The organism is Pseudomonas sp. CFBP 5748, assembly GCF_053850495.1.
On record NZ_JBSPTN010000001.1, the window covers coordinates 805840 to 862689 of the forward strand.

General features: G+C 57.1%; 51 protein-coding genes, 1 tRNA gene and 1 pseudogene (2 of these 53 cut by a window edge). 17 read left to right on the top strand and 36 right to left on the bottom strand.

What is annotated here, in order from left to right; all coding sequences use genetic code 11:
- A protein-coding gene (locus ACWNZ1_RS03680) for a PAS domain-containing hybrid sensor histidine kinase/response regulator (RefSeq protein ID WP_135844730.1) crosses the window boundary here: on the bottom strand, window positions 1–66 show its beginning. It extends 2472 nt beyond the left edge of the window; only the first 66 of its 2538 coding nucleotides appear in the window; it begins with the start codon at window positions 64–66; its stop codon lies off the left edge, out of view.
- 133 nt (window positions 67–199) lie between these two features.
- Here ACWNZ1_RS03680 and ACWNZ1_RS03685 point away from each other — a divergent pair, with 133 nt between their 5' ends.
- Window positions 200–1309, top strand: a complete 1110-nt coding sequence (locus ACWNZ1_RS03685; protein WP_135844731.1) for a PilT/PilU family type 4a pilus ATPase — start codon at window positions 200–202, stop codon at window positions 1307–1309.
- A 325-nt stretch (window positions 1310–1634) separates the two neighbouring features.
- Here ACWNZ1_RS03685 and ACWNZ1_RS03690 read toward each other — a convergent pair whose 3' ends face one another.
- From ACWNZ1_RS03690 to ACWNZ1_RS03740, 11 genes are all read right to left on the bottom strand, one after another.
- Window positions 1635–2984: an FAD-dependent oxidoreductase gene (locus ACWNZ1_RS03690; protein WP_256452556.1), complete on the bottom strand. Its 1350-nt coding sequence runs from the start codon at window positions 2982–2984 to the stop codon at window positions 1635–1637.
- Window positions 2985–3446: 462 nt separating this feature from the next.
- The gene (locus ACWNZ1_RS03695; RefSeq protein WP_456027355.1) at window positions 3447–5402 is read right to left on the bottom strand and encodes an acetoacetate--CoA ligase; all 1956 of its coding nucleotides are present in this window, start codon (window positions 5400–5402) and stop codon (window positions 3447–3449) included.
- Window positions 5403–5559: 157 nt separating this feature from the next.
- Entirely contained in the window at window positions 5560–6336 is a 777-nt protein-coding gene (locus ACWNZ1_RS03700; protein ID WP_135844734.1) for a 3-hydroxybutyrate dehydrogenase, read from the bottom strand.
- 7 nt (window positions 6337–6343) lie between these two features.
- A complete protein-coding gene (locus ACWNZ1_RS03705) occupies window positions 6344–7735 on the bottom strand; it encodes a GntP family permease (RefSeq protein ID WP_265072897.1) in 1392 nt (463 codons plus the stop codon).
- 299 nt (window positions 7736–8034) lie between these two features.
- The gene (locus ACWNZ1_RS03710; protein WP_135844736.1) at window positions 8035–9450 is read right to left on the bottom strand and encodes a sigma-54 interaction domain-containing protein; all 1416 of its coding nucleotides are present in this window, start codon (window positions 9448–9450) and stop codon (window positions 8035–8037) included.
- 135 nt (window positions 9451–9585) lie between these two features.
- Complete coding sequence (locus ACWNZ1_RS03715) at window positions 9586–11166, bottom strand: ABC transporter ATP-binding protein (protein WP_256452559.1); 1581 nt, start codon at window positions 11164–11166, stop codon at window positions 9586–9588.
- 14 nt (window positions 11167–11180) lie between these two features.
- Window positions 11181–12203 carry an ABC transporter permease gene (locus ACWNZ1_RS03720; RefSeq protein WP_256452560.1) on the bottom strand — a complete coding sequence of 341 codons (1023 nt, stop codon included), beginning with the start codon at window positions 12201–12203 and terminating at the stop codon, window positions 11181–11183.
- Window positions 12203–13264, bottom strand: a complete 1062-nt coding sequence (locus tag ACWNZ1_RS03725; RefSeq protein WP_135844739.1) for a microcin C ABC transporter permease YejB — start codon at window positions 13262–13264, stop codon at window positions 12203–12205. The genes ACWNZ1_RS03720 and ACWNZ1_RS03725 overlap by 1 nt, the downstream gene beginning before the upstream one ends.
- A complete protein-coding gene (locus ACWNZ1_RS03730) occupies window positions 13264–15132 on the bottom strand; it encodes an extracellular solute-binding protein (RefSeq protein WP_456027356.1) in 1869 nt (622 codons plus the stop codon). The genes ACWNZ1_RS03725 and ACWNZ1_RS03730 overlap by 1 nt, the downstream gene beginning before the upstream one ends.
- A 129-nt stretch (window positions 15133–15261) precedes the next feature.
- Window positions 15262–15543, bottom strand: coding sequence for a peptidylprolyl isomerase (locus ACWNZ1_RS03735; protein ID WP_016774509.1), 282 nt, complete (start codon window positions 15541–15543; stop codon window positions 15262–15264).
- A 95-nt stretch (window positions 15544–15638) separates the two neighbouring features.
- Window positions 15639–16517 carry an esterase/lipase family protein gene (locus tag ACWNZ1_RS03740; protein WP_256452561.1) on the bottom strand — a complete coding sequence of 293 codons (879 nt, stop codon included), beginning with the start codon at window positions 16515–16517 and terminating at the stop codon, window positions 15639–15641.
- Window positions 16518–16844: 327 nt separating this feature from the next.
- On the opposite strand from ACWNZ1_RS03740, the gene ACWNZ1_RS03745 reads away from it, so the two are divergent.
- Complete coding sequence (locus ACWNZ1_RS03745; RefSeq protein WP_238346722.1) at window positions 16845–17906, top strand: hypothetical protein; 1062 nt, start codon at window positions 16845–16847, stop codon at window positions 17904–17906.
- Window positions 17907–17942: 36 nt separating this feature from the next.
- Here ACWNZ1_RS03745 and ACWNZ1_RS03750 read toward each other — a convergent pair whose 3' ends face one another.
- On the bottom strand, window positions 17943–19010 hold the full coding sequence (locus ACWNZ1_RS03750) for a 3-deoxy-7-phosphoheptulonate synthase (protein ID WP_135844742.1): 1068 nt from the start codon (window positions 19008–19010) through the stop codon (window positions 17943–17945).
- 615 nt (window positions 19011–19625) lie between these two features.
- On the opposite strand from ACWNZ1_RS03750, the gene ACWNZ1_RS03755 reads away from it, so the two are divergent.
- The 8 genes and pseudogenes from ACWNZ1_RS03755 to ACWNZ1_RS03790 form a co-directional block, all read left to right on the top strand.
- Window positions 19626–20384, top strand: a complete 759-nt coding sequence (locus ACWNZ1_RS03755; RefSeq protein ID WP_256452564.1) for a carbon-nitrogen hydrolase family protein — start codon at window positions 19626–19628, stop codon at window positions 20382–20384.
- 10 nt (window positions 20385–20394) lie between these two features.
- Window positions 20395–20829, top strand: coding sequence for a GNAT family N-acetyltransferase (locus ACWNZ1_RS03760; RefSeq protein ID WP_256452565.1), 435 nt, complete (start codon window positions 20395–20397; stop codon window positions 20827–20829).
- Between the two features lie 126 nt (window positions 20830–20955).
- Window positions 20956–21597 carry a response regulator transcription factor GacA gene (gacA, locus tag ACWNZ1_RS03765; RefSeq protein WP_003182764.1) on the top strand — a complete coding sequence of 214 codons (642 nt, stop codon included), beginning with the start codon at window positions 20956–20958 and terminating at the stop codon, window positions 21595–21597.
- Between the two features lie 2 nt (window positions 21598–21599).
- Window positions 21600–23423 (top strand): excinuclease ABC subunit UvrC, encoded by a 1824-nt coding sequence (gene uvrC, locus ACWNZ1_RS03770; RefSeq protein ID WP_135844745.1) that lies wholly within the window; start codon window positions 21600–21602, stop codon window positions 23421–23423.
- 32 nt (window positions 23424–23455) lie between these two features.
- On the top strand, window positions 23456–24016 hold the full coding sequence (pgsA, locus tag ACWNZ1_RS03775) for a CDP-diacylglycerol--glycerol-3-phosphate 3-phosphatidyltransferase (protein ID WP_123343204.1): 561 nt from the start codon (window positions 23456–23458) through the stop codon (window positions 24014–24016).
- Between the two features lie 62 nt (window positions 24017–24078).
- Window positions 24079–24154 (top strand) — tRNA-Gly (locus tag ACWNZ1_RS03780).
- A gap of 222 nt (window positions 24155–24376) precedes the next feature.
- A complete protein-coding gene (locus ACWNZ1_RS03785) occupies window positions 24377–26218 on the top strand; it encodes a tyrosine-type recombinase/integrase (RefSeq protein ID WP_456027357.1) in 1842 nt (613 codons plus the stop codon).
- Window positions 26219–26854: 636 nt separating this feature from the next.
- Window positions 26855–27709: pseudogene (locus ACWNZ1_RS03790) on the top strand (hypothetical protein); the annotation flags it as partial.
- Between the two features lie 37 nt (window positions 27710–27746).
- On the opposite strand, the gene ACWNZ1_RS03795 reads toward ACWNZ1_RS03790, so the two are convergent.
- The 5 genes from ACWNZ1_RS03795 to mobH form a co-directional block, all read right to left on the bottom strand.
- Window positions 27747–29306 carry a hypothetical protein gene (locus ACWNZ1_RS03795; RefSeq protein ID WP_456027358.1) on the bottom strand — a complete coding sequence of 520 codons (1560 nt, stop codon included), beginning with the start codon at window positions 29304–29306 and terminating at the stop codon, window positions 27747–27749.
- A gap of 693 nt (window positions 29307–29999) precedes the next feature.
- Window positions 30000–30845: a hypothetical protein gene (locus ACWNZ1_RS03800; RefSeq protein ID WP_456027359.1), complete on the bottom strand. Its 846-nt coding sequence runs from the start codon at window positions 30843–30845 to the stop codon at window positions 30000–30002.
- Window positions 30838–32181, bottom strand: coding sequence for an AAA family ATPase (locus ACWNZ1_RS03805; protein WP_456027360.1), 1344 nt, complete (start codon window positions 32179–32181; stop codon window positions 30838–30840). The genes ACWNZ1_RS03800 and ACWNZ1_RS03805 overlap by 8 nt, the downstream gene beginning before the upstream one ends.
- 228 nt (window positions 32182–32409) lie before the next feature.
- Window positions 32410–32625, bottom strand: coding sequence for a hypothetical protein (locus tag ACWNZ1_RS03810; RefSeq protein WP_456027361.1), 216 nt, complete (start codon window positions 32623–32625; stop codon window positions 32410–32412).
- Window positions 32626–33348: 723 nt separating this feature from the next.
- The gene (mobH, locus tag ACWNZ1_RS03815; RefSeq protein ID WP_456027446.1) at window positions 33349–35073 is read right to left on the bottom strand and encodes a MobH family relaxase; all 1725 of its coding nucleotides are present in this window, start codon (window positions 35071–35073) and stop codon (window positions 33349–33351) included.
- Window positions 35074–35304: 231 nt separating this feature from the next.
- On the opposite strand from mobH, the gene ACWNZ1_RS03820 reads away from it, so the two are divergent.
- Window positions 35305–35499, top strand: a complete 195-nt coding sequence (locus ACWNZ1_RS03820) for a DUF7740 domain-containing protein (RefSeq protein ID WP_026067412.1) — start codon at window positions 35305–35307, stop codon at window positions 35497–35499.
- Between the two features lie 134 nt (window positions 35500–35633).
- On the opposite strand, the gene ACWNZ1_RS03825 is transcribed toward ACWNZ1_RS03820, so the two are convergent.
- The gene (locus ACWNZ1_RS03825; protein WP_039011233.1) at window positions 35634–36596 is read right to left on the bottom strand and encodes an ArdC family protein; all 963 of its coding nucleotides are present in this window, start codon (window positions 36594–36596) and stop codon (window positions 35634–35636) included.
- A 130-nt stretch (window positions 36597–36726) separates the two neighbouring features.
- Window positions 36727–37056, bottom strand: a complete 330-nt coding sequence (locus ACWNZ1_RS03830; RefSeq protein WP_274091010.1) for a hypothetical protein — start codon at window positions 37054–37056, stop codon at window positions 36727–36729.
- Between the two features lie 449 nt (window positions 37057–37505).
- Between ACWNZ1_RS03830 and ACWNZ1_RS03835 the strand changes: the two genes are divergently transcribed.
- A complete protein-coding gene (locus ACWNZ1_RS03835) occupies window positions 37506–37916 on the top strand; it encodes a DUF3742 family protein (RefSeq protein WP_039011236.1) in 411 nt (136 codons plus the stop codon).
- Here ACWNZ1_RS03835 and ACWNZ1_RS03840 read toward each other — a convergent pair.
- The 5 genes from ACWNZ1_RS03840 to ACWNZ1_RS03860 form a co-directional block, all read right to left on the bottom strand.
- Window positions 37909–39447: a conjugal transfer protein TraG N-terminal domain-containing protein gene (locus ACWNZ1_RS03840; RefSeq protein WP_039011237.1), complete on the bottom strand. Its 1539-nt coding sequence runs from the start codon at window positions 39445–39447 to the stop codon at window positions 37909–37911. The two genes, ACWNZ1_RS03835 and ACWNZ1_RS03840, sit on opposite strands and share 8 nt — an antisense overlap.
- A gap of 10 nt (window positions 39448–39457) precedes the next feature.
- Entirely contained in the window at window positions 39458–39766 is a 309-nt protein-coding gene (locus ACWNZ1_RS03845; protein WP_039011238.1) for a hypothetical protein, read from the bottom strand.
- Window positions 39767–39769: 3 nt separating this feature from the next.
- A complete protein-coding gene (locus ACWNZ1_RS03850) occupies window positions 39770–41152 on the bottom strand; it encodes an integrating conjugative element protein (protein ID WP_456027362.1) in 1383 nt (460 codons plus the stop codon).
- Entirely contained in the window at window positions 41149–42105 is a 957-nt protein-coding gene (locus ACWNZ1_RS03855; protein ID WP_456027363.1) for a TIGR03756 family integrating conjugative element protein, read from the bottom strand. The genes ACWNZ1_RS03850 and ACWNZ1_RS03855 overlap by 4 nt, the downstream gene beginning before the upstream one ends.
- A gap of 115 nt (window positions 42106–42220) precedes the next feature.
- Window positions 42221–42475, bottom strand: a complete 255-nt coding sequence (locus ACWNZ1_RS03860) for a helix-turn-helix domain-containing protein (RefSeq protein ID WP_027912527.1) — start codon at window positions 42473–42475, stop codon at window positions 42221–42223.
- Window positions 42476–42633: 158 nt separating this feature from the next.
- On the opposite strand from ACWNZ1_RS03860, the gene ACWNZ1_RS03865 reads away from it, so the two are divergent.
- The 3 genes from ACWNZ1_RS03865 (at window position 42634) to ACWNZ1_RS03875 (ending at window position 44068) form a co-directional block, all read left to right on the top strand.
- The gene (locus ACWNZ1_RS03865) at window positions 42634–42891 is read left to right on the top strand and encodes a LasR-specific antiactivator QslA (protein WP_083236521.1); all 258 of its coding nucleotides are present in this window, start codon (window positions 42634–42636) and stop codon (window positions 42889–42891) included.
- 185 nt (window positions 42892–43076) lie between these two features.
- The gene (locus ACWNZ1_RS03870; protein WP_175361365.1) at window positions 43077–43325 is read left to right on the top strand and encodes a hypothetical protein; all 249 of its coding nucleotides are present in this window, start codon (window positions 43077–43079) and stop codon (window positions 43323–43325) included.
- On the top strand, window positions 43322–44068 hold the full coding sequence (locus ACWNZ1_RS03875; protein ID WP_456027364.1) for a zeta toxin family protein: 747 nt from the start codon (window positions 43322–43324) through the stop codon (window positions 44066–44068). The genes ACWNZ1_RS03870 and ACWNZ1_RS03875 overlap by 4 nt, the downstream gene beginning before the upstream one ends.
- A gap of 24 nt (window positions 44069–44092) precedes the next feature.
- On the opposite strand, the gene ACWNZ1_RS03880 is transcribed toward ACWNZ1_RS03875, so the two are convergent.
- From ACWNZ1_RS03880 to ACWNZ1_RS03920, 9 genes are read right to left on the bottom strand one after another with little or no spacing between them, the layout of a single operon-like run.
- Window positions 44093–46840 (bottom strand): conjugative transfer ATPase, encoded by a 2748-nt coding sequence (locus ACWNZ1_RS03880; RefSeq protein WP_456027365.1) that lies wholly within the window; start codon window positions 46838–46840, stop codon window positions 44093–44095.
- On the bottom strand, window positions 46840–47256 hold the full coding sequence (locus tag ACWNZ1_RS03885) for a TIGR03751 family conjugal transfer lipoprotein (RefSeq protein WP_175361368.1): 417 nt from the start codon (window positions 47254–47256) through the stop codon (window positions 46840–46842). Before ACWNZ1_RS03885 ends, ACWNZ1_RS03880 begins: the two co-directional genes overlap by 1 nt.
- Complete coding sequence (locus tag ACWNZ1_RS03890; protein WP_456027366.1) at window positions 47219–48736, bottom strand: TIGR03752 family integrating conjugative element protein; 1518 nt, start codon at window positions 48734–48736, stop codon at window positions 47219–47221. Before ACWNZ1_RS03890 ends, ACWNZ1_RS03885 begins: the two co-directional genes overlap by 38 nt.
- Window positions 48726–49538: a TIGR03749 family integrating conjugative element protein gene (locus ACWNZ1_RS03895; RefSeq protein ID WP_456027367.1), complete on the bottom strand. Its 813-nt coding sequence runs from the start codon at window positions 49536–49538 to the stop codon at window positions 48726–48728. Before ACWNZ1_RS03895 ends, ACWNZ1_RS03890 begins: the two co-directional genes overlap by 11 nt.
- On the bottom strand, window positions 49535–50176 hold the full coding sequence (locus ACWNZ1_RS03900; protein ID WP_123487419.1) for a PFL_4703 family integrating conjugative element protein: 642 nt from the start codon (window positions 50174–50176) through the stop codon (window positions 49535–49537). The genes ACWNZ1_RS03895 and ACWNZ1_RS03900 overlap by 4 nt, the downstream gene beginning before the upstream one ends.
- Complete coding sequence (locus ACWNZ1_RS03905) at window positions 50173–50586, bottom strand: TIGR03750 family conjugal transfer protein (RefSeq protein WP_456027368.1); 414 nt, start codon at window positions 50584–50586, stop codon at window positions 50173–50175. The genes ACWNZ1_RS03900 and ACWNZ1_RS03905 overlap by 4 nt, the downstream gene beginning before the upstream one ends.
- A gap of 7 nt (window positions 50587–50593) precedes the next feature.
- A complete protein-coding gene (locus tag ACWNZ1_RS03910) occupies window positions 50594–50965 on the bottom strand; it encodes a TIGR03745 family integrating conjugative element membrane protein (RefSeq protein ID WP_456027369.1) in 372 nt (123 codons plus the stop codon).
- A 17-nt stretch (window positions 50966–50982) separates the two neighbouring features.
- Window positions 50983–51222 (bottom strand): TIGR03758 family integrating conjugative element protein, encoded by a 240-nt coding sequence (locus ACWNZ1_RS03915; protein WP_175384903.1) that lies wholly within the window; start codon window positions 51220–51222, stop codon window positions 50983–50985.
- Entirely contained in the window at window positions 51219–51551 is a 333-nt protein-coding gene (locus ACWNZ1_RS03920; RefSeq protein WP_175384902.1) for an integrative conjugative element protein, RAQPRD family, read from the bottom strand. Before ACWNZ1_RS03920 ends, ACWNZ1_RS03915 begins: the two co-directional genes overlap by 4 nt.
- A 136-nt stretch (window positions 51552–51687) precedes the next feature.
- Between ACWNZ1_RS03920 and ACWNZ1_RS03925 the strand changes: the two genes are divergently transcribed.
- Both ACWNZ1_RS03925 and ACWNZ1_RS03930 read left to right on the top strand, forming a co-directional pair.
- Window positions 51688–53439, top strand: a complete 1752-nt coding sequence (locus ACWNZ1_RS03925; protein ID WP_456027370.1) for a hypothetical protein — start codon at window positions 51688–51690, stop codon at window positions 53437–53439.
- 50 nt (window positions 53440–53489) lie between these two features.
- Entirely contained in the window at window positions 53490–54572 is a 1083-nt protein-coding gene (locus tag ACWNZ1_RS03930) for a DUF3800 domain-containing protein (RefSeq protein ID WP_456027447.1), read from the top strand.
- Window positions 54573–54646: 74 nt separating this feature from the next.
- Here the strand turns inward: ACWNZ1_RS03930 and ACWNZ1_RS03935 are convergent, their stop codons facing one another.
- Entirely contained in the window at window positions 54647–55378 is a 732-nt protein-coding gene (locus ACWNZ1_RS03935; RefSeq protein ID WP_025214479.1) for a TIGR03747 family integrating conjugative element membrane protein, read from the bottom strand.
- A gap of 89 nt (window positions 55379–55467) precedes the next feature.
- Window positions 55468–56850 carry the 3' portion of a type IV conjugative transfer system coupling protein TraD gene (gene traD / locus ACWNZ1_RS03940; protein WP_456027371.1) on the bottom strand. It continues 723 nt past the right edge of the window, so 1383 of the gene's 2106 nt are visible here — the last part of the coding sequence; its start codon lies off the right edge, out of view; the stop codon is at window positions 55468–55470.

The window sequence follows — 56850 nt, forward strand, 5'->3', positions numbered from 1 at the left end:
GCTGCCAGCCCAGTCCAGTCGGGCCATCAGGCTCTGAATGTCGCTCCCGGAGGGTAATGCGTTCATTGCGCCCCCCCTGGAAATCGTGTCGGTGCCACAGCGTCTACTATCCTCTGAAGAAGGTAAGCGCGGGTTGGTCTGAAGGGTTTCATGCTCGGGTCAGCTTGTTTCAATTGATGTCTCGCGGAAATTTCAGTCCATGGAAATCGATCCCTTGTTGCGAATCCTGGCAAGCCAGGATGGCTCCGACCTCTACATGTCCACCGGGGCGCCACCGTGTGTGCGGTTCGAGGGCGTGCTCAAGCCCTTGGGCAACCAGGCATTCAAGGTCGGCGACATTGCCGGGCTCGCCGAGTCTTTGATGGACGCCGAACAGCGCCTCGAGTTCGATCGGGAGCTGGAAATGAACCTGGCGATCTCCATGGCCGGTGTCGGGCGGTTCCGGGTCAATATATTCAAGCAACGCAACGATGTGTCCATGGTGATACGCAACGTCAAGCTGGACATTCCGCGTTTCGAAGACTTGAAACTGCCGCTGGTGTTACTGGACACCATTATGCAGAAGCAAGGGCTGATACTGTTCGTTGGTGCGACAGGGTCGGGCAAGTCGACCTCCCTGGCGGCCCTGATCGATTACCGCAATCGCAACAGCAGCGGCCACATCATCACCATCGAAGACCCGGTGGAGTATATCCATCGGCATAAGAAATCGATCATCAACCAGCGCGAAGTCGGTGTCGACACCCGCAGTTTTCATGCGGCCCTGAAAAACACCCTGCGCCAGGCGCCGGACGTGGTGCTGATCGGCGAAATCCGTGATCGTGAAACCATGGAACACGCCCTGGCCTTCGCCGACACCGGGCACCTGGTGATTTCCACGCTGCATGCCCACAACGCCAACCAGGCCCTGGACCGGGTGATCAATTTCTTCCCTGAGGAGCGCCGGCCGCAACTGCTGAACGATCTGGGCAACAACCTCAAGGCATTCGTCTCCCAGCGCCTGGTGCGCACCCGCACCGGTCAGCGCCGGGCGGCGGTGGAGGTGATGCTGGGCTCGCCCACGGTGGCCGACCTGATCAGGAGCAATCAGTTTTCTGAACTCAAGGGGATTATGGAAAAGTCCGTGGAGCAAGGGATGCAAACGTTCGACCACGCGCTTTACGCGCTGGTCGTCGAGGGCGTGATTGAAGAGGAGGAAGCACTGAAGCATGCGGACTCGGTGAACAACCTGCGGCTGCAGTTGAAATTGCACGCCGAAGCATCACCGCAGCCCCAAGCGCCGTCGGGCGAATGGGGCCTGATGGACTGATAAGCGCCTCATCCGTGCGTTGTTGGACATTGGAGGTGCAAGGTTAATGACTGAATGAGTTATGAAACGCATTTACCCCAAACAGCATCTATGCCCCAGGGCGACTTTTCTATCGGGTGATATATAGCGGCTTCTGAAGTCAGGGCCGCGATGATTCAATTCTGCGAGTGCTTTATCTATGTGTACGGGCTGGATGTCGGCGGCTGGGGAGTATACGGCGAGTATTCCACACATGGTTGTGCTCTTTATGTCGATTTTTTTGGTTTTTATAGGGGGTGCTGAATGAATGCATCAACTGGGCAAGATTTTGGGGGGGCGTAACTTATTATTTTGTAATGTTGTGGTTGCGGCGGAAGACGTTCAGTGGGTCATATTTTTTCTTTGTGAAAGATAGCCTGTTATCGCTATTCGAAAATACTGAGGACTTGGTGTTTTCTTCATCGGGCGTGTAATTTGAGTATGAAAGTGCTTCCGCAGCGTTAGTGATCGAGCTCGCGGCGCTTTTGACCCAGCTCACGTATTTGGCGTCATCACTTGAGGACGTCCAGCGAGCGGAAAATAAAATTCCATAGTTCATCGTTTTTATCGCAAGTGCTGACTCCACGCCTGATTTTTCTCTTCTGGATGGGTTCAGATGTTCTATCATCACACTGCAGTTAGGTCCTGGGATTCTTTTTTGCCAATCCGTTAACAAATGCGGCATATTCTCTCCCATGATTTCGGGGCACACTGATTTCCAGTATCCTCTCATCGGTTGAGCAAAACGCTCATCAGACCATGATTGCCATGTCAGAAAGTCACTGGTCAGATAAGTGTGCTTGATAGTCTGGCTCAAATATTCTTCGAGATTTTTGATTTCTGAATAATCGATTGAGTCGCTTAAACAGAAATCGATGGAGAGCATACACTCCATTGAGTTTTTATGGCGATGAAGAACCGGAGCGACAACCAAGTTGGATGGGCAGTGATTGTCCAGATATTCAAACAGGTCGCTCAATGCAGCTTCGACATCATTTCCAGTGAATTCCAGGGTGCCACAATAAACGGAAGGCAGTCTCGATAGCTTGTACCTGAATTCAAGTACGATACCAAAATTTCCGCCTCCGCCGCGCAACGCCCACAACAAATCCTCATGCCCCGGATCTTCGGCCCTTACGAGAGCCCCTGTAGCCAGAAGTACATCTGCGCCAACAAGATTCTCACAGGTATAGCCGTACTTCCCCAGTAGCCAGCCAATACCACCGCCCAGCGTCAATCCAGCAATACCCGTATCACTCACCGTGCCGGTAGGTATGACGTATCCATGTTGGCAAAGTGCATCATCCACATCCTTTAACCGTGCCCCCGGCAGGACGCGGGCAACTTTATGGTTTTCATCAATCACGATATCGTTGTAAGGTGAGAAATCGAGCAGTATGCCTCCCTGCGTGGAACCGAAGCCCGCAATGTGGTGCCCGCCACCCCGGATAGCGAGTTCTATGTCATTGGCCGTGACAAAGCTGACGATCTCCTTTAATGCTGCTCGGTTCAGGGTTTGAATAATCATCGACGGATAAAGGTCGTGCATCCTGTTATAGACTTGCCTGGTCTTCTCATAAGTGCTGTCGTCAGGAAAGATAATGCTGACGTCCTCATATTTGCTTATGAGGGCGTCACCAAAATATCGATGGTTCATGAGTTGGACTCTGCGCTGGGTTGTTTGAATGAAATTTAAGTGGGGTGCGCGTTCGCGATAAGCTATCTTTTTAAAGTCTATTGGCTTTTTTTGCTATCCGTAAAGCTTTTAAGCGGGCGCAATCTTTAACCGGATATTTCCCATGTATGGGTGTTGGTAGGTGTTAGCTTGATCAAGCTTTTTATTGTGGGAAAATTCAGTTTCGCTTGTCATCCTGTGAAGGTGTCAAGCGTTCAGCGGGTGCCTTGCTTTTCCAAAGGGGTTGTTTTTTTATGTGGGTGTGTCTGGCGGGTGAACTATATTTCCTCCGGGTATTTACATTGCGCCATCATTAAAATATTCCTGCGGTACAAGTTGAAACAATTTTATGCGTTTTTAAGTGCGCGGTGATATTCGCTCGCGCACGATTTGAGGCGGTATTAATGAGTGTGTATGTGCGATCGCAACGCCGGGCCAACGAACTCAGGTCGTCAGTTCAGGGCGATCGCGAAATTGCTCCAGTGCTTCGGGATTGGCCAGTGCATCGGTGTTCTTGACCGCCTGCCCATGCACCACATTGCGTACTGCCAACTCGACGACTTTGCCGCTGATAGTCCGGGGAATGTCCGTCACCGCCACAATTTTCGCCGGCACATGCCTTGGCGTGGTATTGGCCCGGATGACTTGGCGGATCTGCTGCTCCAAGGTCTCATCCAATCGCACGCCGTCCCGCAGGCGCACAAACAGCACCACCCGCACGTCCCCCTGCCATTGCTGGCCGATGGCGACGCTGTCCAGCACTTGCTCGACCTTTTCCACCTGCCGATAGATCTCCGCCGTACCAATGCGTACACCGCCGGGGTTGAGCACGGCGTCGGAGCGTCCATGGATCAACACGCCGCCGTGGGGCAGTTCTTCGGCGTAGTCACCCTGGGCCCATACGCCAGGGAATTGGTTGAAGTAGGACGCACGAAGTTTCTCCTGCCGCGGGTCGTTCCACAAACCAATGGGCATGGCCGGAAAATGCCGAGTGCACACCAGTTCGCCTTTCTCGCCGATGACCGCTTGGCCGGCCTCGTTCCAGACCTGCACCGCCATGCCCAGGCTCTTGCCTTGCATCTCGCCTCGACGCACCGGTGACAGCGGGTTGCCGTTGACGAAGCACGACACAATGTCGGTGCCGCCGGACATCGAGGCCAGGCAGACGTCGGGCTTGAAGTCGCGGTACACGAAATCGTAGCTGTGAGGCGCCAGCGCCGAACCGGTGGACAGGATGGTTTTCAGGCTGCCCAGGTCGTGGGTTTGCCCAGGCTTGAAGCCTTGGCTCTCCAGTGAGGCCAGGAACTTGGGGCTGGTGCCGAATACGCTGATGCGCTGCTGGTCGATCAGGTCCAGCAGGCGCTCGGGGCCGGGATGGAAGGGTGAGCCGTCATAGAGCACCACCGCACTGCCGACGGCGAGGGCCGACACCAGCCAGTTCCACATCATCCAGCCACAGGTGGTGTAGTAGAACAGCCGATCATCGGGGCCTAGATCGACGTGCAGGCCATGTTCCTTGACGTGTTGCAGCAACACGCCACCGGTGCCGTGGACGATGCACTTCGGCACGCCGGTGGTGCCGCTGGAATAGAGAATGTACAGCGGATGATCGAAGGGCACGCTGGTGAATTGCGGCTGGCCAGCGCTTTGGTAAAACGCCCCCCACAACGCGACGTTGGCCTGGGTCTTGAAGTCGTCGATGCGTGCATCTGGCTGGGCATAGGGCAGCACGATCAACTGCTGCAACGACGGCAGTCGCTCGAGGATTTCGTTGACCTTGGGCCGCTGGTCGATGACCTTGCCGGCGTAACGATAACCGGCGCAGGTGATCAGCACTTTCGGTTCGATCTGGCCGAAGCGATCGATGACGCCCTGGGTGCCGAAATCCGGCGACGAACAGGACCAGATCGCGCCGAGGCTGGTGGTGGCGAGCATGCCCACCAATGTCTGCCAGGTATTGGGCATGCAGGCGGCTACCCGGTCGCCGGGGGTGACGCCGGCGGCTTGCAGGCTTCTTTGCAGGCCAGCGACATGGGCGGCGAGTTCGCTCCAGGTCAGTTGCTCCTCACCGCCGTTTTCGTCGAGCGCCACCACGGCGACGGCGTCATCGCGGCGGCGCAGCAGGTGTTCGGCGAAGTTCAGCGTGGCGCCAGGGAACCACCGGGCACTGGGCATTTGCGAACCCTCCACCAATACCGCGTCGGGGGCTTGGTGAAAGCGAATCTCGAAGAAATCGACGATGGCCTGCCAGAAATCTTCGCGCTGGTCGATGCTCCAGGCGTGCAGGGCAGGGTAGTCGTTCAGTTGCAGATGATGCCGCGCGTTGACGAACTGGCGAAAGGCGTTCATGCGCGACTGGGCGATGCGTTCGGGGTTGGGTTGCCAGAGGATGTCGGACATGGGGTGCCTCTTATTTTTTTATGCACACATACAAACTATAGAGCGGCTCAATCTTGTGTGGGAGCAAAGCTTGCTCGCAAAACAGGCGCCTCGATTCTGAAAGACCGCATCGCCTTCCTTGCGGGCAAGCCTTGTTCCCACAGTGGTTCGCAGGAGCTTATTGGGCCAACCACCCACCATCAATATTCCACGCCGCGCCGCGCACCTGGCTGCCGGCTTCACTGCACAGGAACAGCACCAGTTCCCCCAGTTGCGGCGGGGTGACGAATGCCAGGGACGGTTGCTTCTCGGCCAGCAGATCATGCTGTGCCTGTTGTGGATCGACGCCTGCCTGGACGCGGTCGTCGATCTGTTTTTGCACCAGCGGCGTCAGCACCCAGCCGGGGCAGATGGCATTGCAGGTCACGTTGCTGGTGGCGGTTTCCAGGCCGACTACTTTGGTCAGGCCGATCACCCCATGCTTGGCCGCGACGTACGCCGCCTTGCCCACCGAGCCGACCTGGCCGTGCACCGAGGCGACGTTGATAATCCGCCCCCAAGCCTTGGCGCGCATGCCCGGCAGGCTCAGGCGGGTGGCGTGGAACACCGAGGACAGGTTGATGGCAATGATCGAGTCCCAGCGCTCCACTGGAAAATCTTCCACGGCCGCCACGTGCTGGATCCCGGCATTGTTGACCAGAATGTCCACGCCGCCGAACTCGCGCTCAGCGTAGGCGAGCATGTCGGCGATCTGCGCCGGGTCGCTGACATCGGCCGGATGATGGCCGACCTTGCCGCCGAACTGTTGCACCTCGGCGATCACCGCCGAGGCATCGCCAAAACCATTGAGGATCAAATTGGCGCCGGCCTTGGCCAGGCTCAGGGCGATGCCCAGTCCGATGCCGCTGGTAGAGCCGGTGACCAGGGCAGTCTTGCCCGAAAGAGGGGTTGTCATAGGAGCCTCACACAATGCCAGTGGCGTAGAACACACCGATCACCACGAAAACCGCGAGGGTCTTGATCAGCGTAATACAGAAAATATCTTTGTAGGCTTCCCGGTGGGTCAGCCCGGTCACCGCCAGCAAGGTGATCACCGCACCGTTGTGGGGCAGCGTGTCCATGCCGCCGCTGGCCATGGCGGCCACCCGGTGCAGCACCTCCAGTGGAATATTGGCGGCGTGGGCGGCGCTGATGAAGGTTTCGGACATCGCCGCCAGGGCGATGCTCATGCCGCCCGACGCAGAGCCGGTGATGCCCGCCAGCAGGGTCACGGTCACAGCTTCGTTGACCAGCGGGTTGGGAATGTTCTTGAGCCAGTCGGCCAGTACCAGGAAGCCTGGCAAGGATGCGATCACCGCACCAAAACCGTATTCCGAAGCGGTATTCATTGCTGCCAGCAAGGCACCGCCCACTGCGCTCTTGCTGCCTTCGGCCAGCTTGCTGCGGATGGCACGGAAGCCGAACAGCAGGACCATGATGATGCCCACCAGCAACGCGGCCTGCACGGCCCAGATCGCGGTGAGCTTGGCGATGTCGCTGGTCACCGGCGTTGCCATGCCCGGCAGTGCCAGGCTGTGGGTCTTGCCATACCACTGGGGAATCCACTGGGTGAACAGCAGGTTCATGATCCCCACCGCCAGCAGCGGCGAAACGGCGAGCCATGGATTGGGCAGCGTGATGTCTTCGGCGGTCTCCGGCTCGTTGCGCAGTTCGGTGCCGTAGCCTTCGCCCACGCGCTGGGCCTTGTTGCGCTGGCGTTGCAGGAACAGCATGCCGAAACTGAACACGAAGATTGTGCCGATCACACCCAGCCATGGCGCGGCCCAGGCGGTGGTGTTGAAGAAGGTGCTGGGGATGATGTTCTGGATCTGCGGCGTGCCGGGCAGGGCGTCCATGGTGAACGAGAACGCGCCGAGGGCAATGGTGGCCGGGATCAGGCGCTTGGGAATGTTGCTCTGGCGGAACATCTCGGCGGCGAACGGGTACACCGCGAACACCACGACGAACAACGACACGCCACCATAGGTCAGCAAGGCGCAGACCAGTACGATCACCAGCATGGCCTGGCGTGTGCCCAGCAAGCGAATCGCCGCCGCGACGATGGAGCGGGAGAAGCCCGACAGCTCGATCAGCTTGCCGAACACCGCCCCCAGCAGGAACACCGGGAAATACAGTTTGATGAAACCGACCATTTTCTCCATGAACACCCCGGTGAACGCAGGGGCGACGGCGGAAGGGTCGGTGAGCAGGACGGCGCCGAGGGCGGCGATGGGGGCAAAGAGGATAACGCTGTAGCCACGGTAGGCGGCGACCATCAGCAGCGCGAGGGCCGCCAAGGCAATGATCACACTCATGGTGTGTCTCCTGGATTGTTATTGTTGTGGTGAAGCGGTGGGAGGGCTTTAGCGAGTTTTGTGCCAGGTGTGTAATTGATTGAAATATAAGGGGATTATTGATTTTGGTGTAAGAGGGTCGAGAGTTTTGTCTCTGTTTGGAGATTTTTATGGAGTGGGCTGGCCTCATCGCGCGCAAGCTCGCTCCCACAGTTGTCCGCGTACGTCAGGAGAACACCGTCCCATGTAGGAGCGAGCTTGCTCGCGATGAGCGCAAAGCGCCCCAAAAGAATTGTCTATTTATGGAGATATGAGTCTCATTATTGAGACTCTGCAATCCCCAGCGCCACCATCTTCTTATACAAAGTCGACCTGCCGAGCCCCAGCCGCTCAGCCGCTTCAACCACCTTGCCCCCGCATTGCGCGAGGGTGGTTTCGATCAGGTGCCGGTCGAATCGCGCCCGGGCCTGGCTGAAGGTTTCGTGCGCCAGCGGCTCCAGGCTTGGGCTGGCCGAGCGGGTAACCGGTGTGAAAGTGCCGATGGCGGCGCGGATGTCGGCAGCGGTGAGCAGCAGCTTGTCGCTGAGCAGCGCGGCCCGTTCCAATACATTGCGCAATTCCCGGATGTTGCCCGGCCAGGCATGTTGACCCAACAGGTCCAGTGCATCGCGGTTCAATTCGTGCTGGCTGCGCAGTTCTTCGAGGATCGCCTCGCTCAGGGCCGGCAAGTCATCCAGGCGTTCGCGCAGCGGCGGAACCTGGATCGGCAACACATTGAGGCGGTAATACAGGTCGGCGCGGAACTCGCCGCGCTTGATCGCAGCCTCCAAGTCCATGGAGGTGGCGGCGATCACCCGCACATCGCTTTGCAGCACCTCGTTGGAGCCCACCGGTTCGTATTCCTTTTCCTGGAGCACCCGCAGCAGTTTGCTTTGCAGCGGCAACGGCATGTCGCCAATCTCGTCCAGGAACAACGTACCGCCTTGGGCGATCTGCAATTTGCCGGCGCGGCCCTTGCGGTCGGCGCCGGTGAAGGCCCCTGGGGCGGTGCCGAAGAACTCGGCTTCCAGCAAGGATTCAGGGATCGCCGCGCTGTTGATGCTGACGAAGGCCTTGTGTGCTCGTGGTGACGCACTGTGGATCGCCTGGGCCAGCAACTCCTTGCCGGTGCCGGTCTCGCCGAGCAGCAGCACCGGTGAATCGGCGCTGGCGCTGCGCCGGGCACGGCGCTTGACCTCCAGGCCGGCGCTGCTGGTGCCGATGAAATGGGCGAAGTTGTACTTGGTCTGCCGCGCCCGCAGCAGCGAACGGGTGGACGCCAGTTCTTCCTGCATGCTCAGGTAGCGCTTGAGCATTGGCGACAGGCTGCGCAACTCATCGAACAAGGCAAAGCCGATGGCGCCGATCACCGCGCCCGCGCTGTCGTGGATCGGCAGGCGCATCACCACCAGCGGCTCCTTGGGCGTGTCCTGCATGTCCAGCAGAATCGGCCGCCCGGTACGCACCACTTCACGCAGCAGGCTGCCGGGGATCACACTCTCGCAGGCCCGGCCGATGGCTTCCTGTGCCGAGTTCAGGCCGAAGCGCCGGGCGTAGCGTTCGTTCATCCAGACGATGTTCGCGTCACGGTCGACAATCACCGTGCCTTCGCTGGACTGCTCGATGATCTCGAACAACGAACGGATCGCCAGCGTGCGTACGCGCTTGTAATCCTTGAGGCTTTCGGTGGAGTTCATGGTCGAATCCGAATTGTGTATTGCCTGTCAGGCCGCCATCGCGAGCAAGCTCGCTCTCACATTGGTCTGTGTCGCGCTGAAGATCAAATGTGGGAGCGAGCTTGCTCGCGATGGCGGCGACTCGGTGTCATTGCATTATGCCCACCCCGTATGCGCCGCCGCCAACAGCTCCTTGGTATAAGGATGTTGAGGTGAATCGAACACATCATGGCTGGCGCCTTGCTCGATCACTTTACCGTCCTTGATCACGATCATGTCGTGGGCCAGGGCGCGGATCACTGCCAGGTCATGGCTGATGAACAGGTAGGTCAAGTCGTACTTCTCCTGGAGCTGGCGGAGCAGGGCGACTACTTGCTTTTGCACGGTACGGTCCAGGGCCGAGGTCGGCTCGTCCAACAGGATCAAGGCAGGCTTGAGTACCAGGGCCCGGGCAATGGCGATGCGTTGGCGTTGGCCTCCAGAGAATTCGTGGGGGTAGCGATGGCGGGTCAGCGGGTCGAGGCCGACTTCCTTGAGGGCCTGGATCACCCGGGCTTCACACTCTTGCGGGCTGGAGGGCTGGTGGACCTCAAGGCCTTCGCTGATGATCTGCTGCACCGACATCCGTGGGCTGAGGCTGCCGAACGGGTCCTGGAACACCACCTGCATCTGCTTGCGCCACGGCCGCAAGGCTTTTTGCGACAGTTGATCGAGGGCCTGGCCCTGGAAGCGAATGCTGCCTTCGGACTCGATCAGGCGCAGGATCGCCTGGCCTAGCGTGGACTTGCCGGAGCCGGATTCGCCGACGATGCCCAAGGTTTTGCCGCGCTGGATGGACAGGCTGATGCCGTCCACGGCGCGCAAGTATTCCTTGCGCCGGAACAGGCCGCCACCGAGGGGGAAACTGACGCGCAGGTCCTGCACCTGCAACACCTCTTCCCGGTCGTCCCGGGGCAGGGCTTCGCCTTCCGGTTCGGCGTGCAGCAGCTCGCAGCTGTAGGGGTGTTCCGGTGCGCTGAAGAGGGTTTCGCAAGGCGCCTGCTCGACGATTTCCCCATCTTTCATCACGCACACCCGCTGCGCGATGCTGCGCACCAGGTTCAGGTCGTGGCTGATCAATAACATGGACATGCCAAGCCGTTGCTGCAGCGACTTGAGCAGCAGCAGAATCTTGCGCTGCACGGTCACGTCCAATGCGGTGGTCGGTTCATCGGCAATCAACAGTTCCGGCTCGCAGGCCAGGGCCATGGCGATGATGACCCGCTGCCGTTGACCGCCGGACAGTTGATGGGGATAGGCCTTGAGTCGCTCGACAGGGTTCTGAATGCCAACCAGGGCCAGCAGTTCCAGAATGCGCTGGCGCGCGGCTTTGCCCCCCAGGCCCTTGTGCAGCATCAGCGTTTCGCCAATCTGCTTTTCGACGCTGTGCAGCGGGTTCAGCGACGTCATCGGTTCCTGGAAGATCATCGCGATCCGGTTGCCGCGTATCTCCCGCAGGGCCGTGGTATCGGCGCCCACCAGCTCTTGGCCGCGATAGCGAATGCTGCCGATGGTGCGGGCTTCTGTTTCGGGCAGCAATTGCAGGATCGAGTGGGCGGTCACCGATTTGCCGGAGCCGGACTCGCCGACCAGGGCCAGGCATTCGCCGGGACGGATGTCCAGGCACAGGTTGCGCACTACCGTGTTGTCGTTGAAGGCCACGCTCAGGTCGCGGATTTCGATCAGGTTGTCGCTCATCTCAAGATTCCGCTTCATGATCGTGGGTCGAACGCGTCTCGCAACGCCTCGCCGATAAATACCAGCAGGGAAAGAATCAGCGCCAGGGTGAAGAACGCCGTCAGCCCCAGCCATGGCGCTTGCAGGTTCTGCTTGCCCTGGGCGATCAGTTCGCCCAGGGAGGCGCTGCCGGCCGGCATGCCGAAGCCGAGGAAGTCCAGGGCCGTGAGGGTGGAAATCGCCCCGGTGAGGATGAAGGGCAGGTAGCTCAGGGTGGCGTTCATCGCGTTGGGCAGGATATGCCGCACGATCACCTTGCGGTCAGTCAGGCCCAGGGCCCTGGCGGCTTTCACGTATTCGAGGTTGCGCCCGCGCAGGAATTCGGCGCGGACCACGTCCACCAGGGCCAGCCAGGAAAACAGCGCCATGATCCCCAGCAGCCACCAGAAATTCGGCTCGACGAAACCGGACAGGATGATCAGCAGGTAGAGCACCGGCAACCCCGACCAGACTTCCAGCAAGCGTTGTCCCAACAGGTCCACCCAGCCGCCGTAATAACCCTGCAATGCCCCGGCGGCGATGCCGATCAGCGCGCTGATGGCGGTCAGGGCCAAGGCGAACAGGATCGACACCCGCGCGCCGAAAATCACCCGGGCCAGCACGTCCCGGGCCTGGTCATCAGTGCCCAGCCAGTTCACTGATGAGGGCGGGCTCGGGGCCGGTTGGCTAAGGTCGTAATTGGGCGTGTCGTCGCTGAACGGGATGGGCGGAAACAACAGCCAGCCGCCGTCCTTGTGGATCAGGTTCTGCACGTAGCTGCTGCGGTAGTCGGCCTGGAACGGCAACTGTCCGCCAAATTCCTGCTCGGTATGGCGTTTGAACACCGGGAAATACAGCGAGCCCTGGTAGCTCACCACCAGCGGTTTGTCATTGGCGATCAACTCACCGCCCAGCGTCAGGATGAACAGGCCGATGAATAGCCACAGCGACCACCAGCCCCGGCGGTTTTTCTTGAAACGTTCGAAGCGTCGGCGGCCCAAGGGTGAAAACTTGAACATCAGGCGTTCCTCGCAGCGAAGTCGATGCGTGGGTCCACCAGGGTGTAGCAGAGGTCGCCGATGAGTTTGATGAGCAGGCCGAACAGCGTGAAGATGAACAGCGAGCCGAACACCACCGGGTAGTCCCGCGATACAGCAGCCTCGTAGCTCATGCGGCCCAGGCCATCGAGGGAGAAGATCACCTCGATCAGCAAGGACCCGGCAAAAAACACGCTGATGAACGCCTGGGGAATGCCTGAGACCACCAGCAGCATCGCATTGCGGAACACGTGGCCATACAGCACCCGGCGTTCGCTCATGCCTTTGGCCCGCGCCGTGACCACATATTGTCGGGTGATTTCATTGAGGAACGAGTTCTTGGTCAGGATCGTCAGGGTGGCGAAGCCGCCGATCACCAGTGAGGTCACCGGCAGCACCAGGTGCCAGAAGTAGTCGGCGATCTTGCCCAGGGTCGACAGCGACTCGAAGTTATCCGACACCAGCCCGCGCACCGGAAACCAGTTCAGCGACGTGCCGCCGGCGAACACCACGATCAGGAACATCGCAAAGAGGAACGCCGGCATCGCATAGCCAATGATGATCGCCGTGCTGCTCCACACATCGAACGCGGAACCGTGACGCACGGCCTTGCGAATACCCAGGGGAATCGACACCAGGTAGGTGATCAGCGTGGCCCAGAGCCCGAGGGAAATGGTCACCGGCATTTTTTCCAGGATCAGGTCGGTGACCGTGGCGCCACGGAAGAAGCTCTTGCCGAAGTCCAGCCGGGCGTAGCTGCTGAGCATCAGCCACAAACGCTCGTGGGCCGGTTTGTCGAAGCCGTACTGTTTTTCGATGTCCTTGATCAGCTGTGGATCGAGGCCGCGGCTGGCCCGGGAGCTGCCGGTCATGGCGTTGCCCGAACTGCCAACGGTGGCGCCGCCGCCAATGCCTTGCAGGTGGGCGATGGCCTGTTCCACCGGCCCGCCTGGTGCGGCCTGCACGATGACGAAGTTCACCAGCAGGATGATCAGCAGTGTCGGGATGATCAGCAGCAGGCGTCGCGCGATATAAGCCCACATCAATGCTGCCCTCCGGGTGAGCCACGTTTGAGGCGTTCGGCGGTCATCTGCTCGTTGGTCAGCGGTGTGGTGCTCATCTCCCACCAGCTTTCGATGGCTTCATCGTTGCTGGCCTGTACCTTCGGAATGCCGAAGCGGTTCCACCATACGGTCGAGCTGCCCGGCGGGTAATAGTTGGGGATCCAGTAGTAGTTCCATTGCAGCACCCGGTCCAGGGCGTGGGCGTGGCGGAGCATGTCGCTTTTGGTGGTGGCCTTGACCAGCCCGTCGATCAGGGCATCCACCGCCGGGTCCTTCAGGGCCATGTAATTGTTGGCGCCCGGGTCGTTGGCGGCCGCCGAACCGAAGTAATTGTAGAGTTCCATGCCCGGTGAAGTGCTGACCGGGTAACCGGTGATGATCATGTCGTAGTCACGGCTCATCAGGCGATTGACGTACTGGGAGGCGTCGATGCGCCGGATGCTCATGTCGATGCCGATCTGCGCCAGGGTTCGTTTATAGGGCAGCAGCAGGCGCTCGATGCCATTCTGGCTGTTCAGGAAGGTGAAGCTCAGCGGTTCGCCCTCGGCGTTGACCAGGCGGTCGCCGTCGGGTTTCCAGCCGGCCTGTTCCAGCAGTGCCAGGGCTTGCAGTTGTTTGTCGCGGATCACGCCGCTGCCGTCGGTTTTCGGCGCTTCGAACACCTGGGTGAAGACTTCGTCGGGTATCTGCCCGCGCAACGGCTCGAGGATCGCCCGTTCGCCGGCATCGGGCAGTTGTCGGGCGGCGAGGTCGGTGTTGGAAAAGTAACTCTGCTGACGCACATAGAGGTTGCGCATCATCTGGCGATTGCTCCATTCGAAATCCCAGAGCATGGCCAGGGCCTGGCGTACACGGCGATCCTGGAACTGCGGCTTCTGCAGGTTGAACACGAAGCCCTGGGCGGTCTGGGGCGCCTCGGTGGCCAGGTGGGCCTTTTGCAGGCGACCGTCGCGCAGGGCGGGGCTGTCATAGCCGATGGAATACGCAGTGGCGGAAAATTCGCGATTGTAGTCGTAGGCGCCGCCGCGCAGGACCTGTCGGGCCACATCGGTGTCGCCGAAGTACTCGATGCTGAAATGGTCGAAATTGTAGAGGCCGCGGCTGACCGGCAGGTCCTTGCCCCACCAGTTGGCATTGCGTTCAAAGGTGATGCTGCGTCCGGAGTCGATCTTGCCCACCCGATAGGGACCGCTACCCAAAGGCGCCTCGTAGCCGCCTCCATTGGCAAAGTCGCGGGTTTTCCACCAGTGCTCGGGAAAGACCGGCAGGGTGGCAATGTCCAGGGGCAGGGTACGGCTTTCGTTGTTCTTGAAGTCGAAGCGAACAGTGCGCTCGGATTCCACCTCGACACCTTTGACGGCCGCGAACTGAGTGCGGTAGCGCAGGCTGCCCTGGGTCATCAGCAGCTCGAAGCTGTAGCGCACGTCCTGGGCGGTGATGGGTTTGCCATCGGCGAAGCGGGCCTTGGGGTTCAGGTAGAAGCGCAGGGACAGGCCATCGTCGGCGCGTTCCATCTTCTCTGCCACCAGACCATAGACGGTGTAGGGCTCATCCAGCGAGCGCAGGGCGAGGGGCGAATACAGCATCCCGTCGATCTGGCTGACGCCGATGCCTTTGTCGATATACGGCAGCACATGGTCGAAATGGCCGATCTCGATGGCCGAGCGGCGCATGGTCCCACCTTTGGGGGCCTGTGGATTGGTGTAGGCGAAGTGGCCGAAGCCCTCGGCATATTTAGCCGGTTCGCCATACACGGTGAGGGCATGTTGCGGTGCGGCATCCACACCGGTGGCGCCTGTCAGCAGGGCCACGGCAGTGAATAGCAGAGAAGGGAACGCCAGTCGCATTGTCAGCCTTAAAGCCGGGTGATCGATGACCACGATTTGTACGCGAGCGGCGTACGGATCGCCAGCCCTTCGCATGACGCAAACACAACGGCCCACCGAAAGGCGGGCCGTCATGTCGAAAAAACGGGATCAGTCCTGGCGGCTGGTCACTTCCAGCAGGTGGTAGCCGAACTGGGTCTTGACCGGACCTTGGACCACATTGATCGGGGCGCTGAACACCACGGTGTCAAACTCCTTGACCATCTGGCCTGGACCGAACGAACCCAGGTCGCCGCCTTGACGGCTGGACGGGCACGAGGAGTTGGCCTTGGCGACTTCGGCGAAATCGGCGCCGGCTTCGATCTGGGCCTTGAGTTCGTTGCACTTGTCTTCGCTGGAAACCAAGATGTGGCGGGCAGTGGCTTTGGCCATGGGGAAATTCCTTTCAATATTTTTAAAGGTGATGAGCCTACCGGATTCATTGACGGGTTGTTGTCAAAATTGCGTCAAAACCTTGAACCTGGCGATCAAAGGCCGGCTTTGCGCAAGCGCTCGGCGTGGTGCAGATAAAGCGCTACCGGGTCGGTACCCTTGCGTACGTTATCGGTCCCTGGATGAATCGCCTGCATGTGATCCATGGGATAGTCGGAGCGAATGACTTTGCCCAGGTGCGAGCTGAAACGCCCGACCAGGCCGTCGTTCTGCCCGGCTTCGGTAATGAAATACTTGGAAAACGCCCGGCAGAAGGCATGGGAGGGGGGCATCGCATTGAATCCTTCGCCCGGCGCCTCTGGCAACGTGCCGCTCCATGAGTAGTAGCGCACACCGTTGACGATGCCCGGACCGCTGCTTCCCCAGTTCTTTGGCAGGCCTTGGGGGTATTTGTCATTGAACGCACCGACGCCTTCCGTGGTGAGTGCGGCCAGCGCTGCAATGGCCGTCTGGGGGAGCCGTGCCTGGCCGCTTAGCAGCGAGATGAAGTCGGCGAACAGCGTGGCCACTTTGCTCGCCACATGCTCCGGCAGGCGTCCCGGGGTCAGGGCCTTGTGCAGGAAGTCGGCCAGTTCGGAACCGTGGTTGGGGCCGCTGACCGAAGTCACCGAGGCGGCCCTGTCGGGTGCCAGTGCCGCGGCGTAGCGAGCGGCGAGTGCGCCTTGGCTGTGGCCGATCAGGTTGACCTTGGCAGCGCCGGTTCCGCTCAGGACCCGATCCATCTGAACCAACAACTGTTCGCCGCGGGCTTCGTTGGAATGGGTGGCCGACAAATGCGGGATGAACACCCGGGTACCGGCGGCGCGTAATGCCTGTTTGATGCCGTGGAACAGTTCGAAGCTTGCGACCCTGTCAAACCCGAACAACCCATGGACCAACAGGATGGGATATTGAGTATTTGCATTCCGTTGCATGTTCGTACCTTTTTCGAAGAGGTTCACGTTGAATTTGCCACCTCACTCTAATGCAGCCCGGAGATGGGTGGTGTAGGAAGAAACCTCAGTGACTTACTGAAAGCGGAATAAAAAAAGCGGGAATAATCGGATAAGCAGCCGGACGGCGCGCAAGGTGTCGGGATACTTCTGATAGCGCCTGGCGTTTGCAGCTACAGCTTCAAGTGCAAGCGACCACTGCTGTTGTGGCCTTGTCTGACTGTGGATTTACAGCGGTCGGGCTTTAATGGGGTGTCGGGCACCGTCAGGTAAAAGCGGTGCCGTTAATCCAAGGACTGGAGCCTATACATGATCACTTACCGATCCACCCAACGAGCCCGGTTCACCTCAACCGCGACGCTACCGGCACCGTCTCTTCCAGCTGCCAAGGGAGGGGTGATCAACCCCGCCTGGAGAAAAGTCGTCATCACCGTCAAGCCTTATCCACTGATGGCGTGTGGGGACGAACTGGTGCTGTTTTGGCACGGGCTCAACTCGGACGCCCAGCCCTATCAGAATGAAGTACGCAGGTTCGTGACAGAGCGGCAGGTGGGGCGGGACGTCGTTTTCGTCGTGCGTGAACCTCATATCGCCGAGCTTGATGGCGGCTCGCTGGAAATCTCCTACCGGGTGACCGGCAAACAATTACCGGCCACGCTGGTTTCGGAGCCCCTGCAACTGGAGATCGGTGATGCGCCACTGCTTCTGCTGGCCGCCGTTGCCGACGATGCGGTGGGCGCAAGCCTTGATCCGGGGCGGGTGCCAGAGGGGACCTGTTTGACCATTCGGCCTTATTCCAGGATGGCTGTCGGCGATCGGCTGATCCTGACGGCCAGCAGGGATGCCAAGGCCCTGTGGCGTGACGTGCTGGACATCGAGGCCCACGCGGTCGGCCGTGAGCTGTCGTTCTGGATCGATCATGCGCAAATAGCGCCCCATATCGGCCATAGCCTGAGTCTGGCTTATGTCGTCAGGCGCGGACATTCAGTGCGCCGTGGCGAGCCCTTGTCGTTGCACATTGGCCCTCTGGTGCGCCCTGCGCTGAAGGCGCCCCGGCTTCTGGGATTGGACGAGGGGAGGTTGGACATCGATGATCTGCACAATGGGGTGACGGTCGTCATCGAGGGTGCCGGGCTCGAGGCCGGGGAGGTGGTCTGGCTGCAGTGCAACGGCAACTACGCCCATGTCGAGGAGCGGGAAATCACCGAGGCCATGGCAGGTCAGCGAGTCACTTTTGTCGTGCCAGCGGCGTATTGGCAGGACCAGCGCGGCCGCGCGGTGCGGCTGTTCTATCAGGTTGAGCGCCTGGATGACGTCAGCCAGCAATCCAGCTGGGTGACGGTCCAGGTGCGTTCCAAGGTGCCAGGCTGAGTGAAGGCCCTCCCAGGGGAGGGCTCTTGTGGGGGCTCAGGGCAATTGCAGTTTGCGATGGGCCTGGCGCAGCAACTGCTCGGTAGCATCCCAGCCCAGGCAACCATCGGTGACCGATACACCGTAGCGCATCGATGGGCTTAATGGCTGGCAGCCTTCGAACAGATGACTTTCCAACATCATGCCGACGAGGGCGCGGTTGCCTTGCAGGCGCTGCTCCAGCACGTCATTGAACACCTGCGGCTGGCGCAGCGGGTCTTTGCCGCTGTTGGCGTGGCTGCAGTCCACCATGATCCGGGCCGGTATCTTCAGGCGGGTCAGGTCACTGTGTATCTGCGTGACGCTCTGGCGGTCATAGTTCGGTCCGCGATGGCCGCCGCGCAGCACCAGGTGGGTGTCGGGGTTGCCCGGGGTCTGGATGATTGCCGGATGCCCCTGGCTGTCGACGCCGAAATGCCGATGAGGATGGGCCGCCGAACGCATGGCATCGCAGGCAATGCCGACACCGCCGTCAGTGCCGTTCTTGAAGCCCACCGGCATGCCCAGGCCGCTGGCCATCTCCCGGTGGATCTGCGATTCGGTGGTGCGCGCGCCGATGGCGACCCAACTGAGCAGGTCATCGAAGTAGCTGGCGGCCATGGGTTGCAACAGTTCGGTGGCGACGGGCAGGCCCAGCTGGAGCATCTCGCGCATCAGCTCCCGGGACAGCGTCAGGCCGGCGGCCATGTCATCGCTGCCATCCAGGCCGGGATCGTAGGCCAGGCCTTTCCAGCCCACGGTGGTGCGCGGTTTTTCCACATAGGCGCGCATCACCAGCAGCATGCTGTCGCTCACCTCATGGGCAACACGCGCCAGGTTGGCGGCGTATTCGAGGGCCGATTTCGGGTCGTGGATGGAGCAGGGGCCGACGATGACCAGCAGGCGGGAGTCCTCACCGTCGAGGATCGCGCGGATGGCCTGGCGATGGGCGCTAACCTGTTGGCTCAGCGCAGTGCTGAGGGGCAATTGATGCTTGAGCTGCAACGAGCTGGGCAGACGCAGGGTCAGGGCTTCATTGGCAGGGTTGAGCGTGGACAGCGGCAAAGCAGAGACGGACGAATTCATGATCTGGCTTCCTGGACGGGCAGCGGGCTCGTTCCCGCGTGCCGGTCCTATTGGGGTGTTCGACAATTGGCCGTATTGGCCCGCAATTGAGGCTTGCCACCGGCAGGTGACCGATCGGAGGCGGCAGGCTGTCCCGAGCGGTGGCTGGTAAATCGCCAGGCGGAAAAACTGTCGTAACGGTAATAAGTGGCGTAGTTCATGGCTCAATCCTCAAGTTGTCGGGTGCTGCAAATGTTTGGGGCCTGAAAAACAAAACCCCCGGTCGGGAGGCCGACCGGGGGTTTGGAAAACTCTGGAAGGCGACCCGTTTAAAGTGGGCGCCGGTTGGGTATCAGGCGCACCAGTGGCTAAACCAATACCCAAAATAAAAGTTGACCGGAGTTTGAACGCTGTTCGCCCGGGCAGCCGCAACCGAGCGCGGGGCGCTGGCGGTTTGAAGCGGTGAGAGGGCGTTGAACATGGTCTGTCTCCGATGAATGGCCCTGAGCTTACGCGAGGCTGGTGCGTCGGTTCAATCAGAAAATTCTATCGTCGTCATGCAATTGTTCCGGTTGGCTTGAGTCCGCCGGGCTTTATGACAAACTTCGAGTTTGCGCCATCTTCCAGGGACGAACCATGACCGCTCCAATCTTCGCTGCCGCCCAGTCGATTTCCGTCGCCGGGGATATTCGCGCCAATCTCGTCCGCCATCAGTGTTTCATGCAGGCCGCGGCTGAACAGCATGTGCAATTGCTGGTGTTTCCTGAGCTGTCGCTCACCGGTTACGAACGGGGCCTGGCTGCGGAGCTGGCCATCCTGCCGGAGGATGGCGTCTTGCAACCGCTGCGTGACCTGGCGCGCGAACTTGGCTTGAGCGCAGTGGTCGGCATGCCGATTCGCCTGTCGGCAGACGCGCCGGTGTTGATCGGTGCACTGGTCCTCGGCGCCGACGGATCTCTCGGGGTGTACAGCAAACAGCATCTGCACCCCGGCGAAGAAGTGGCCTTCGCCCCAGGCCATGGCGGCTCGATGCTGGCGATGGGGCCGGAGCATGTCGCATTGGCGGTATGCGCCGATTTTTCCCACGCCAGCCACGCTGCCGCCGCCGTCGAGCGGGGCGCTACGCTGTATGCAGCAGGGGTGTTGATTACCGAAGGTGGCTATATGACGGATACGACGATGCTGCAAGGTTATGCCAGGCAACATGGCATGACCGTCTTGATGGCCAATCACGGTGGCGCCACCGGTGGTTGGGAATCGGCTGGTCGCAGCGCGATCTGGGGCCCGGACGGTTCGAAGATTGCGGCAGCGCCAGGTACGGGCGATCTGTTGGTGATCGCTCGCCGCGCCGCCGAGGGTTGGGCCGGGCACGTCGTGCCGGTGGCAACGCTTTGATGAGGTCCGCATGAGTTTCCACTGGCGTGTGGCAACGGCCGGGGACATCGACTTCGCCCGGCAACTGACTTGCGACAACATGCTGGCTTACTATCTCAAGCATGATTTGCTGTGGCAGGACGAAGCGTTCGATGTGGCCTGGATTATTCGCCAGAACTGGATAATTTGCCGTGGCGACCAGAGGCTGGGTTTTGCCAGCCTCAGCCGTGATGCCCGGGCGTTGTATATCCGCGAACTACAGATCGATAAGGCGTTTCGCGGGCAGGGTGCTGGTACTTGGGCGATCGGACAGGTTTGGGGCATGGTGGCGCTGGAGCGTCGGCCGGCGCTGCGCCTGACGGTTTTCAAGAATAATCCGGCCAGGGCGCTTTACGAACGCATGGGGCTGCGCGTCGTGGGCGAGGATGAGTGTTTCTTGAGAATGCAGCGAGACGCCGGTGCTTGAGACCTCGGAGATTGCGGCGATCAAGAAGTGTTGTAACTTTTATCTGTCCCTTTGCGCTAGGTCTGTCGGATGCTTTTTGCTAAGGTGTGGGGCAACCCAAATAAGACCAAATCGTGAGGTGTCTGCTTGATTAGGGTGTTAGTGGTCGATGACCATGATCTCGTCCGTACGGGCATTACACGAATGCTGGCTGACATCGATGGCCTGCAGGTAGTTGGCCAGGCCGAATCCGGGGAAGAAGCCCTGATCAAGGCCCGTGAATTGAAACCCGACGTGGTGTTGATGGACGTCAAGATGCCTGGCATCGGCGGTCTTGAAGCCACGCGCAAACTGTTGCGCAGCCATCCGGACATCAAGGTGGTCGCGGTAACCGTCTGCGAAGAAGATCCGTTCCCGACCCGGTTGTTGCAGGCGGGCGCAGCGGGTTACCTGACCAAGGGCGCTGGTTTGAACGAGATGGTCCAGGCCATCCGCCTGGTATTTGCCGGGCAACGCTACATCAGCCCGCAAATCGCCCAGCAGTTGGCGATCAAGTCGTTCCAGCCGACCAACGATTCGCCCTTCGACGCGTTGTCGGAGCGGGAAATCCAGATCGCCTTGATGATTGTCGGTTGCCAGAAGGTGCAGATCATCTCCGATAAGCTGTGTTTGTCGCCTAAAACCGTCAACACCTACCGTTACCGTATCTTCGAGAAACTATCGATCAGTAGCGACGTCGAGTTGACGCTGCTGGCGGTGCGCCACGGCATGGTCGATGCCAGCGCCTGATAATGACTGAACTGTTTGATCCAAGCGCTTTCCTGTCTACATGCAGTGGCCGCCCAGGCGTGTACCGCATGTTCGACAGTGATGCGCGCCTGTTGTATGTCGGCAAGGCCAAGAATCTCAAGAAACGCCTGGCGAGTTACTTCCGCAAGACCGGTCTCGCACCGAAGACGGCAGCCCTGGTGGGGCGCATCGCGCAAATCGAAACCACCATCACCGCCAATGAAACCGAGGCGTTGCTGCTCGAGCAGACGCTGATCAAGGAATGGCGCCCGCCGTACAACATCCTGCTGCGTGACGATAAGTCCTACCCGTACGTGTTCCTGTCCGACGGGGCGTTCCCGCGCCTGAGCATTCATCGTGGGGCGAAGAAGGCCAAGGGCCGGTATTTCGGTCCTTACCCCAGCGCCGGGGCGATCCGCGAAAGCCTGAGCCTGTTGCAGAAGACCTTCTTCGTTCGCCAGTGTGAGGACAGCTACTACAAGAACCGCACCCGGCCCTGTCTGCAATACCAGATCAAGCGCTGCAAGGCCCCTTGCGTCGGGTTCGTCGAACCCGAGGTCTACGCCGAGGATGTGCGTCACTCGGTGATGTTCCTGGAAGGGCGCAGCAATGCGCTGACTGATGAGCTGTCAGCGGCGATGGAAGACGCGGCGGTCAATCTTGAATTCGAACGGGCCGCCGAACTGCGCGACCAGATCGGCCTGCTGCGCCGGGTACAGGACCAGCAGAGCATGGAAGGCGGCAGTGGCGATGTCGATGTGATCGCCGCGTTCATCAACCCAGGTGGCGCCTGTGTGCACTTGATCAGCGTGCGCGGCGGTCGGGTGTTGGGCAGCAAGAACTTCTTCCCTCAAGTCGGCATCGAGGAAGACGTCGCCGAGGTCATGGCGGCCTTTCTGGGTCAGTACTACATCAGCAGTCCGGAACGCGACCTGCCGGCCGAGTTGATCGTCAACGTGGTCCATGAAGACTTCCCAGCCTTGATCGAAGCCATCGATACCCTTCGCGGTCGCGAACTGACCATCAGCCACCGCGTGCGTGGTACGCGGGCGCGCTGGCAGCAGCTGGCCGTGACCAATGCCGAGCAGGCCCTGGGCGCGCGCCTGGCTAACCGCCAGCACGTGGCGGCGCGGTTCGATGCCCTGGCCGACGTCCTCAACCTGGACGAGCCGCCGCAACGGCTGGAGTGCTACGACATCAGCCATTCCAGCGGCGAGGCCACCGTGGCGTCCTGCGTGGTGTTCGGTCCGGAAGGCCCGATCAAGTCCGATTACCGCCGTTACAACATCGAAGGCGTCACGCCGGGCGATGACTACGCGGCGATGCACCAGGCATTGATGCGCCGTTTCGGCAAGTTGAAGGACGGAGAGGGCAAACTCCCGGACATCCTGCTGGTGGACGGCGGTAAAGGCCAGCTGTCCATGGCCCGCGACGTGCTCAATGAGCTGATGGTGCCCGATCTGATCCTGCTGGGCGTGGCCAAGGGCGCAACCCGCAAGGCCGGCTTCGAGACCCTGTACCTGAACGATGCCGCCCATGAGTTCACCCTGAAGGGCGATTCGCCGGCGCTGCACCTGATCCAACAGATTCGTGACGAAGCTCACCGTTTCGCCATCACCGGTCACCGCGCCCGCCGTGGCAAGACCCGCCGCACGTCGACGCTGGAAGGGGTGGCCGGGGTCGGTCCGACCCGACGTCGCGACCTGCTAAAACATTTTGGTGGATTGCAGGAGCTGTCTCGTGCCAGCATCGAAGAGATAGCCAAAGCACCCGGTATCAGTAAAAAGCTCGCTGAGTCGATTTATGCAAACCTGCACAGCGAGTAGAATGCCCGTCAACCTCGTAGCCAGTTGTGCCGATGAATATCCCAAACCTGATTACCGTTCTACGCGTCCTGCTCATCCCGATCTTCATATTGCTGTTCTATTTGCCGTACCACTGGAGCTACGTGGCCTCTGCCTCGGTCTTCGCTTTCGCCGCCGCGACCGACTGGCTCGACGGCTACCTGGCCCGCCGCCTGGAGCAGAGCACGCCGTTCGGCGCGTTCCTCGACCCGGTGGCCGACAAGCTGATGGTCGCGGTGGCCCTGGTACTGCTGGTGCAGGAACACGGTAACCTCTGGCTGACCTTGCCGGCGGCGGTGATCATCGGGCGCGAAATCGTCGTCTCGGCACTCCGGGAATGGATGGCCGAGCTGGGTGCGCGCGCCCAGGTCGCCGTGTCGAACCTGGGTAAATGGAAAACCGCCGCGCAAATGCTGGCGCTGGTGATCCTGCTGGCCAACCCGTCGGACTTCAGTTTCTGGGTCCTGTTGGGCTATGCATTGCTGCTGATTTCCGCTGGCTTGACGCTGTGGTCGATGGTCCAGTACCTGCGTGCCGCCTGGCCGCATCTGCGTACTGACGTAGACCCGAAATAAACTTTTTTGAATCAAAGGGTTGACGGCGTAATCTGAATCTATAGAATGCGCCACACCAAGACGCGGGAATAGCTCAGTTGGTAGAGCACGACCTTGCCAAGGTCGGGGTCGCGAGTTCGAGTCTCGTTTCCCGCTCCAAATATTGCGCTACAGAGTTCCACTGAATTCTGTAAGTGATTGAAATAAGGGCCTTTAGGCCCTTTTTTCGTTCCAGCGGTAACCACTGAAATCCAGCACTATCCGGTGCGTTTAAGTCCAGAATTGAGTCCAGGATTCTGACGAGCACTGAATCGGTTTGTTGCTGGAGCAGTTTGCGCAACGAGACGAGCATCTGGCCCTGACTCTGTTCAGGAGCTCGCGATGGCACTCTCAGAAATGACAGTTCGGCACGCCCGAATCACCGGTAACGACTACACTCTCGGTGACAGTGATGGTCTCACACTCAACGTGACGGCAAGAGGTGGCAAAGTCTGGCTCTTCCGCTACTACTGGGCGGGCAAGCAGAAACGCATGTCCTTGGGTTGTTACCCGCAAATCTCCCTCAAAGATGCACGTACTCGGCGTGACGAGGCGCGCGCCTTGGTTGCCCAGGGCATCAATCCCTATGAGCATCGTAAACAACAGCGACTTGCTGTTCATGCTGCGAAGGAGCACACCTTCGAGGCCGTGTTCAATCAGTGGGTAGCGTTCCGCAGGCTGAGCCTTAAGGAGGGGCGCCAGAGCACGCTCTCGCAGATATTGAGGATCTTCAATAAAGACGTCCTGCCCACGCTGGGCGGACGCTCCATCTACGATATCAATCGTCACGATCTGCTGGATTTACTGAGCAGGATCGAACAGCGCAAGGCCTTAACGACCGCCGAAAAATGCCGGACCTGGTTCAACCAATTGTTCCGCTATGCGCTGGTGAAGATCGAGGGGCTGGAACACAACCCGGCTTCGGACCTTGATGTGGTCGCGCTCCCCAAACCGCCTGTTACGCACAATCCATTTCTTCGTATGGACGAGCTCCCGGCATTGATGGCTGCTCTTCGAAATTATGGTGGCGCAAACCAAACCCGCCTTGGCCTTCGTTTGTTGCTGCTGACCGGTGTCCGCACGGGCGAGCTGCGGTTGGCGACACCCGACCAGTTCGATCTGGAAAAGCGCTTGTGGGTCATACCGGCGGAGGTGGTGAAACAACTCCAGCTAGCGATGCGCAAGCCAGGTAAGCAGATTCAAAATGTACCGCCCTACATTGTCCCGCTGTCGGTTCAGGCGCTGGAGATCGTACGTCACTTGCTGGACCAGGTTGTCCCCGCCCAGCGCTACTTGTTTGCGCATCGAAGCGACCTGAGCAAACGGATCAGCGAGAACACGCTGAATGGCGCGTTGCGTCGGATGGGGTACGCCGATCAACTTACCGGGCATGGGATGAGGGCGACGATCTCGACGGCGCTGAACGAAATCGGATACCCAAAGGTGTGGGTGGATGCTCAGCTTTCTCATGCGGATACGGACAAGGTGAGTGCGGCTTACAACCACGCGGAATACGTCGAGCAGCGCCGGACCATGATGCAGGATTGGGCGAACCGTCTGGATCTATGGGGGCAGGGCCAGCTGAAAGCGGCTAGCTCTCCGCTTACCATCCGATTGGAGGGGGCCGCTTCGCTGCCGTCACTTGAAAACGTGAGCGCAAATTCAATTCAGTTCAACAGCACCTTTCCAATGACTACCGTCTCGGTGCCCGAGACTTCGGTTAACAACGAACCAGCTCTTATCGTGTCGCACCAGTCGCCTGTTCTGCCTCTTTCGGTCCCGACTGAAAAGCCGCATAAATCTCACGTGTCTGACATTCAGCGCGAACGCGCCGAGATGTTGGCCATTTATGAGGCTCCGAGTAATTTGCCGTTGCTGGTCTTCGCCAAATTGGCAGGCAAATCCCGTGATCAGATCAACCGCGATATCAAGGCTCGCCGGCTGCTGTCCCTCAGCCTGGGGAATCGTGGTCAGCGCATTCCGGATTGGCAACTTGATCCACTACGGCATAAGTTGGTACTTGCTGCGTTAGCGCGGTTTCCGGGTGTTGATGCGTGGAAGCTTTATCGGACGGCCTGTGAGCCTCATGAGCGACTTAAGGGTCGTTCACCAATCGATGCGCTCACTCTGGAGAATTTCGACGTGACTGTGCGAATCGTTTGTAGCGCGCTGGGCTCAAGCTGAGGTGCTGTCTCGTGCGGTGATAACGAATGTCGCTGCTTTCTTGGGCCCATCTAGAGCTACTCCTGAATGTGTGGGCTACGCAAGTCGCCTGATGTTTCGGAGCTGGTCGGCTAGAGGATTCTATTGCGCAGGAAGACGCCATTTGGCAATATCCCGCTCCCGCACTCTCTTGTCAGCTCTCCATCCCTCTCATTTGGGGGCTGTGTTTTTGAGGGGCGGGTAATCACCCGGCCTCGTGCCGGGTTTTTTATGCGTTCGGCAGATACGGCTGGCGGATAAACATGGAATTCAGCTAACCCTCGTATGGGGTGCTAGGGGTCTAGTGTTCGAATTACTCCGTCCCGACCATATTTTCAATGATTTGGCCGAACCATAGCAAGTTCGGTTTTTTCATGTCTAAAAAATTACTCCCACATTTACTCCCGCGGATGTCTTGGATCTAGGCAGCTGTGAGTTCGCGCCGTTTTGGCCCTTCTCGCGCTGACTTTGGCACCAACCTTGTTTTATTTTTCTTTTCCCTTCAGGGCGCCATCATGCTGAAGTTTGTCGAAGCTTTGCACCTTCAATATGGTGTCGACGATATAGCAGGATGTCTCGACCAGTGAACCTCGCTCGACGTATGCCAGACTTGTTTACGACGACTTCCGGCCGCGCTATGCCGTGGACATAGAAGTCCTGGGCCCGGACGGGGAGCCGGATCCGCTGTTACCTCAGCTCACCGGCGTTCCGTCGCCGTTGCCCACCGGTGGCGAGGAAAAGGGGATCTATGCGTTTCCGGAGGAAGGCACCCAGGTGGTGGTGTGCTTCGCCTACGGCCTGCCGAACAAGCCCTACATACAAACGATCCTCCCGCACGGCCTGAGCATGCCCAAGGTGCCGAAAGGCGACCAGGTCTGGCAACACAGCGAGGCAGCACAACAGCGCGTGGACGCGGATGGCAACTGGCTGCGTCAGACGGACGGCAAGATCCAGGACAAGGCGATCGAGCGGGAAGTCGAAGCCCTGGATAACCGCGAGCAGTACCAGACTCACACCAGGACGGTGGACGACCACTCGAGCGAGTCCGTGGGAGGGGTGAAAAAGATCGAGGCACTGGGCGCGCTCAAGCTGCTGTCGGGTGGATCCGCGAGCCTGGCGGCTGTGGATGATCTGCACCAAGCCACCGGGCGGGATCTGAACCTTGTTGTGGGACGGAAGCTCAACGCGACGGTGGGCGGAGATATGCAGGAGCACATTGAGGGGTTGCGCCAGAGTTTGGCCGGGGTCAGCCAAAGTCTCAAAGCACCCAAGACGTGGCTAGGTTCAGAAGAGGTGAATGTGTTGCAGGTGCTATGCGATCTCCTCGACCTGGTTAAAGAAATAAACACACAGTTGGCAACGCACACGCATTCGCCTGGACCGACGCCAAGTACGGCAGACGCCTCGGTTTTTATGGAAAAAGCGGTGGTTGCAACTCGCTTAAGTGCTCTGCTGAAAAGCATTAAGACATAACCTGACACTCCACTAACCGGAATCAATCAATAAAATTTCAAATCTTTAAGCTTTCAAAAAAAGCGGGAGAAAAGTTTATCACCGGAAGCTCAGACTCATAGCCTTCTATTAGGCTTGTAATCTCCCCCATCAAGGATTCCTTGTTAAAGCTGTCAATAAGAAACATTGTCTTATAGAACGACCTTCTAACCCTCGGCGTTATACTGTATTGCCCATCATCCTCTAGCTCTACATTCCCCAAGAAAAGAATAAGTTCTATAAATACATATTTTTCAAGCTGAAACGAAAAAATGTAGAAAGATTCTATCTCGGTTCCTAGGGCGATGTCGTCAATGGTAGGAAATTTCAGTGTAAATATTTCGGGGTTACCATCAATCAACTTTATTATAAAGTTGGGCTTGGTGTTAATTCTTTCAAGCTCGTGGTCACTAAAGTTCAAAGGAGTGTCAACCTCAAAATATCGCTTAATTTTAACTATGCCCTCCAGTATCTCTATTTTTTTAGACTGATCAGGGAAGCCATCTCCAGATTTAAGATAGGCTGTCGATGATAAATCTTGAAAATCAAAAACAATTTCGACATTTTTTGGATTCGAAAACATATGCATAAGCTTGAACATTCTAAGCGCCTCTTCAACTTCGAACCGTTCTAGCAAATCAACATTCATGGAAAGGTTAAATGTTTTTCCTTGGTTAAGGATATTAAATTCGAATAACTTAGCATCCATTCTTATTTTTTGGTAAGGTTTTGGGATCCACGCATTGAAGGGGCTGGTATAGAGATCCACTGGGAACTTTAGAGTGCGTCCGGTCGATTTATCTCTAAAAGTTAGAAAGCCGTGATCACTCGGAATTACGTCCGGCATAGTGAGTAAAGCTGTATCGTCGGTTAGTTTGTGCCTGTCGGACAAAACACCAAATCGAAGGGATGCCCCATGGACGTTTACTACCTGGACCGCACCTCTCTTTCCCAGCGAAATATCAATCAGTTTATGAAGTTTGTCATCGCCTGTGAACGAAAATTGTATTCGATGCGCCCCCTCTTCAAAGCCTACTGATTTTAAATGTTCACGCTTGCGGTCAAGGTAATCAAAATGTGAAGCGCCAATATGGTTCATTGTCAACTGCTTTAAAACTGAGGCTGCGAGAGGAACAATGGGTTCGTGAAAACTAAGGCGCATCTTCTTCTTATTGAGCTTTACGTTAGGATCTTTAACGTACTCATCTGAAACTCGCCTAAGGGTTTTTTCTATTAGGTCATCGTCGAAGTGACGCAAGTACCCTCTGACAGGAATATCTCCGCTATCGAATTCGAGCAATACATAAAAGCAGGGCAGGGAGCTAGTAGCCATTTTCTTAAGGTTTGACAACTCCACGTCGACGAATTTTTTATTGCCGTCAGTGGATTTTACCTGGATTTTTGTTTCGATCAGACCTTCATGCATAGACATTCGATCGAACTTACTTGGAACATTATCGATTTCTACAAACAAATCCCAGCCATTGATATCGGTTTCAGATTTGTTTGCCGCCATGCCCGCCGCCGTCGCGCATAGCGTACCGAAGAATTTCTCCCCAGCCGTTCCCAAATCCCTCATGTCGTGCTCCTTTTCTAGCGTAGAGGCAAGATGCCATGTCCAGACCTACAAGACAAATCCTCGAAAAAAAATGATGAGGAAAGCACTTATCCCCCTCCCGCCGACGGGCTTCGAATCCTTTTTTTGTGCAAAGGTGTCGGCATTACAAACCTAGGCCTTGCCCAAGCCTGCAGCGGAAGATCTCACGTGCATGCGAGTTTCACGGAGTGAAAGGTTTTGCAAAGAAGTGAAGCGACGTTGTGCAGCGCCCTGCGCCGGTTAAGGCGGTAGCCAATCTCTATCAGCCCCTGTTTGCGTGCGTGCGTCGCCTGAAAAGCTCGTTCTACCGAGTTTTCCACTCTCACTAGCTCGCATCAGAAGAGCTTGTGGCTCCTTTTAGGAGGGGTATTGAATTTACTTAAAGGCACGGCTCAGGCGGCTTTCATAGCGTTTAGCACGTTTTACAAATGATCAACGAAATAGAACCGAATCATATGCTGCAAGCTATCAATCCCTGACATCAGTGACATTCAATAATCTGTGTGAAAAGGGCTGTCGTCAAAGCAACAGTCGACCAGAAACGTCATAGAGACATATAGAGTCAGCGGGTGTTAGTATTTTGATTAAGGTTGTAGGTTGCTATTAGATCTAGCAATTCACACGGAGACGTGACCTACGTAAGGCCACGTTCAATACCGGTATTAAAGAAAACGGTTAGGATGAAATGTCAGAGTATAGTTCCAAGTCGCTAGTTGCAATAAGTAGGAGGGCTCTTTCTATTGCGTCTTCGGATCCCAAAGCGCTGTTTCCTCGCCCGTTTTTTATAATCCACGCGAGGACTTTTACGAAGTCATGACCTCTAATTGCCATCTTGCAGTCCGTATCTAGGCAGCGCTTATACCACTCAAGGGCCTTCGCTTTAAAATTCCCAATAAAAGGCATTTTAGCGTTTTTGTTTAATACCTTAGATGCGTATGAGTCAAAATCAAATGAAAGCAACCCCTCTCTAAAGCTCAAGCTTTTATCAAAGTCAATCCATTGTAAATTTAAATCAAGCTCTCTATCGGCAAGCCGAAAAGAATATAGCATAATTAATGCGTTAGAAAAGCTCTGTACAAAATCGCCCCACTTGCCAACTTTACACCTCGAAACGGTTACTATTAATTTTTGCAACAATTCATCAGTAAAAAAGTATAATTCGAGTGAGCAGTACTTTGTCCATACTAATCCTTTGGATTGAACGAGCTCCTCGAACCAGTGGTCAATATCTCTATCAACTAAAAAACGACATCTAAGAATATCTATGCTGCTGAGTTCTTGTGCGAGAGCAAGTACTCTTTGCTTATTGCCCTCTGTGAGTTTGTATTTTCGAAGTATAGCTTCAGGCACGTCGACGCTATCAATCGTATACACAATTCTGGAGGGGTCTTGCGCGTGTTGAAAACAGGCAGTAAGAACTTCCTTGTCGAAGTGACCTTCCACATAGATATCATTAAGATCGGGCTCGAGTTCATATCGCAGAACAAGATCATCAATTGAGCGGCGAGGCAGGTCACTCATGATAATTATCTAGCTTGATGACGCGATTTCTATGTTGGGATAGTAGCTCCAAAGAGTGTGATGCAAATATAAATTGAATCTTTGCTCCTTCCGTTATATCCAGTAGGGATTGAACTAATTGGCGCTGCCATTTGATGTTTAGAGAGATTTCTGGCTCGTCGATCATGAAAACAGTTGACGTGTCCCTTGCAGTTAACACATAGCAAAATAGAAGTAGTAGCTGCTGTTCCCCAGAGGAAAGTTGAGTCGGGTCTAGCTCGACTCCTTTGCGATTTTTTAGCTTGAATCCAGTTCCAACTTTGAATTCTATTTTTTTGTCGCTAAGAAATTGATTGATGGTTTCTACAAACCTATGAACCAGCTGATAGATGGGTTCAACTGCCTCTAGTCTTCCTTCAATACTTTCGATATACGGCTTGAGTAGCGAGGCAGCAAGTTCTGGTCGTGACGCAGCATTGTTTGTTAAAGCTTTTTTGAACCCTGCCATTGGCAGCGGAATCGCTAAATCATAATTTGCTAACAGACTGGTTTTGATCTCAATTAATGATAGTTGACGAGACAAACTATCTACATCGACCTTACCCATTTCTTCACGATTATTCGTAGGTGCCATCAAATGCTGAAGGACTTGACCATACACCGCATGTACGTTGGTACTTCCTTGATTGGCCCCCTGCAATGCTTTGTCCGCAATCCACCTGAACGTGCTATTCATTGCCTGAGCTAAACCGATCTCTCGTGTCCTGGCAACTAAATCATTTATTTTTGGACGTTCTTCGAAATGCATTATTTTCCTGAATTCTACTTCGTCAGTAGCGTCTGGTATGGAGTCGCTATGCAAGTATCTTTCAGCATTTAGAAGGAAAAGATTTGGCGTGCAGTTGGCTAGAGCTTTTAAGTATACTTTTTCTCCATACCACTTTAAGTCAACTTGTTTTTTGTTGGTGGTTACTCGTCTTACTTCTTTGCCTACAACTTCATATCGAACCGAGCTTTCCGATTCGTTGGGGTCGTGCTCCCAAAGCGCGATAATTTCATGATTCTTAATTATACTTAAAATTAGTACATCACCATTGCGGAGCGCGCTGAGTTTAATGCCTGAGGTCAAAACAACTTCGAGTTGAGAAAATTCAGCTCTATATAGTGCGGTTCGGTGACCCTTGTTGTTTCCCGCTGAAAGCAAGTGAAACGCCAGTCTCAATACCGTACTCTTTCCAACACCATTGTCCCCATAAAGAATTGCTGCGTCATCTAGCTCTCCTTCCTTGGGTAGCTTGTAGTCGTAAAGGCCAAATAGGCCTTGAATATGAACTGACGATATCAAACGATCGCTCATGCCTGCCTCGCGAAAATTAGTGATGTGGACATAATGCCCTGTCCGCAACAGCGATGCTATGCCAAAAATCATATAGATCCGTTACGGTTTTAGCCGCTACGATCCATTCAGGTAGAGCGTTTTTTATTACCTGAAATCAACGTGGGGTGTGCATAGGACCACCCTGGAATCGCCAGAATAGGCAAGGCCATTCGGGGCCTTCGCAGCCATTGAACGGCGCGTCACAGGCTAGTCCTTTTCCAGTTTTCTTAGTCGCGCCAGGCCCTGATTGATAAATCCTGCATTTTCCCCAATTCGCTCTAGCGCCACACGCGCATTTTCCCCAACGGTCTCGTATCCCTGCTGCTCGACTAACAGCACCAATTCCATCAACGCAGCTTCGAGGCCCAGCTGATTTTCGTACATTTTTTCGAGGACGACGGTAAGGGAACATTCGCTGGCCATGCATTCGACTCTATCCGGAAAGCAGGAAGCATAGCAGGGCCCCCCGAGGAGGCTAATATCAGTTCAAGGCTGGGAAAAAGGTAATTTTGGTAAGCCGGTGCTAAAAATTGACTGCAGCCCTTACAGACCGTGGCTTTGACGTATTACCTTTGAAGGTAATATTTGGTAAGGCTGGAGGTAATATTTCGCCAACTGGCTGATTTTATTGGGTTTTATAGACAGCTGAAATTACTACGACTAAAGGTAATTTTCTAACCTTTTTCTTACCCTATTATTACCTTTGTGAGTAACCTTTAAGTCATTGTATCTATTGGATTTTTTTTGAATTTAAAATGAACATTACCAATATTACCTTTTTCCCATGGGTCAACCTGAAAACGGGGTCAAGCACTGACGGGGACGGTGGCTAGCCTTCCATGTACCTGGTGTAACGCTTACGAAGTCGCCTGCAGCCACGATGAACAGTGCCGGGATTGGAGCCGAAAACCGATGCTTAAAATTTGCTACAGCCGTCGGCAGAAGGAATGGGAGGAAGAGGGGGGAAGGCAGAACTGGTACGCAACTGGTATGCGGTTTGGCGGGGAGGTGTTTGGGCCTTTATTTGTGGGGACTAAGAGAGAGGTCAGTCCGATCCATCATTGGTGACGATGCTTCCCCAGGGATGGGTAGCTGAGTGGGAAGCAACTGCGTTTCGATCCCAACCAAATGGTCCGCTACCGAAATTCAAGTTTTTTCGATTTTAAGAAAGGGATTATCGGATGGTATCGATTCGAACAGCAGTTTTGATTCTTCAAGTAAATAGCCTTTGAGTGTCGCTCTCTTCCGAGGACCTTCGATTTGGCACGTCCAGATGTTCATGCCGTTGTCGCGCTTCCTGTGGACCTTCAGTTTCTCAAACTGCTTCTGCACCCAACGCCATTCTTCAATCTCTTGGCCGCTATTCTTGGCGATGCCAGGAAACTCCTGTACATAACGTTGGAAGATACCAGGCGTGACCAGAAATACGCTTCCATCCACTGTGTGGATTTTGGCCTTGCTGTCATTGATGATCAGCTTGTGGCTCAGAATGCCTTCCTTGACCCAATTCAGGAACGCCTGGCCTGGGTTACCCGATTGAAGCATTGAAGTTTCGACAGCACTTTCTGACAGTGCGTCACTGGCCTCAGGCTCTTCCAACTCGAACATGTCCAGCAGCGTGCCGAGGTAATCGACATCCTCTAGTACCATGGGACCTGGCTGCGGTTGGCTTTGAGCTGATCCTGCACTGACTGTCTCGGGCGCTGGTGTTGGTATCGGGGAGTCAGCTGAGTGTTCATGAGCCGCTATGCTCACCGTTCCACTGAAAGCCTCGGGCCGGTCTTCGTTCCCCCAAATCAGTGCCGGTTGAAGGCGCAGAAAGGTGAAACTCTGCTGCCAATTTCCCTGTGCCACAAGCGCGGTCCAGATGGCTTTGCCTTCCGGCGTGGACTCAACCAATCCATGTGACTGCAGCTCGTCAAACACCGCGAGATTGGACGAGGGAATGCCCTCAATCGATTGCGACAGCAGATAGGCTCGCAGCTTGTCCGTAACCGTCTTGCTGACCAGCCAGAGTGCGTCTTGAGTCAGCCATCCGGCGGCACCTGGCTGGTTGAGTTTCAGCTCGTGCTGAACCAGATGACGCAATCCACTGATCAAGTGATGTTGCAGCGAATGAGTCGGCGCTTGTAGCGCCTTACTTGGATTGCCACCGATGTTCTGCGCGGTGGAAACGCGGTCGGCCTGCATCACCAACTCACCGAGCACGCCGGCACGTTCGTACTGACCCGCCAGGACATACAGCAGATTGGCCCACAATAGCGGAAATCCACTGAGCCAATCGAGGATTGGCCGGTCGAGAATCTGGTTGTAGAGCAAGCCTGCGGCGGCGCCGTGCAAGTGGTAGTCGCGCCCCTTGAGATAGCGGAAACGATACGGCTGATCCAGGGACCCCTGCCAGGGATGCCAAACACGGCCATCTTGGCGTTCGACCAGCAGGTCCACGGCAATCTTGCCGATGTCATGGAGCAACGCGCCATAGGCGATGCCAGCGGACCAAGCGTCGGTCTGGGCGGCTTGGTCTTCGGGCGCGGCGCCGGTCGGCAGCAGATACGACTGACGCAATTTCAAACTGCAAGCGACCAGTTCCAGTCCATGGTCGAGCATGCCGCCAAGATAAGCATGGTGGTGCGTCTCGCTGGCTGGAAGCTGCTGGACCAGCTCGGCGTAGCGATGGATCGGATTTAAATAGAGCTGGCTGAATTGCGGATGGGAGAGGGCGGTGTACTGCCAAATGCGATCAAGCAACTGGCGGCGATGCTCGGCTGCTAACAAGCTCTGGGACGATTCGATGGGCAGATACCCATCGGCGACGTTTCCGGTGGGTGGCGGAGGAGGCTTTTGCCTTTTGTGCCGAAACAGACTGAGCATCATGGTCCTCCTGGGAACTGGCAGAGTCAGTGGCCTTTTAGCCTTTTCGGATAGGGCTCTTACCCTTGACTCCCCATTCCCTTCCAACCCTTACCGGTCCTTTTGACGCGTTTCCCTTTGTGCGGCAATCGGAATATCGATTTGTCCTGGTGCCGTTTTATTGGATGCGCATGCTGGTACGAAAAAGGAAAGTGTCGGTACACTGCGGTGCGAATTTTATCGGGTCTTGCCATGAACCTTACTGACGCCACGCTCATACTGCTGCTCGCGGCACGTATTCATGGAACAGACGAAGCCGTCAGGGCCTCGGCGAAAAGCGTGGTCAAGAAGCTTCCGCGCAGCAAACGCGATCTGATCTACAAGGTGATCGACAGCCGAAGTCCACTCGATCTGGTGGATTACCTGGCGGAGAATCTGGATACGTAACGGCGCACTGCGGTTACAGGATTACTTCATGCTCTTTGCGTCAGAGCTCCGCAGTGTGGGAGTTTTTCTGGGCATAGAAAAAGGGTCCAACTCGTGTTGGACCCTATGAAGCGTGTGCAGCGGTGAGGTGACGATCAAGCTCCATCGTTCATGCATCGCGAGTCATCCATTACCGTCTGCTTCTGTTGCTGCTCCAGGTTGAGCACATACTCCGAAGCGCATCGGGCCTGGCCACTGGCGCGGAAAATCGCGCGGTTGTCAGCCTTGAGCAGGCCGAGCCAGGAGTCGATATAGCCCTCGTGCCGAAGCTCTCCCCGTATACCGGCGTAGGCACATAAAAAAGCGGCGCCCATTTCGGCGATCAACTCTTCAAATGCATAGCCTGGCGAGCCAAATGGACACGGAGAGGTCACGCCTTCGCGCTGCAATCGAGAGTGGTGTCCGGTCCAGTGCGTCAGCTCGTGAAGTGCGGTGGCGTAGTACTCACTTTGATCGTGAAATTGCGCTTTTGTTGGCAGTTGGATGAGGTCTCTGATCGGGTGGTAAAAGGCTTCGTCGGCAAATCGATGAATGATGTTTGCTCCCGAACGTAACAACAGATTTTCCGCAGCGCCGTTGGGGAAGAAGGGATCGCTCGGTTCCGTCTCGAGCACCGTTTCGTTGAGTGTTTCGAGCCCCTCCGTTTGCTCGATGTTGAACAGAAAATGCGTCCTGAGAATGCCGAAATGAGCAACCTTGGGCTGACCGTTTTCATCGAGTACGGGGTGGCCTGATTCGGTCTGTTCCTCGCGCTCCATCGGCTTGTAGAGCACTGCCAGGGTGCTGTGCTCACCCTTACGAATGTGCCCGCCGGCTTTTTTGGCTTGATTGAAGGTCAGCCAGCGATCTTGAGTGAACCCCTGCAACCTGGCCTCGGCCCAGAGCAACGGTAAATTGATGCCCGAATAGGGGCGCTGGGTGATGGCGTTGATGGGGTAGGGTTGGTGATGACCGACGTCAGCTGAGCCACTTGAGGACCAGGGTTTGATCCAGGGCGCTACGCCTTGGTCCAACGCGGTAACGATCTTGTCAGTCACGTCTTGGTAGATATTGCGCATGGCATGTTCCTCGAAAAACCGGAGGAACGCCTTGCCCGTCGGGGAGGGTTCCCCGGTGGGTGTTGATTGGATTGGTACAGGACTGCGTATAGCTTGAGTTGGATCAGTGGTCGGCTATGGCCATTTGCGTTCAGCGTTGCTGCTCTTCCGCAAGCGCTATCAGTAAGGCGTTAGGTTGGTCTGATGCCTGAAGCAGGCTGAGGCTCAGTCGCAGCAATGGTTCATGATCTGCATCACTCGCTGAGACGAACTTGGCTACCTCAAACACCACGTAGGGTGCGTTTGGATCGGCCAGGTGAGCTGTGAAGGCTGCGCGTATCACATTGCTCAGCCTATCGAGCTGCAGTTCTTCAGGATGATTTGAACCATCGAGCAATACTGCGTGTTGCCACGCGTCTGGAGTGAACACAATGGGCAAGCGCAGAGTGTTCAGTGCTTCGCTTGTGAGTGAGTCGGACATGGTGTGCCTCCGTTGATAGCGCGAAGAAACCTGTCCCATAGGGGAAAGAATTCCCCGCGGTGGGTTGAAGAAAAACAAGAGTGGGTAGGACGAGCCGAGCTCGAAAGACGCTCGGGAGAGCAGTAGACGTTCATCACCGTGTAGCGTGACCGTGCGAGCCACCGAACGCTAATCGCACTTGGGAGGAACCATCACCGGAGTGACGTAGCTTTGAAGGCTCTGGCTACCTGGGAAGGTGCTGTCCATAACAGCGATCCGTATCCTCTTGTAGCTGGATGATTTGGATGAGTCAACGGCCCTAGAGGCGCTGTTGTACGAGGTGCGTCTTCTGTCTTCCAGTGAAGAGTTTTTCGCCCCAGCAAGCTGATAAACGGTTAAGCATGGGCGATTTTCAGTAGTAGTCTGTAATCTCGATTTCCACAGGAACACGCTCAGAAGAGGTCGCAACCATGCCGGCTCAGCAGTCACTTCAAATCTCCCGCGCACACCGCTGGGCATATGCATGCGGTATGTCGGTAAAACGTGTTTATCGCAGGTTGAAAGGATTTGAATCTCGTGTGGCTAAACGTGCGGTCGCGACAGGTATGCCTGCTGGTGGGCTATTGGTTCGCGGGACCTTTCTGGTTACGAAGCTGGCACTCATCCTTGGGTTGCTTTTTATCGGTTTCTGGTTGGTCGCTTCTGTCGTAACGATGGTTGCTGTGATTGGTCTCCTGTTGTCCAAGGCTGCCATTGACGCGGATCTTGAAGGCAATGATCCAGGTCCCGACTTTTTAGGGGCCAACTCCTATCTAGGCAATTACGACGACAACGGCCATTACATCGGGCATTCCAAATCATCGAGTAGTGACGTCAGATGATCCTTTTCGTAGCTCCCATCAACTGATCTGTGCCTTTGCCTGCCGCGCCATGCGCTGCCTTGCTCGCACTTCCTAGCATCCCTTCAAGGCTGCTGCCAATTGCGTAGCCTGCCCAGCTCATAGCAACCAGAAATAGACCTGGCAGAACCAAGAACATCGCCCCCATCACATACTCAATCACCTGTGCCGTGACGGTTCCATCCATAAATCCGGATGTGGGCAGCGACAACAGCACCTGATTGGACGCCGACACCTGGTTGTACAAGGTATCGAGCATGCTGGAGTCGACCCAGCGGGCCAACTCCCACCAGAAGGTCAGCATGTGCAGCGTGAACAGCGCGAACGTCACCGTCATGACGGTCTTTAGCTGATAGGTACTCACGAGTAGGATTAGCGGCAAACTGATGATGACGCCCATGATTAGGAAAGCCTGCACCATCGGCAGGGCAGCGCGTAGTGCATTCATTGCCGGGAAGTTGCTGAATGAACCAAGGGCCAGCCCAGTATTCGTGGCCAGGTTATTGAGCCCCTGATTGATCGACCCACCACGAGCGCTGGAGCCGTAGTCCTGGTACACCTGTCCTGGCGACATGGACATCGATTGCTGGCGCGGGCTGACCAGTTCGCGCAGGGTGGCGTCCTCAATCTCGCTACTCGAACGGCCAGTCAACCAACCTTTTAGCTGAGTCAGCAGCGAAGGATCGACTTGCTCGATCAAGCGCTCGCGCAACCCGACACCGTTGTCACTCCACCACTCTTTGCAAGTGGGGTAGCCCGCGCCATTCTCCAACCGTGGCAAGGAAATATCTCGGGCTTCATCGTAGGGCCAGCTGACTCGCGGTGTCCGTGAGCGATCGGTGTCGTAGTAGCCCGGTGTGTCGAGAAAATAGCGTGAGCCGATCCAGGACGCATCATGACTTTGCGCCTTGTCCAGCTGCGGACGATTGGTGAACAGCCGAGAGCGGGAATAGCCGTAGCAGTCACGAGTGAAGTCGGCGACTTCCTGCAGCAATACCTGGTTATCGATGCGCGAACTGTCGATCTCCATGCGCATCTGCCGGATATCCGGTGCGCAGGGAATGGAGGCGGTTGCCGCCGCCGTCACCCCTTTGCTCAAGGCGTGCACCAGAAACCACCAAATTGGCACGTTGGCGGAGCGTTCGCCGATGGTATTGAAGGTAATCCCCCAGGCGGTTTCTGCTGGCTTAGCCACACTGATACCGCAGCGCTGGCTCGCTGCATCATCGAACGTCATTGACGTGAGGCTCAATGGAAAGACCGGCGCGCAGCCGAACAAGACGACGATGTAGGCCAGCCACAGCCGGTTCTCTATCCGCGGTACAGAGAGCAATCCTTTGTTGCCTTCATCCGCGCCTTGCTGACGGGCCGACAACCATTCTTGCAAGATGATTGCACCAAAGGGCGCGGCGAACAGCCCAGTATCGGACAGGACGTTCCAGATACCGTTGTTGATGATCCATGCCAGCAGGGAGAGGTAAAACTCCAGGTAGCTGTTGGTGCTCATGAGCATGGTGGTGACCTCACAATCGAGTGAGCTCGACGCAGGTAAAGAGCAAGAGCCCTAATGTCCCGACGCGTTTCACGCGCAGTCGGTCTTGTGGTCGATGTCGGTAGCGCCTCAGCAGGTCCCACCAGAGTGCAAAGAGGACGCCGTAGAGCAGGACACGCCACCACCGCAGATAAGGGCGTATCGATTCCAAGGTTTGCTGCCAAACCTCGAAACTGCCCAGCGCAGTGCAGCCGATCCAGGCGATCAGTGCGGCGGTCAGGATCATCCCTGCGGCGATCCCTAGACTTGAAAGCAAAGTGAATAGCAGTGAGCGTTTCATGGCTCACTTGCGCCTGGCGTCAGCGTCGTTGAGTCGGCCAGGTTCGGGGTCGCCTTGCTCGACGGTACGCGAAGCATCGGCGCCTCCGGCATGCCGATCGAGCACCAGGCTGGCGGTGTTGGTGGCCAGCATCTGCCGAACCTGCAGTTCGGTCTGCAGCAGGCGGATTTCGCGTTCCAGAGTGTCGATGTTTTTCGTCAAGGCCGTTTGGGCCGGTTCGGCGGAAGCGATGTTAGGTTCGTGGCTGCCTGCCAGCAGAGTGCGCAATAGCAGGAGCGCTTTGTCGAGCACGCTGGATAGAGCCGTCTCGCTGGCCAGGCGCCGCGCCAGGGTTTCCTGATCAGGATCGTCGCGCAGGGCTTCGATCACCCCCCGGGTCACCGGCAGCATCGGGCTGGAGGCTTTGCTCAGATTGTCAGGGGTAGGCGGAAGAGAACCGGACAGTAATCCTTGCAGGGTCTTGAGGTGTTCACTGTAGGCCTCCTGTATTAGCGGCGTCAGTCCGCTGCCAGCGGTAGCCCGTAGAGTCTCGCAGGTGTCGCAGGTCGCGACTTCGGTCTCGCCCAACACTCGAACAGCCCATTCGGATTCCTCTTGGGGTGAGGTCCATGCCTGGCAAATAGCGCCGCCCAGGCAATCACTGCTACTGATCGAGGCGCTGTCATCCACGGACCGGTTATGTAGCAGGTTGTAGCCCGCGCGCACCACATCGGAGGTTGCCCGGATGGGTGTTTGTCCGCTACCTCCAGCCTTCTGCCCGCCGACCCATGACACCCCATTATTGCCGTTACGGGCCTCGGTGTTTTTCACCGCGGCCACCGCATCACCGCCGGTTTGTTCGAGGTTGCCCTGCATCTCCTGGTTCTTGGCCAATGCGCCCCAGCCGGCTTGGCCGACCTTGTCAGCCATCTTCTCGGCCATGGCCTGGCAGGTCAGTTTGGAGCGGTCGAAGTCGATACGCCCCTGCATCACTCCGTTACTCAATAACTCATAAAGCCCGGGGTTAGCGCGCTGGATGATCAATGCCGGCAGCGACATCACCGCTTGGGTCGCGTTCTGCACAATGCTGCCCATGATCTGCTGGAAACCTTCGGTAACGCCGTTCAGCTGGTTTTGCAGGGTGTTGGTGAGGCTCATGTTTCCGCACATCATGTTGGCTTGCCATGAGCCGCCGACACCGAGCCCGTTGGGACGATAGAGCGAGCTCGGCGAGCCTGCTGCCGAGCCGCCACCAATGGTATACATCACCCGATCGTCGAGCATTTCACCTTGAGTGCCTAGGCGGTAATCGTCCTCGGCGGCGTGGGCATGCGTGGCCACGGTGAGCAGTCCGCAGAGCAACAAACTCATCGGGCACAACCATGGTCCTGTAAGAACCCGATTCATGAAGCACCACCGTCGAAGTCGATGCTGAACAGGAAGGTCTGTCCCTCACGCTTGCAGCAGCTATAGGGACGCCACAGCGACCACGCGTAGTCGCCATCCGCGCTCTGCACCGAATTGCTGGGGAAGATGGCACATGTGGGTTGAATCACGGGGGAGAGCAATTGCCATTTGTGGGTCGAAGCGTCGTTTTCAACGATTGGGCCAGGCGGCCAATAACCATCGCGTGGTACGGGTGTGAGCGGGACATACACGTGCGGTTGCCAGTTGCGGGTAATGACGTCACCCGCTCGCTGCGCCATCACCGCAGCGGCTTTGAAGTCGTCGGGTTGCACCAAAAATCCTTGCCGGGGATAGACGTTGCCCCACATGTTTCCCGCGAGCTGACGACCGATTTCACGGATCCCCGGCACGAGCGACTCGGGGTAAAGGCTTTCCGGGATGCCATGACGCCAGGCCAGTGAGTCCCAAGTGCTCAGGTAGTAGGGCAGGAACGCCGTGGCACCGCTGGCGCAGGCGTAGCCGGATTGCGAGGCATGTTGCGTGGCGGCCCAGCCACCTGGATGACCGATGGCATCAACGTTTTTGAAACGAGGCAGATTATCGCGCTGGTTGTTCGGCGTGATCAGGTTACCGCCTCCTTCCGCCCCACTGATAGGAGAGGATAGGGCGGCCATCTCGGTCCAAGGATTGGCACCGGTGGTGGCATAGCTCGAGACTACCAGCTCAGGAATGAAGTGACGAACCTTGGTTGAGGTGTTAACCGTGCAGCCGAAGGGGGTGCAGAGCAACCAAAAGCAGATGCCGACGACTCTGTACTCGAGGCAGTCTGGAGAAAGTACGGAGGCGGTAATGTTGCCAGTATCAAGCGCTACGCTTGGCCCGGATGCCAGCAGAATGCTCAGCACCAAAGGATGTAGCTTCTGGGGCGAAATATGCGGGCAGGCAGCAAACATGATCCAGACTCTGAGTGTATGGCCTGGACAGGTTCAATAATTGAGAGAGGGGTGTCAGTGAGAAAGCCGAACGCAGAATTGTCGGTTTATAGCGATCTTCTAGATCAGCAGAGGGTCATTCAGCGCTCAGTGTACGAGCAAGCACGTCAGACTCAATGAGCAACTGATCCGTTTTGATCTCGAAAATGTTGGCGAGTTTGCAGAGGACCAATAACGACGGGTTGCCTACCCCTCGTTCGATTTGACTCACGTAGGTACGATCCACCTCGGCCATGAGCGCCAATTGCTCCTGGGTAAGGTTCTTCACGCGTCGCATCGAGCGGATATTTTCCGCGAGTTGCAGACGGAGCTGTTCGAAGTCTTGAGTCATGCGCGCAAACTGCGCCTTGAGGGACTCTCAATCCACGGGATATAGTCTACATTGGCTCTAATTGGGGCTTTTTTGATGCTTAAGCCGAGTGTCAATTTTGTTTCTATGCTGCTTAGAACAGACCGAGCATTAATAAATAATCGAAAGCTAAGGTGTCTATGGACGAAAATTACGTTTCAATTCCGGCGGCGGACGGCTGTCCGAGCCTTTTGACACCGTGGGGCAGCGAATTTGCGCCCATGATCGAACGTGGCGTGCAATGCGCCCAGGCCTGGCTTAATACACCCGGTGACGTACCGCTGTGGTGGGAACTGGCGCAGGCACGGAAGACTTGTCCGGCAGGAGAATCTCAGGATGCTTTCGAAGCGGGATTTTTATTGAGAGTTCAGCAACGGCTTCAAGGCGTTTCACCGTAGCCGTGCGGCTCCAACCCTGACGATATGGCCTACACGGGAAAATTTACTGGAAGGTATGGTTCCAGGCTCCATTCCTCTAGAATGGAGATCTGACAGAAGTGGCGTTGGTCTGTGATAAACAGATTTACGTAGCTAGGATTCTGATAAGTGCAGATTCTGCACGCTCTGAGAACGTGGAGCGCGATATGAAAGCCGACCAAGTGTTGAGTGACGATCTGGTGAGCCGACTGGAGGGTAAAATCCCAGCCATGGCTGAAGGTGCGATCAATACGGCCTATATCAACGCGCTGGCGGCCGGACGCAGCGTGATGGAAGTGATAGACGGCAAGCTCGTTGAGACGACTGCCGACGGTAAGCACAAGGTTATTCGAGTGGCCAAGCCCAAGCATAAAGTGACCTTGGGCGGGATTATCAAGGTGCACCGCTGCTCATGACCGTCCCTCGGCTGAGGGTGTTTGCCGGCCCTAATGGTTCCGGTAAAAGCACAATGAAAAGTGCCGTCCCTTCCCACCTGATCGGGATCTACATCAACCCGGATGAAATCGAAAAGGCTGCCAAAGAGGGCGGACGCCTGGAGTTCAGCGATTTTCAACTGGAAGTCGAGGGTGACGAGATTCTCGGCTTTATCAAGGTGCACCGACTGATTCGGTCGACCCAGCTCGTTGAAGAGGCAGCCAAAATAGGCTTCAGCAATAACGGCCTGAATTTCCAGTCCGTCGCGATGAACTCCTATTTTGCTTCCGTGCTCTCTGATTTCATGCGGCACAAGCTCCTTGAAGCCCAGTTGTCTTTCACCTTCGAAACGGTGATGTCTAGCGAGGACAAAGTCGCTTTTATGCTTAAGGCAAAAGCGTCGGGATATCGAACCTACCTCTACTTTGTCGCCACTGAAGATCCTGACATCAATATCAACAGGGTCAAGAACCGTGTTGCGGCAGGTGGGCACCCAGTCCCCACGGAAAAAATTGTGCAGCGCTACGGTCGTTGCCTGAACCTATTGCCAGCAGCCATCGCAGCCTCGAACCGGGCTTATATCTTTGATAACTCCGGCGCTGATCTGGTGCTGCTCGCTGAAGTAACAGACGGGACTGACCTTGAATTCAGGGCTGATGAGATCCCTGACTGGTTCATGCAAGCCTACGTGGAGAAGGTGTTCAAGGATTTGCTGCCGGGTTGATCGAAACCTAGGATCAGCTCCGTTTCACTTAATTCCTCGCATCCTATCGATCCGTTCAGCTACCCGGTAAGCCGCCTCCAGTTCCGAGCAGCCGGTGCTCTGCATCAGTGTCCAGCGCTCGGCTTTTTCCTCGGGTTCCGTCATGGCCAGGGCGAGATAAAGACTGGGCGGCACGGCCCGAAACAGCGTTTCCAGCTTCTTCGACAGCACCACTCCTTCGGTGTACTTACCCGGCTCCTTGCTGGCGGAGAGCAGTAAGGCTTTCTGTGCCGGCGTGAGTTTCTTGAATCGTGCGATCTCTTCGATTTCCGCGGGCGGCATGTTCAAGCAAATCCACCATTCAATCATGTTGAGCATGGTCTGCGCGGCGGTGGGGAAGTCGGCAAGGTTTTGCGTCGCCAGCCAGAACCAGGCTCCGAGCTTGCGCCACATCTTCGTGCCCTTGACCACGAAGGGCGCCAGCAGCGGGTTCTTGGTGATGATATGGCCCTCGTCGGTGACCATGATGATCGGTCGGCCCAGGTACTGGTCTCGCTCAGCAAGGTTGTTCACGGTGTTCATCAGGCTGATGTAGCTGATGGACATTTGAGCCTCATAGCCTTCGCGAGCATAAGTGGCCAGGTCGACAATGGTCACATCGATCTCGGGCCAAGGCGTGCCTTCGCGATCAAACAGTTCACCTTCGAAACCCTGGCAAAACAGGTCGATGGACTCGCCCATTTCCTGGGCGCGCTCGCGCCGTTTTTCCGGTAAGTTCGGGTCGGCGGCGACGCGCAGCAAGGCGTTGCGTACGTCGCGGGTCAGTACCTGACGACCCGAAGCGACACAGGTCTGTGCCGCATCCAGGATGCACTCGCGAATCAGGCTACGGTCGGCTCGGCTCAGGCGAGCTTCTTCCTTGGCCTCGCCGCCGGTGATCATCAGGCGGGCGGTGATTTCCAGTTCGCCGAGAATATCGCGCTGGTCTTCGCGACTGGTTACCACCTCATCGTCCAGCTCATCGATCGACAGACTTGCCACCTGATCCGGTTGCTCGACCAGGCGCCAAGCATCGGCGAACGGGGCGAGACTGATCGAGGTGCCAGGTTTCAATTGGACCTTGTTGACCGACAGGCCCTGTGTCGCGAAGTAGTCTCCCTGCAAGCCGAATGAGTTGCCGGCCTCGACGATAAACAGGCGAGGGCGGTACACCGCCATGACCTGCATCAGTAGGGTGACCAGGGTGGCCGACTTGCCGGCGCCGGTGGGGCCGAACAACAGCAGATGACCATTCATGGCCCGGTCCAGGCGTGACAACGGATCAAAGCTTAGCGGTGAGCCGCCACGATTGAATAGGGTGATACCCAGGTGGCCGGTACCTGTGCTGCGGCCCCAGACTGGAACGAGGTTCGCCAGATGCTGGGCGAACATCAGGCGCGTGTACCAGTTGCGCATGTCGCGGGCCGGGTTGTAAGCCATTGGTAACCAACGCAGGTAACTGTTGCAGGCGGCGACTTCATCGCCTTCGCGTACCGGTTGTAGACCCGCACCCAGTAGTGCGTTAGCCAGGCTGATTGAGCGCTGGTGCAGTTGCTGTTCATCGTGACCGCGCACGTAGAACGCCAGGGTGCCGCGGTATAGCTTGTGCTGGCGGCCGATGATCGCGCGAGCCTCTTCGACATCCTGACGGGCTTGGGTCGAGGCGAGGTTTTCTCCGATGGCTTTGCGCGCCAGCCGGTTTAACTGATCCTCGAGCACGTCCTGCGGCTTGACCACTAGGGTCAGGCTCATCACCGTGCCTTCGGGTAACTGGTCGAACAGCGCATTGACTGCATCGCCCTTGCGGGTTTCTCCGGTGAGTTGGCCAATCGATGGTGCGCGTCGCAGCTTGTCCACCACGATGACCCGATGGGGTTGCCCATCGAAGTACCAAAGTCCCTGTTGCACATCCGAACGCGGTTCGTTGAAAAACAGCCGCTCGGCGAAGTCGTGATCGAAGGGTAACTCCAGCGAGTCGCTATCACCTGACTCCGGATAGGCCACGCATTGGTAGAAATCCGCGGGCGCTTCATCCGTGAGCCTGGGCGCCGGATTGAACCAGGGCAATAGCCATGCATATAGACCGTGGCCATCAACGAGTACCGATTGCACCCCGCATGGCTGCAACGAAGCCACGATACGTTCGCAAGCCTGTTGCAGGGATTGCACCGGGGTAAGTCCCGTCTCCTCAATGCCATCCTCAAGCCAGCGATAGATCACCAGGCGCACCCGTCGATTATTGCCGCGCCAGGGTAGGCGCGTGACAGCCTTGTCCTCGAACAGACCTCCCGGCTTGGCGATGGCCTTCAGATGACGACGGCTGAGTTCCAAATACGCTTCGGTGAAGACCGTGCCTCGCGCGCTGTTCTGAATATAATCGTTGAGTCGGGTCAGGTAGGGAGTGAAGTCGTTGTCGTCCTGGCAGAAAAACTGCGCCACCCAAGGCGCTTGGTCCAGTTCGTCAAAGCTATCCTGCAGGGCGTCTTCGAGGGCATCGCGGGCTGTCACAAGCCAATCGGGTTCGCGCCCTTCAGTGCCGATGGGCAGCAACTCGAACACCGCCCCCACCGAGCGATTGTCATCCAGGAGAAAACACTGCTCGGTGTCGAGGTATTCGACCCAAGGCAGATGATCGGTGAAGCTGGGGTTGTGTGCATACAGTGCAGCTTCATCGGCCAAGGTGGCACGAGGGCGCAATGGGTGGCGCCAGGCTTTCCACGCAGAAGTGCGGCTGCCCGCATCGCCGGTACGCACTACAAGTCTTCCTGACGTTCACCCGGCAATGCGTACTGCACCCGCTGGTAGAACGGAAAGACGGTTGAGTACCCCGGGACCGGTGCCTGCTCGGTGCCACTCAAATGCGGATATACGTACAGCACCAGATCGGGATTGGGCAGGCGAGGGAACAGATTGTGGATCTCGTTCGCTGCGGTGCGCGTATACGGTTCCTGGAAAGACGCGGAGAAATCTGCCTGGGCCAGAGGGCGGCGTAACTGCTGCCGAGCATCCAGCAGTTGCTGCTGAGTGCCTTGCGACCCGGCGCCGTTCCAGATGTCCAGCATGGTTTGCTCGCCATGGGGCAGCAGCGTCTCCTTGTCAGTAGAACACCCTGTCAGGACCAAGGAAAACACGCTAATCCAGGTCAGGCAGAGAAACGTAGTCTTTTTCATGGCGAACGCTCCGGCCCTTTGGCTCATAGTCGATAGTGATTTCATGGTCGAGGTGCAGCGCAACTTGGGCGGCCGGTGGCACGTATACGGCAGCAAAGGCTTCGCCATAGAGCTTGTTGATCCACTCACGGATGTCGCTGACCCCACCACTGAGAATTGAATTCAGCGCGCTATTGCCACTGCTGCTAGTGACCCCGAGCGTACTGCCGCCCGAACTGATCACGCTGCTGTTGTTCTGCTCATCCCCGAGCAAGGCAGCGACACCGGCGCCGGCCGCCGTGATCAAGCTCTGGCTGCCGAGGTATTGCTGAGCGTTCGAGCGGCGCTCGCCGGCAATGCAAGGAATGCCATACGGATCGGACAGGTAACCGAGGCCGCCACGGATCTTGTCGGTGTTCGAGCTCTGGGTGGTGGAGGCAGTGCGGCTGGCTACCGCCTTCGGCTGAGGCACCGTGCGGATGGTGCCATCGGTAAACACAAAGGTGATTGACTCGATCTGTCCCCGCACACAAGACAAAGTCCAGTCACCGGACGCCGTGCCGCTCATCACGGCCCCCGCGACGTCCGGCAGGTCAATGCCGTTGGCCGCTAGGTTCTCGGGGCCGACCAGCACCTTGAAGGGATAGGGATCATTCACGGTGCCATCCACCGGGACTCGGCCGATCAGCGCGGTCATGGCGACCGAGCCCATCAGCGTGGCGTTTTCGGGAATGGTGTAGACCGGCTTCGCGCCCTCGGTGCGATCAGTGGATCGCCTCAGGTCACGCTCCCCCTGGGTGACTTCGCGTAACTGCTTCTGGCTACGGTCGATGGCATTGTCCTTCAAACCCTCCAATGAGTTGAAGGCAGTAGGCAGACTCAGTGCGGACGGGGTCTTGGTTTTGCCTCGGGCGTCGGTGGGGGGAGCATCCGAGGGTTCAATCCACTGCATCTCATCATTGGCAGAGTGCCGCCCATCGAACTGAGCACCGTCGCCCGGCTCAAGCCCCAGTCCGATCGGCATATCCTTGCCTTTGCCGGTCAGCCCCGACAGCTGTTCCTGCAATTGCGTCAGCAGACCACGAGCCTGACGACTGTCTTGTTCCGCTTTGAGTCGGGCCTCGTTGGCTTGTCGGCGGCCTTCGTCGACCTGTTGGGTTACGCTGCCAAGCGCGGTCTGGATGCGCGAATCGACACTATTTTCACGCTCACGAAGGCGGTTGTTCTCCGTCTGCAGCGAATCGTTGTGTTTTTTCAGGCCGAGCATGTCGCTGCGCATGGCCTTCACCTGGCCGACCAAGGTGGCAACCGTGTCGCGTGGGGTATCACCCGCAATGCCGAGCGACTTGGCCTGCTCGGCGGATAACTGGAGGTTGTCCTGAGCAGCCGGACTTTCTGACGAAGGCAAGGTACCACCCGCGACCCAAGTTTTCAGGATGATGAACACCACGCCTAACAGCACAGCCGGTACCAGCCATTTTAGCAAGGCGTTAGCTTTCATCGTCAGCACCTGGCGCAATGGGCGGAAGCAGCACGGCGTGTTCGAGGCCGGCACCGCGAGTGACGAGGTAGGCGATCGTGGTGTCTTCTGCACTGCCGACCTGCCCGAGGAAAGCATGCTGGAAAGCCGTGGCGAACAGCTTGGCCTGAAGTCGACGTGGATCGAGTTGCACCCTCTCTGAACCACGATTGCGCAACTTCACCGCCGTCACCCAGTAATCACCGAATCGCCAGGCGGCGATGGGTGTGCTGGACACGTTTTCGGTCGGCAGCAAGGTTGGCAGTTCGCTGCGCAGCTTGAGCGGGACGCGGCGTACGCCGGGTAGGGACTCCACGGTGCGTAGCGGCGCGTACAGGCTTTGCGCAGCGTAGCGCGTCAAAGCGACTGGGATTGGCGTACGTTCTGGAAGAGGGACGCTTTTAGATTCAGCCTCAGTAGCCTGCACCGAAGCATTCTTGAGAATACGCACGGGCTCCAGCGGTTGATCGCCAGGCGTGGCTGCGATGTCCAAGAGGATGATCTCGCCCGTCGCGACCGATTGCAGTTGTAATCGCGTAGGTGCAATGGCTTCGGACGCGCGCAGGTACAGCGTGCCACCGGTTGATTGCACACGCAGTTTGCCTGTCAGAGTTGAGGGCAGGCCGACTCGAACATCCTCATCGACAAAGATCACCCGCTCCTGATTGATCACCAGCGGGACCGCAAGAGGGAGGCGTTCCCAGCGCATCAACTCAACGGCCTGTGCTGCAACTCCCCATAGCATCAGTGTGATGGTGAGCCCCAGGGTAGAAATCCGCGTCATGGCTCACCTCCAGGCAGAGCGATTTTTTGCGGCGTGCCTTGATAACAGTCCAGTGCCAGCCCCCACTTATTGCGCTCGGGGTCCAGGTCGAAACGCACCACACGTAATGGATAACGCACCACCACCCGTTTCACCGGTTCCGCGGCGTAATACTCATCGGCGTTGAGATCGAGGGTGACCAGCCAGCTGTCGCGGTCGAGTTGCTTGACCCTGAGTTCCGGATCCTCGCTATAGCCTCGGCCCAGAATTTCGTAGACACCGCGCACCCGCTGGCGCAGCTCGCCGGCGGCCTTGCGGTACTCATAGTCGCCGTCGAGGAAGGCCTTGCAGGCGGGTGTCAGGTAGGACTGCAAGCTGTAGATAGCGCGGCGGTAGTCCTGTTCGCCATCCGAAGGCCAGCGGTTGAGTTGGCCAAAGATGTACAGGGCGAAGGCATACACATTCTCTGAAGGGATATCCCACCACTTGCGCGTGCTGCCCGAGCGCAGATCCGGTGGTACATGCACGGTCAGATCGGTCGGTGCCGAGCGCCAGCCGTACCAGAGTCCGGCACAGACCAGGGCAAGGATCATTACCGCCAGGCGCAGGCTCAAGATATGGGCCTGTTGGGCATCCACCTTGTTCCGAAAGCGGCTCATGGCTGCCACCGGGACAGGGCAGGATGCAGCCGACGTGAACGGCGGACCGTCCAGACACCGGAGTGGAGAATCAGATTGCCGCGACACAAGCGCCAACGGCTAGCCAGTATCCATTCGAGCTTGCGGTACAACCAGGTCTCGGGACGGGCCCGTTTGGCTCGACGCAAAAGCGTGCCACCGGCCAATAACACCACGGCCATGCCTGCGATCATGCCGGTCGGCGCTACGGCAATGGAAGCGGTGGCGGTCGCCAGAGGAACGCCCAGCAGCAGGCCGATGACTGCGCCGGTACCCAGCGCTACCCACATCTCATCATTGGTCAAACCGCGCAGTACGGCAGGGTTGCGATTGAGTCGCTCGGGCAGAAAAACCAAGGTGCCGTCGGCAAGGCGTTCGATAGTGTCGTTCATGCCACCCTCACAGAATTGCAGCAGCCTTGGTCAGGAACCAGATGATGATCACCACTAGCAGGGCGCCGATACCGACCACCGCGCCGAGATCTTTCCAGGTCTTGCGCTGGTTTTGCACGTCGGCATACACGGTCAACGAATGCCAGGCCACCCCTAAGAAGGCGAGCAGGGCGATCAGAAGGCCGAGCAGGATGCCGCCGTCGTAGGCATAGTTTTTGATCGTCTCGATCAGGCCGGTTCCTTCGCCGCGGGAAGGAGCTTCCATGGTCGGTAGTTCAGCAAAAGCCAGGCCTGGACCGAGCACTAGCAGCAGACCGATCAAGCGCCGGCTGGCACGATCACGCAGGTTGTTTTTCAGAGGGGCAAAACATTTGAGCATGGCGGTGATCTCCTGGATTAGGACAGGGTAAAAAACATCAAAACCAGCAAGGTGAGCAGGACACGGGCAGTACTGCCGCCAAACGCGCCGAAGCGCACACTGCCGGCCGCCCATCCCCGGTAAGCCGTCCAGATCACCCATGCACACCAAAGCAAAGCCAGGACGAGAACCAGTGACAGCCACAGTGTCGAACTGCTCTGTGCCGAGACGCCGGAGGCGTTTTGGAACGCTGAGCTCTGCGCGTCAGTCATGCTCATGGCAAAGGCTCCGCAGGCGGAGTGTCAACGCGGTAATCGCCGATCAGTTCAGTGGGATCGCGGGGTTGAGCGCGAGAGGGGGAAAGGTAGCCCTGCACACCATGACGGATGCGTTGGATGTCCCGAATCAGGCGGGGATAGTCGAAGCGATAGCGCTCGTCGGGTTCAGACCCGTTGGCTGTCTCAGTACGTGTCGCAAGGCGTTCGATAATGTTGAGTTGCTGCTGGACGAGGCTGAGCTGATCCTGCTCATGAGCAGATGCGGCGTAGCTGCTGCCATCGACGATAGCCAGCGAGAGTAGTAAACAGCGAAAGACGGTAGTTGGCATGATGCTGGCCCATGTTGATCTGGGAGAAGAATCAAGTCAGAGGTCGAATTGTTCATTAAGAAACTTGAGGTGTGATCAGTCGCTTTTTCGGGGAGTGGACTGATAGGCTGTTTGCGACACTCAAGGAGAAGGACTGATGTTTGATTACGTGGGAAGATTTCCTATTCCGACCGACCTGCTACCGCAGCGGTTGCGCTCACTGCTAGAACCAGTGGGAACTGATCCGTTGCAGAGAGTCGAGGTGAGTAGTTTCACGGAAACCGAACGCTCAGAGTCGAACCGCGAGACGGTTCATATGTTGATGGCTGTAGTTCCCGATGACGGCAACGCGATACCCGTTCTACATAGTCAGGGTGTGGTGGCGCACGGGGTTCCGACTCCAAGTGAGAAAGGGAGCGTGAAAGACTTCACACCGAATGTGAGCGGGTATGACTACATCGTTGCCTCCTGGGGCAGCAGCTTGTTCTTCACATACACCTTGGCCGAGAAGGTATGGATGGCGTTGGGTTTAACGCCACGATGCATTGGCAATGAGCATCAGCGTTTGGTTTACGACGATTTGAGCCTTCCAGAGTTCGGAGTCGCTGAAGGTGAGGTTTCGCTGCAATACCACTTCAAGCCGTCCCGGGATGTTAATTGGTTCATGTCAAACGAGTATCTGCGCAAGTATCTGTGGTTGAGGGGGGGACGCGGCGTTCGCCATTTCTTCTATCAGGCGACGCTCGCAGACAGCCCGCAACTGCGCAAGCTGATGAACGGGAAACGTTTTCATTCTCTTGGCGAGCCGGGGAGCTGGCTTGATGGCGATCTTCGGGAAACAGAGAACGGCTTACTGCTCCAGGTATGGGCGACAGTAGTGGCAGTTTCCTGCAACCTCTGCCCTCAGCAGACAGCTGATGGGCTGACTTGGCCAGGTGTTGCTGGAAAGGTTACGCACGCTAGTGCCAATGACATCATGAGAAATGATACGACGGTCTATCTCGACGACAGATTTCTCGAACGCTATGAACAAAACAGCTTGTACGGAAGCACACCTGTAGACGCGCATGGTGGCTGGTATTGCAGTCCATCTTATCTTGGGCAGTGGTCTTTCACTGGGTGCCGGCGAATCGGGCGAAACCTAATCGAGATGGATTTACGGGATCTGTACAAAGGCGTCCCGGAGCGGGAAACATTGCATGCTCATGTCCACGCCCTGGATCCTGCGATCGTGAAACAGTGCGACCTGACTGAAGAACACATCGTTTCCAAAGTTGATCGGTTCCTCACGCAAATGCTGTCCTTGGGCGAAAACCTTTCTCGGCTTGGGACCGCGCTGGGCATCGAAAAACCGGCTGTTGAACTGCTCGGGTTCTCACGGGAAGAAGTTGTAGCCGATGGCTGGCTACATTATCCGCAGGTTGCAAAACTCGCTCAGTTCGCGCCCTTGGACATGACCCAGCAGGCCTTTCTCGCTCGATGCAAATCCATCCATGAAATTTGGCAGAAGCTGCCCGACGGTTTCCTCAAACAGCTTCTGGAAGCTATGGGTGTCCCGAGAAAGTTGATCGCCACTTTGGGGAAGCTAAAGCTTCTGCAGTGCTTACTGAACATCCTGACCAGGTTCGACGAAAACTGCGAGGCATCGGACGCACTAAAAAGCAAGGATGAACCAGAAGGCTGGAATGCGAAAAACAGCGACATTGCAATGCTGTTCGTCACCTACGATCTTCGCATTGCCGATGCCCATGACGCCGTGAGCAAGATCGAGAGGTTGCAGGATCAAGACTTCGACACGGCTACATTGCATCAAGGTTATGGTCGTGCGCTCGACTTTGTCCTAGATGGCGTCATCGACGCCTTCACGGCAATCAATAGTCCCCTGGGCCGTATCCTGGCACGCGCATGATGTGGCAGGGCCTGGAGACATTTTACAATGTGGGGAGACCAACCTTGAGCATGACGTTCTACCTCGACGAGAGTGGTCATAGCGGTGACATAGTCAACAGCGGTGACGGCTTCGACTTCAAAGGGCAACCGTACTTCGTACTGGCTGCGGTGGGGGTGAGTGACGAGTCGGCAGTTGTCACTCGAATCGAAGAGCTGCGTGCATTGCACAGGATTTCACCTGGTGAGCTTAAGTCCAAGTCTCTGATGGCCAAGCCCAAATTTGTTTTGGAGGTTATAGACTACCTGGAGTCTATCGGTGCGCCTCTGTTTGTCGAGCTTGTGGATAAACGCTATTTCATCTGCGTGCACATCACGAGTTTTCAGTTGCTACCATCTTGCATGGGGTTCCCCGAAGGCGCACCCATGACCTTCCTTAGGAATACTGTTGCGGACTTTCTGAATGCTGAAGCTCCGGATCAGGTGCTCGACGCATTTGTCCAAGCCTGCCTAGAGCCTTCTGAGGCGCACCTGCTGCAGTCTCTTTCATTGCTTCAGGATCTGGGCGTGCGCCTTCTGGACATCCCAGGGAAGAAAGATATTGCCCGAGGCGTAGTCATGATGGTGGAAGATGCCCGTAACGAGTATCTGGAACTTAAGGAGCAGGATCCTGACGCATTTCTCCAGTTCCTTCCGCCACCTGATCACAACAAGCGCAGCAAGCGTGTTTGGATGCTTCCCAATCTGACCTCGTTTGCCAACATCTACGCGCGCCTGAATCTCTACTTCAGACGGCATCTGCAAGGTGTCCACATCGTTCACGATCAGCAGTTGGAACTCGAGGATATCCTGCATCTGGGGAAAGCGACTGTGGAAGCCCAGAAGGACCAAAGCCAGGTTCCATACACTCCACACTCGGACTTTATTTTCGAAGAGATGGCTACTTTCACGTTTGCGCAGTCGCACGAAGGCATTGGCCTGCAGATAGCGGATGTCGTGGCGGGGGCGGTGATGCGCTACTTCAGGGATAGCCAGAGTGCAACGGTAAATCCTGATCTGGCAAAGGCCGTCGAGCGCTTGATCAGCACATCCGATGCTCGAACCGGTTACGGGGTCAATCAGGTCGTGGCCTCGCAAGATGTGCGGTACGCTTAGCTAGGAGGGCTGCGGCCGTCAAGCACGCGTGTCATCGTATCGACTGAAATAAAAAATCAGCACTTGTGTTGCACTTAAATATATTTTTTGAACGTCGCTGCGGTGATAGCTGTCGTTACTCCGAGCAACACCGCGCAAGGCAAAAAAACGGCCATCGGATTGAGCGAAAAGGGCAGGGACAGGTAAATGATCCAGGGCACGATCAGCAGGGGTATCACTGCTCGCTTAGCGCGATGATAGACAAAGCTGCTTTCTCGCCCCGCGCCAAATTTGCGCAGGTCACGACGCATCAATCCATCGACAAAACCAGTGGCCACGGCCAGCAGAAATAAGGGTATGGCTAGAACCAGAATGGTCAGGCGCACCACGAAAGTGAAGGTGACATACACCGCCGCTAGTACAAAGTCCTCGATACTCACGTAGAGCTGGTTAACCCTGCTCCAGAAACCGTTGCCCTGACTCGCCACTCGTGCCTGCTGGGCAAAATCCGCAAAGCCAGTCTTGACCAGCAACCATTGATTGAGAAAATCCAGTACTTGAACAATCCTTCGCCCGGGTTGTTGGAGGATGAGTGAAGCTTTGAAGTGCTCGCTGAGCCACCCCAGTTCACTATTCAGCATGACCTGGCTGTGTCGCCAACCCTGATCGCCCCAGAACAGCAGCAAACCGGCGAACTCAATGAGGATCGAAAACAGCAACGAGGCGATCAGCAAACTGATGATGCGTAAAACCAATCCAATCGCCAATACGATTAGTCCCGGGCGCTGGATCGGTTGTGGCGGCGTGTTCTGTAAGGAAGTCGCCATCGTTTACTCCATTGCGCACCGTTGAGTCGATGCCGCCACGGCGCCTGCCGAATACGTAATTGCTGAATCAAAACCTGTAGCGGGGCGGGCTACCCCACCTGATCCAGATCGAAGTTGGTTGTTGGGCCGCCACCGCTCGCGCTCCACCATTGGCCCGCCTGTTCGTTATAGGTGGCCCGCATCCGCTGGGTAAGCTCCTGCAGGTCCTTAGGCATGGCATCATCGTTGGAGGGCTTAGGCAAAGGCATGCGGACTTTCCAGAGCTGCCCACCGGCCTGGAAGGAGAACATTTGCCCCTTGGGCAAGCTGACGATGTGAGCGGGCTCGATCAACGGCACGCTGGTGCTGCTGACGCGATCCTGCGAAGACGAAGTGAAGTCTGTGTTGGCGTCGGGATCGGAGGTGTCGGTGGCACCGGACACCAGCGTTTTCGTAAGTACATTCACCATAGGCAACTGCTTGGTGAGTAACTCCGCGGTAGCGGTTTCACGCACGCGTAGCATCTGCAGGGTGTTGAAATTGCCGATCACCTGGCCGGCCTTGGCCCGGTTACCGATTCGCGCTTCGATGTCGCTGAGGGTCTGGGTGTAGGCCGTCACCTGAATGCCGGCACCGCCACCCTTGTTGATCAGCGGAATGAACTCATCGCCCATCAACTCGTTGAACTCATCGGCGTGCAGGTTGATCGGCAGCTTCTCACTGTTGCTGCCCGATGCGGGCAGGCCGTGATCAATGCCATGTTTGTAGATGTGGCCCGCGACCGAGACCAAGTCGGCGAACATGGAGTTGCCCACGGCGGCAGCCACCTCGGCATCGGTCAGTGCATCGAGGCCGACATAAACGATGCCGCGTTTTCGGATGACTTGCATCCAGTCGAAGATCGGCCGTGGATCATCCAGATCGGTGTAGTTGGGGGCTAGTAACTGAGCGGTCTTACCGGTGGTAAGTTTCTCCAGCAGCGGTAGAAGAGAGGCAACAATTTTGTCGAAGTAGGTGCGGTCATAACGCACCGCCGAACGCAATCCGTCCATTACCGGATCAAACACCCGTTTCGCCGCCAGGTATTGCTCGATGGCCACCACCCGCTTTTCGCGTCCCACCATGTGCCGGGGAATGTTTTTCTCGTTGAGCTTGCCCTCCAGTTGGACGATCACTTGCCAGGCTTTCGGATCGGTCTTGGCGAAAAACTGCTGGGCGTACTCGATGAACAGTGCATCGATGTTGACCACATGTCGCTGAATCTGCAGGTAGTCCGGACGTCGGCCCAGCTCGATCAGTGCGCGGGCGATGATGTTGACGAAGCGCCAGGCGAACTCCCGGAAGGCCGCCGAGTTGCCTTCTCCACTGAGCTGCCCGGCGATGCGTGATGCCACCTCGGAAATACGTCCGAAACGCCCCACGGCGTTGTAACGAGCGGAGATCTCCGGCCAGCCCAGATGGAAAACATAGAATTCCTTTTCCCGACCGGTGTG

Coding starts and splice junctions, on each gene's coding strand:
- ACWNZ1_RS03685 (WP_135844731.1), top strand. CDS start 200: ATGGAAATCGATCCCTTGTTGCGAATCCTGGCAAGCCAGGATGGCTCC.
- ACWNZ1_RS03690 (WP_256452556.1), bottom strand. CDS start 2,984: ATGAACCATCGATATTTTGGTGACGCCCTCATAAGCAAATATGAGGAC.
- ACWNZ1_RS03695 (WP_456027355.1), bottom strand. CDS start 5,402: ATGTCCGACATCCTCTGGCAACCCAACCCCGAACGCATCGCCCAGTCG.
- ACWNZ1_RS03700 (WP_135844734.1), bottom strand. CDS start 6,336: ATGACAACCCCTCTTTCGGGCAAGACTGCCCTGGTCACCGGCTCTACC.
- ACWNZ1_RS03705 (WP_265072897.1), bottom strand. CDS start 7,735: ATGAGTGTGATCATTGCCTTGGCGGCCCTCGCGCTGCTGATGGTCGCC.
- ACWNZ1_RS03710 (WP_135844736.1), bottom strand. CDS start 9,450: ATGAACTCCACCGAAAGCCTCAAGGATTACAAGCGCGTACGCACGCTG.
- ACWNZ1_RS03715 (WP_256452559.1), bottom strand. CDS start 11,166: ATGAGCGACAACCTGATCGAAATCCGCGACCTGAGCGTGGCCTTCAAC.
- ACWNZ1_RS03720 (WP_256452560.1), bottom strand. CDS start 12,203: ATGTTCAAGTTTTCACCCTTGGGCCGCCGACGCTTCGAACGTTTCAAG.
- ACWNZ1_RS03725 (WP_135844739.1), bottom strand. CDS start 13,264: ATGTGGGCTTATATCGCGCGACGCCTGCTGCTGATCATCCCGACACTG.
- ACWNZ1_RS03730 (WP_456027356.1), bottom strand. CDS start 15,132: ATGCGACTGGCGTTCCCTTCTCTGCTATTCACTGCCGTGGCCCTGCTG.
- ACWNZ1_RS03735 (WP_016774509.1), bottom strand. CDS start 15,543: ATGGCCAAAGCCACTGCCCGCCACATCTTGGTTTCCAGCGAAGACAAG.
- ACWNZ1_RS03740 (WP_256452561.1), bottom strand. CDS start 16,517: ATGCAACGGAATGCAAATACTCAATATCCCATCCTGTTGGTCCATGGG.
- ACWNZ1_RS03745 (WP_238346722.1), top strand. CDS start 16,845: ATGATCACTTACCGATCCACCCAACGAGCCCGGTTCACCTCAACCGCG.
- ACWNZ1_RS03750 (WP_135844742.1), bottom strand. CDS start 19,010: ATGAATTCGTCCGTCTCTGCTTTGCCGCTGTCCACGCTCAACCCTGCC.
- ACWNZ1_RS03755 (WP_256452564.1), top strand. CDS start 19,626: ATGACCGCTCCAATCTTCGCTGCCGCCCAGTCGATTTCCGTCGCCGGG.
- ACWNZ1_RS03760 (WP_256452565.1), top strand. CDS start 20,395: ATGAGTTTCCACTGGCGTGTGGCAACGGCCGGGGACATCGACTTCGCC.
- uvrC (WP_135844745.1), top strand. CDS start 21,600: ATGACTGAACTGTTTGATCCAAGCGCTTTCCTGTCTACATGCAGTGGC.
- pgsA (WP_123343204.1), top strand. CDS start 23,456: ATGAATATCCCAAACCTGATTACCGTTCTACGCGTCCTGCTCATCCCG.
- ACWNZ1_RS03785 (WP_456027357.1), top strand. CDS start 24,377: ATGGCACTCTCAGAAATGACAGTTCGGCACGCCCGAATCACCGGTAAC.
- ACWNZ1_RS03795 (WP_456027358.1), bottom strand. CDS start 29,306: ATGAGGGATTTGGGAACGGCTGGGGAGAAATTCTTCGGTACGCTATGC.
- ACWNZ1_RS03800 (WP_456027359.1), bottom strand. CDS start 30,845: ATGAGTGACCTGCCTCGCCGCTCAATTGATGATCTTGTTCTGCGATAT.
- ACWNZ1_RS03805 (WP_456027360.1), bottom strand. CDS start 32,181: ATGAGCGATCGTTTGATATCGTCAGTTCATATTCAAGGCCTATTTGGC.
- ACWNZ1_RS03810 (WP_456027361.1), bottom strand. CDS start 32,625: ATGGCCAGCGAATGTTCCCTTACCGTCGTCCTCGAAAAAATGTACGAA.
- mobH (WP_456027446.1), bottom strand. CDS start 35,073: ATGCTCAGTCTGTTTCGGCACAAAAGGCAAAAGCCTCCTCCGCCACCC.
- ACWNZ1_RS03820 (WP_026067412.1), top strand. CDS start 35,305: ATGAACCTTACTGACGCCACGCTCATACTGCTGCTCGCGGCACGTATT.
- ACWNZ1_RS03825 (WP_039011233.1), bottom strand. CDS start 36,596: ATGCGCAATATCTACCAAGACGTGACTGACAAGATCGTTACCGCGTTG.
- ACWNZ1_RS03830 (WP_274091010.1), bottom strand. CDS start 37,056: ATGTCCGACTCACTCACAAGCGAAGCACTGAACACTCTGCGCTTGCCC.
- ACWNZ1_RS03835 (WP_039011236.1), top strand. CDS start 37,506: ATGCCGGCTCAGCAGTCACTTCAAATCTCCCGCGCACACCGCTGGGCA.
- ACWNZ1_RS03840 (WP_039011237.1), bottom strand. CDS start 39,447: ATGCTCATGAGCACCAACAGCTACCTGGAGTTTTACCTCTCCCTGCTG.
- ACWNZ1_RS03845 (WP_039011238.1), bottom strand. CDS start 39,766: ATGAAACGCTCACTGCTATTCACTTTGCTTTCAAGTCTAGGGATCGCC.
- ACWNZ1_RS03850 (WP_456027362.1), bottom strand. CDS start 41,152: ATGAATCGGGTTCTTACAGGACCATGGTTGTGCCCGATGAGTTTGTTG.
- ACWNZ1_RS03855 (WP_456027363.1), bottom strand. CDS start 42,105: ATGTTTGCTGCCTGCCCGCATATTTCGCCCCAGAAGCTACATCCTTTG.
- ACWNZ1_RS03860 (WP_027912527.1), bottom strand. CDS start 42,475: ATGACTCAAGACTTCGAACAGCTCCGTCTGCAACTCGCGGAAAATATC.
- ACWNZ1_RS03865 (WP_083236521.1), top strand. CDS start 42,634: ATGGACGAAAATTACGTTTCAATTCCGGCGGCGGACGGCTGTCCGAGC.
- ACWNZ1_RS03870 (WP_175361365.1), top strand. CDS start 43,077: ATGAAAGCCGACCAAGTGTTGAGTGACGATCTGGTGAGCCGACTGGAG.
- ACWNZ1_RS03875 (WP_456027364.1), top strand. CDS start 43,322: ATGACCGTCCCTCGGCTGAGGGTGTTTGCCGGCCCTAATGGTTCCGGT.
- ACWNZ1_RS03885 (WP_175361368.1), bottom strand. CDS start 47,256: ATGAAAAAGACTACGTTTCTCTGCCTGACCTGGATTAGCGTGTTTTCC.
- ACWNZ1_RS03890 (WP_456027366.1), bottom strand. CDS start 48,736: ATGAAAGCTAACGCCTTGCTAAAATGGCTGGTACCGGCTGTGCTGTTA.
- ACWNZ1_RS03895 (WP_456027367.1), bottom strand. CDS start 49,538: ATGACGCGGATTTCTACCCTGGGGCTCACCATCACACTGATGCTATGG.
- ACWNZ1_RS03900 (WP_123487419.1), bottom strand. CDS start 50,176: ATGAGCCGCTTTCGGAACAAGGTGGATGCCCAACAGGCCCATATCTTG.
- ACWNZ1_RS03905 (WP_456027368.1), bottom strand. CDS start 50,586: ATGAACGACACTATCGAACGCCTTGCCGACGGCACCTTGGTTTTTCTG.
- ACWNZ1_RS03910 (WP_456027369.1), bottom strand. CDS start 50,965: ATGCTCAAATGTTTTGCCCCTCTGAAAAACAACCTGCGTGATCGTGCC.
- ACWNZ1_RS03915 (WP_175384903.1), bottom strand. CDS start 51,222: ATGAGCATGACTGACGCGCAGAGCTCAGCGTTCCAAAACGCCTCCGGC.
- ACWNZ1_RS03920 (WP_175384902.1), bottom strand. CDS start 51,551: ATGCCAACTACCGTCTTTCGCTGTTTACTACTCTCGCTGGCTATCGTC.
- ACWNZ1_RS03925 (WP_456027370.1), top strand. CDS start 51,688: ATGTTTGATTACGTGGGAAGATTTCCTATTCCGACCGACCTGCTACCG.
- ACWNZ1_RS03930 (WP_456027447.1), top strand. CDS start 53,490: ATGACGTTCTACCTCGACGAGAGTGGTCATAGCGGTGACATAGTCAAC.
- ACWNZ1_RS03935 (WP_025214479.1), bottom strand. CDS start 55,378: ATGGCGACTTCCTTACAGAACACGCCGCCACAACCGATCCAGCGCCCG.